This is a genomic window from Actinomyces oricola, from assembly GCF_004104015.1.
GTDB lineage: Bacteria > Actinomycetota > Actinomycetes > Actinomycetales > Actinomycetaceae > Actinomyces > Actinomyces oricola.
The window spans coordinates 1-57,671 of record NZ_RYFV01000010.1; the positions used below are offsets into that span (position 1 = coordinate 1).

46 protein-coding genes, 1 tRNA gene and 1 pseudogene (1 of these 48 running past the window's edge) are annotated in these 57,671 nt (G+C 65.9%); 31 read left to right on the forward strand and 17 right to left on the reverse strand.

Features of this window, described 5'->3' with window-relative positions:
- Positions 1 to 450 precede the first annotated feature (450 nt).
- From EUC46_RS05485 to cimA, 3 genes are all read left to right on the forward strand, one after another.
- A complete protein-coding gene (locus EUC46_RS05485; protein WP_128773190.1) occupies positions 451 to 1,497 on the forward strand; it encodes a 3-isopropylmalate dehydrogenase in 1,047 nt (348 codons plus the stop codon).
- A gap of 87 nt (positions 1,498 to 1,584) precedes the next feature.
- Entirely contained in the window at positions 1,585 to 2,754 is a 1,170-nt protein-coding gene (locus tag EUC46_RS05490) for a branched-chain amino acid aminotransferase (protein ID WP_128773191.1), read from the forward strand.
- A 75-nt stretch (positions 2,755 to 2,829) separates the two neighbouring features.
- Entirely contained in the window at positions 2,830 to 4,542 is a 1,713-nt protein-coding gene (gene cimA / locus EUC46_RS05495; RefSeq protein WP_128773192.1) for a citramalate synthase, read from the forward strand.
- A gap of 106 nt (positions 4,543 to 4,648) precedes the next feature.
- On the opposite strand, the gene EUC46_RS05500 is transcribed toward cimA, so the two are convergent.
- Positions 4,649 to 5,524 carry a polysaccharide deacetylase family protein gene (locus EUC46_RS05500; protein WP_128773193.1) on the reverse strand — a complete coding sequence of 292 codons (876 nt, stop codon included), beginning with the start codon at positions 5,522 to 5,524 and terminating at the stop codon, positions 4,649 to 4,651.
- 488 nt (positions 5,525 to 6,012) lie between these two features.
- On the opposite strand from EUC46_RS05500, the gene EUC46_RS05505 reads away from it, so the two are divergent.
- The 5 genes from EUC46_RS05505 to EUC46_RS05525 all read left to right on the forward strand — a co-directional run bounded on the left by EUC46_RS05505 (position 6,013) and on the right by EUC46_RS05525 (position 11,925).
- Entirely contained in the window at positions 6,013 to 6,366 is a 354-nt protein-coding gene (locus EUC46_RS05505; protein WP_206645908.1) for a hypothetical protein, read from the forward strand.
- 130 nt (positions 6,367 to 6,496) lie between these two features.
- A complete protein-coding gene (locus tag EUC46_RS05510) occupies positions 6,497 to 7,243 on the forward strand; it encodes a hypothetical protein (protein WP_128773194.1) in 747 nt (248 codons plus the stop codon).
- A 2-nt stretch (positions 7,244 to 7,245) separates the two neighbouring features.
- Positions 7,246 to 8,403 carry a helix-turn-helix domain-containing protein gene (locus EUC46_RS05515; RefSeq protein WP_128773195.1) on the forward strand — a complete coding sequence of 386 codons (1,158 nt, stop codon included), beginning with the start codon at positions 7,246 to 7,248 and terminating at the stop codon, positions 8,401 to 8,403.
- A 33-nt stretch (positions 8,404 to 8,436) separates the two neighbouring features.
- A complete protein-coding gene (locus tag EUC46_RS05520; RefSeq protein WP_128773196.1) occupies positions 8,437 to 8,676 on the forward strand; it encodes a DUF2188 domain-containing protein in 240 nt (79 codons plus the stop codon).
- A 60-nt stretch (positions 8,677 to 8,736) separates the two neighbouring features.
- Entirely contained in the window at positions 8,737 to 11,925 is a 3,189-nt protein-coding gene (locus EUC46_RS05525; RefSeq protein WP_206645909.1) for a DEAD/DEAH box helicase, read from the forward strand.
- Here EUC46_RS05525 and EUC46_RS05530 read toward each other — a convergent pair.
- Positions 11,910 to 12,254 carry a sulfate permease gene (locus EUC46_RS05530; RefSeq protein ID WP_128773197.1) on the reverse strand — a complete coding sequence of 115 codons (345 nt, stop codon included), beginning with the start codon at positions 12,252 to 12,254 and terminating at the stop codon, positions 11,910 to 11,912. The genes EUC46_RS05525 and EUC46_RS05530 overlap by 16 nt on opposite strands.
- Positions 12,255 to 12,396: 142 nt before the next feature.
- Positions 12,397 to 15,966: a MobF family relaxase gene (gene mobF, locus EUC46_RS12990; protein WP_128773198.1), complete on the reverse strand. Its 3,570-nt coding sequence runs from the start codon at positions 15,964 to 15,966 to the stop codon at positions 12,397 to 12,399.
- Positions 15,967 to 16,253: 287 nt separating this feature from the next.
- On the opposite strand from mobF, the gene EUC46_RS05540 reads away from it, so the two are divergent.
- Positions 16,254 to 17,387, forward strand: coding sequence for a DNA cytosine methyltransferase (locus tag EUC46_RS05540; RefSeq protein WP_128773199.1), 1,134 nt, complete (start codon positions 16,254 to 16,256; stop codon positions 17,385 to 17,387).
- Here the strand turns inward: EUC46_RS05540 and EUC46_RS05545 are convergent.
- The 11 genes from EUC46_RS05545 to EUC46_RS05595 form a co-directional block, all read right to left on the reverse strand.
- On the reverse strand, positions 17,343 to 18,407 hold the full coding sequence (locus EUC46_RS05545) for a DUF3644 domain-containing protein (RefSeq protein WP_128773200.1): 1,065 nt from the start codon (positions 18,405 to 18,407) through the stop codon (positions 17,343 to 17,345). The genes EUC46_RS05540 and EUC46_RS05545 overlap by 45 nt on opposite strands.
- Before the next feature lie 5 nt (positions 18,408 to 18,412).
- Positions 18,413 to 19,657, reverse strand: coding sequence for a Shedu immune nuclease family protein (locus EUC46_RS05550; protein ID WP_206645910.1), 1,245 nt, complete (start codon positions 19,655 to 19,657; stop codon positions 18,413 to 18,415).
- Positions 19,658 to 19,809: 152 nt separating this feature from the next.
- On the reverse strand, positions 19,810 to 23,208 hold the full coding sequence (locus EUC46_RS05555; RefSeq protein ID WP_128773202.1) for a Swt1 family HEPN domain-containing protein: 3,399 nt from the start codon (positions 23,206 to 23,208) through the stop codon (positions 19,810 to 19,812).
- A gap of 64 nt (positions 23,209 to 23,272) precedes the next feature.
- Positions 23,273 to 24,391 (reverse strand): PDDEXK nuclease domain-containing protein, encoded by a 1,119-nt coding sequence (locus EUC46_RS05560; RefSeq protein WP_128773203.1) that lies wholly within the window; start codon positions 24,389 to 24,391, stop codon positions 23,273 to 23,275.
- A 3-nt stretch (positions 24,392 to 24,394) separates the two neighbouring features.
- Entirely contained in the window at positions 24,395 to 27,223 is a 2,829-nt protein-coding gene (locus EUC46_RS05565; protein WP_206645911.1) for a DUF1156 domain-containing protein, read from the reverse strand.
- Positions 27,220 to 30,789 carry a helicase-related protein gene (locus EUC46_RS05570; RefSeq protein WP_128773204.1) on the reverse strand — a complete coding sequence of 1,190 codons (3,570 nt, stop codon included), beginning with the start codon at positions 30,787 to 30,789 and terminating at the stop codon, positions 27,220 to 27,222. The genes EUC46_RS05565 and EUC46_RS05570 overlap by 4 nt, the downstream gene beginning before the upstream one ends.
- Before the next feature lie 90 nt (positions 30,790 to 30,879).
- The gene (locus tag EUC46_RS05575; protein ID WP_128773205.1) at positions 30,880 to 31,080 is read right to left on the reverse strand and encodes a helix-turn-helix domain-containing protein; all 201 of its coding nucleotides are present in this window, start codon (positions 31,078 to 31,080) and stop codon (positions 30,880 to 30,882) included.
- Between the two features lie 126 nt (positions 31,081 to 31,206).
- Positions 31,207 to 32,343 carry an alpha/beta hydrolase family protein gene (locus EUC46_RS05580; RefSeq protein ID WP_128773206.1) on the reverse strand — a complete coding sequence of 379 codons (1,137 nt, stop codon included), beginning with the start codon at positions 32,341 to 32,343 and terminating at the stop codon, positions 31,207 to 31,209.
- Entirely contained in the window at positions 32,340 to 33,377 is a 1,038-nt protein-coding gene (locus EUC46_RS05585; protein WP_128773207.1) for an MAB_1171c family putative transporter, read from the reverse strand. Before EUC46_RS05585 ends, EUC46_RS05580 begins: the two co-directional genes overlap by 4 nt.
- The gene (locus EUC46_RS05590; RefSeq protein WP_128773208.1) at positions 33,374 to 33,838 is read right to left on the reverse strand and encodes a hypothetical protein; all 465 of its coding nucleotides are present in this window, start codon (positions 33,836 to 33,838) and stop codon (positions 33,374 to 33,376) included. The genes EUC46_RS05585 and EUC46_RS05590 overlap by 4 nt, the downstream gene beginning before the upstream one ends.
- 61 nt (positions 33,839 to 33,899) lie before the next feature.
- The gene (locus EUC46_RS05595) at positions 33,900 to 34,331 is read right to left on the reverse strand and encodes a hypothetical protein (protein WP_128773209.1); all 432 of its coding nucleotides are present in this window, start codon (positions 34,329 to 34,331) and stop codon (positions 33,900 to 33,902) included.
- A gap of 388 nt (positions 34,332 to 34,719) precedes the next feature.
- On the opposite strand from EUC46_RS05595, the gene EUC46_RS05600 reads away from it, so the two are divergent.
- From EUC46_RS05600 to EUC46_RS05655, 12 genes are all read left to right on the forward strand, one after another.
- Positions 34,720 to 35,796, forward strand: a complete 1,077-nt coding sequence (locus EUC46_RS05600; protein ID WP_128773210.1) for an ArdC-like ssDNA-binding domain-containing protein — start codon at positions 34,720 to 34,722, stop codon at positions 35,794 to 35,796.
- The gene (locus EUC46_RS05605) at positions 35,796 to 36,731 is read left to right on the forward strand and encodes a bifunctional DNA primase/polymerase (protein WP_128773253.1); all 936 of its coding nucleotides are present in this window, start codon (positions 35,796 to 35,798) and stop codon (positions 36,729 to 36,731) included. Before EUC46_RS05600 ends, EUC46_RS05605 begins: the two co-directional genes overlap by 1 nt.
- On the forward strand, positions 36,728 to 37,462 hold the full coding sequence (locus EUC46_RS05610) for a DUF2637 domain-containing protein (RefSeq protein ID WP_128773211.1): 735 nt from the start codon (positions 36,728 to 36,730) through the stop codon (positions 37,460 to 37,462). The genes EUC46_RS05605 and EUC46_RS05610 overlap by 4 nt, the downstream gene beginning before the upstream one ends.
- Complete coding sequence (locus tag EUC46_RS05615; RefSeq protein WP_128773212.1) at positions 37,459 to 37,884, forward strand: hypothetical protein; 426 nt, start codon at positions 37,459 to 37,461, stop codon at positions 37,882 to 37,884. The genes EUC46_RS05610 and EUC46_RS05615 overlap by 4 nt, the downstream gene beginning before the upstream one ends.
- Positions 37,885 to 37,971: 87 nt before the next feature.
- The gene (locus EUC46_RS05620; protein ID WP_128773213.1) at positions 37,972 to 38,850 is read left to right on the forward strand and encodes a hypothetical protein; all 879 of its coding nucleotides are present in this window, start codon (positions 37,972 to 37,974) and stop codon (positions 38,848 to 38,850) included.
- Positions 38,847 to 39,842, forward strand: a complete 996-nt coding sequence (locus EUC46_RS05625; protein ID WP_128773214.1) for a ParB N-terminal domain-containing protein — start codon at positions 38,847 to 38,849, stop codon at positions 39,840 to 39,842. Before EUC46_RS05620 ends, EUC46_RS05625 begins: the two co-directional genes overlap by 4 nt.
- Before the next feature lie 42 nt (positions 39,843 to 39,884).
- Positions 39,885 to 40,577 carry a flagellar basal body-associated FliL family protein gene (locus EUC46_RS05630; RefSeq protein WP_128773215.1) on the forward strand — a complete coding sequence of 231 codons (693 nt, stop codon included), beginning with the start codon at positions 39,885 to 39,887 and terminating at the stop codon, positions 40,575 to 40,577.
- 9 nt (positions 40,578 to 40,586) lie between these two features.
- Complete coding sequence (locus tag EUC46_RS05635) at positions 40,587 to 42,200, forward strand: M23 family metallopeptidase (RefSeq protein WP_128773216.1); 1,614 nt, start codon at positions 40,587 to 40,589, stop codon at positions 42,198 to 42,200.
- 5 nt (positions 42,201 to 42,205) lie between these two features.
- Positions 42,206 to 42,472, forward strand: a complete 267-nt coding sequence (locus EUC46_RS05640) for a DUF6112 family protein (RefSeq protein ID WP_128773217.1) — start codon at positions 42,206 to 42,208, stop codon at positions 42,470 to 42,472.
- A 142-nt stretch (positions 42,473 to 42,614) separates the two neighbouring features.
- On the forward strand, positions 42,615 to 42,938 hold the full coding sequence (locus EUC46_RS05645) for a DUF6112 family protein (RefSeq protein WP_128773218.1): 324 nt from the start codon (positions 42,615 to 42,617) through the stop codon (positions 42,936 to 42,938).
- A 32-nt stretch (positions 42,939 to 42,970) separates the two neighbouring features.
- On the forward strand, positions 42,971 to 44,395 hold the full coding sequence (locus EUC46_RS05650; RefSeq protein WP_128773219.1) for a conjugal transfer protein TrbL: 1,425 nt from the start codon (positions 42,971 to 42,973) through the stop codon (positions 44,393 to 44,395).
- Between the two features lie 6 nt (positions 44,396 to 44,401).
- Positions 44,402 to 45,868, forward strand: a complete 1,467-nt coding sequence (locus EUC46_RS05655; protein ID WP_206645912.1) for an SCO6880 family protein — start codon at positions 44,402 to 44,404, stop codon at positions 45,866 to 45,868.
- A gap of 47 nt (positions 45,869 to 45,915) precedes the next feature.
- Here EUC46_RS05655 and EUC46_RS05660 read toward each other — a convergent pair whose 3' ends face one another.
- Positions 45,916 to 46,182, reverse strand: a complete 267-nt coding sequence (locus EUC46_RS05660; RefSeq protein ID WP_128773221.1) for a hypothetical protein — start codon at positions 46,180 to 46,182, stop codon at positions 45,916 to 45,918.
- Between the two features lie 264 nt (positions 46,183 to 46,446).
- On the opposite strand from EUC46_RS05660, the gene EUC46_RS05665 reads away from it, so the two are divergent.
- From EUC46_RS05665 to EUC46_RS13430, 8 genes and pseudogenes are all read left to right on the forward strand, one after another.
- Complete coding sequence (locus EUC46_RS05665) at positions 46,447 to 47,169, forward strand: hypothetical protein (protein WP_206645913.1); 723 nt, start codon at positions 46,447 to 46,449, stop codon at positions 47,167 to 47,169.
- Complete coding sequence (locus EUC46_RS05670) at positions 47,166 to 48,650, forward strand: ATP-binding protein (protein ID WP_241655420.1); 1,485 nt, start codon at positions 47,166 to 47,168, stop codon at positions 48,648 to 48,650. The genes EUC46_RS05665 and EUC46_RS05670 overlap by 4 nt, the downstream gene beginning before the upstream one ends.
- Positions 48,651 to 48,691: 41 nt before the next feature.
- Complete coding sequence (locus EUC46_RS05675) at positions 48,692 to 49,201, forward strand: hypothetical protein (protein ID WP_206645914.1); 510 nt, start codon at positions 48,692 to 48,694, stop codon at positions 49,199 to 49,201.
- A gap of 20 nt (positions 49,202 to 49,221) precedes the next feature.
- Entirely contained in the window at positions 49,222 to 50,973 is a 1,752-nt protein-coding gene (locus tag EUC46_RS05680) for a type IV secretory system conjugative DNA transfer family protein (protein WP_206645915.1), read from the forward strand.
- Positions 50,974 to 51,057: 84 nt separating this feature from the next.
- Positions 51,058 to 51,495: a single-stranded DNA-binding protein gene (locus EUC46_RS05685; RefSeq protein WP_128773224.1), complete on the forward strand. Its 438-nt coding sequence runs from the start codon at positions 51,058 to 51,060 to the stop codon at positions 51,493 to 51,495.
- Positions 51,492 to 52,070 carry a hypothetical protein gene (locus EUC46_RS05690; protein WP_128773225.1) on the forward strand — a complete coding sequence of 193 codons (579 nt, stop codon included), beginning with the start codon at positions 51,492 to 51,494 and terminating at the stop codon, positions 52,068 to 52,070. The genes EUC46_RS05685 and EUC46_RS05690 overlap by 4 nt, the downstream gene beginning before the upstream one ends.
- Positions 52,071 to 52,073: 3 nt before the next feature.
- Positions 52,074 to 52,280 carry a hypothetical protein gene (locus tag EUC46_RS05695; protein ID WP_128773226.1) on the forward strand — a complete coding sequence of 69 codons (207 nt, stop codon included), beginning with the start codon at positions 52,074 to 52,076 and terminating at the stop codon, positions 52,278 to 52,280.
- Positions 52,281 to 52,458: 178 nt separating this feature from the next.
- Positions 52,459 to 53,505, forward strand: a pseudogene (locus EUC46_RS13430) (recombinase family protein); the annotation flags it as partial.
- A gap of 625 nt (positions 53,506 to 54,130) precedes the next feature.
- On the opposite strand, the gene EUC46_RS05705 reads toward EUC46_RS13430, so the two are convergent.
- Both EUC46_RS05705 and orn read right to left on the reverse strand, forming a co-directional pair.
- A tRNA-His gene (locus tag EUC46_RS05705) sits at positions 54,131 to 54,206 on the reverse strand.
- Positions 54,207 to 54,354: 148 nt separating this feature from the next.
- Positions 54,355 to 55,002 carry an oligoribonuclease gene (gene orn, locus EUC46_RS05710; RefSeq protein ID WP_277750480.1) on the reverse strand — a complete coding sequence of 216 codons (648 nt, stop codon included), beginning with the start codon at positions 55,000 to 55,002 and terminating at the stop codon, positions 54,355 to 54,357.
- Between the two features lie 273 nt (positions 55,003 to 55,275).
- On the opposite strand from orn, the gene EUC46_RS05715 reads away from it, so the two are divergent.
- Together EUC46_RS05715 and EUC46_RS12710 are read left to right on the forward strand one after the other, a co-directional pair.
- Positions 55,276 to 56,925 (forward strand): serine/threonine protein kinase, encoded by a 1,650-nt coding sequence (locus EUC46_RS05715; RefSeq protein WP_128773227.1) that lies wholly within the window; start codon positions 55,276 to 55,278, stop codon positions 56,923 to 56,925.
- A 115-nt stretch (positions 56,926 to 57,040) separates the two neighbouring features.
- A protein-coding gene (locus tag EUC46_RS12710) for a serine/threonine-protein kinase (RefSeq protein WP_206645916.1) crosses the window boundary here: on the forward strand, positions 57,041 to 57,671 show its 5' end (the start). 1,919 nt of this gene lie beyond the right edge of the window; only the first 631 of its 2,550 coding nucleotides appear in the window; its start codon is at positions 57,041 to 57,043; its stop codon lies off the right edge, out of view.

Genomic DNA, 57,671 nt, shown 5'->3' on the forward strand with positions numbered 1-57,671 from the left:
TCGCCAATATCAAGACTTGGAGAATCCTCCACAACGACTACCGAAGACCCCTGAACACATTCAACACAACAATCACCGCAGTACTAGCCCTCATATTCACCTACAACACCCCATGAATAACCCTCATGGTCGGCTGGCTCATCTGTTGGTTGGTCCTGCTTTTCTACAGGAGGTCCTTCATTGAGGCAACTTCAGATTCGTGACCCCGGGACCGCGGAGTTCCTTAGCTGCGTCAGGGATGCGAGTTCCTAAGAAGAGGTGTGCCGTGGAGGGCGGATGGAGGGCTACATGCGTGTGTCTCCTCCGCTGCTATCTTCGGCCGGCGTGCGAGGCGATGGACCGGCGCAATCCGCGCCCGATTTCCGTGCAGTTGGGGGAGCGCGCGGGCGCCGCTCTCCCAGCAGGCGGACGCCAGGGGAATGCCGGCGGTGGACGGCGCACAATGACGGCATGACGCAGACCGTGAAGCTCGCAGTGATCCCCGGTGACGGCATTGGCAAGGAGGTTGTGCCCGAGGGGCTCAAGGTCCTCCAGGCGGCCCTGGCCGGCACCGGCGTCACCATTGAGCCCACCACCTTTGACCTGGGTGCAGAGCGCTGGCACCGCACCGGGGACGCCCTCACCGACGAGGACTTGGAGGCCATTAAGGGCCAGGACGCCATCCTCCTGGGCGCCGTCGGCGACCCCACCGTCCCCTCCGGCGTCCTGGAACGGGGCCTACTGCTGCGCCTGCGCTTCGCCCTGGACCACTATGTGAACCTGCGTCCCTCCAAGTACTACCCGGGCGTGCCCACCCCCCTGGGGGACCCCGGAGACATCGACTTCGTGGTTGTGCGCGAGGGCACTGAGGGCCTGTACTGCGGCAATGGCGGTGCTGTGCGCGTGGGCACTCCCCACGAGATCGCCACCGAGGTCTCCATCAATACCGCCTACGGTGTTGAGCGCGTCGTTCGCTACGCCTTCGAGGTGGCCGCTTCCCGCAGCGCCAAGCATCTGACTCTGGTGCATAAGCACAATGTGCTGGTTCACGCCGGCCACCTGTGGCGCCGTACCGTCGAGGCGGTGGCCGCCGAGCACCCCGAGGTCAGGGTCGACTACTGCCACGTGGACGCCGCCACCATCTATATGGTCACCGACCCCGGCCGCTTCGACGTCATTGTCACGGACAACCTTTTCGGGGACATCCTCACCGATGAGGCCGGTGCCATTACCGGGGGCATCGGCCTGTCCGCCTCGGGCAACATTAATCCTGACGGGACCTATCCCTCTATGTTCGAGCCCGTCCACGGCTCAGCCCCGGACATTGCCGGACAGGGCATAGCAGACCCCACCGCCACGATCTCCGCTGTTGCGCTCATGCTGGACCACCTTGGCCACAAGGAGGCGGCCGAGCGGGTGAAGGCGGCCGTTGAGGCGGACATGCTCATCCGCTCCTCGGATGCGGTGCGCTCCACCAGCCAGATCGGGGATGCGATCGCCGCCGCGCTGACGTCCTAAGCGGCTCTCCCGCCAACCTCCCGCCATCCCCGGGTCAGCAGATGAGAAAGCCCCGTTCAAGGTGTGGTCCAGGGGTAGGCTGCCGCCATGCCTGACACAACCGCTGCCGCATCCATGCTCGATGGTCTTCAAACCCCTCTGGCTCGCGCCGCCGCGGTCCCCGTTCCCGCGGCCGACGAGCTCGCCGGCCGCTTCCCGCTGACACCCAACCCGGCGCCCGCCACCGACGCTGAGCGCACCCAATCCCTGACGGGCCTGCACTTCGGCACTGTTTTCACCGACCACATGGCCTACGCCCGCTGGACGCGCGGCACCGGGTGGGGAGACCACGGCGTCATCCCCTTCGCCAACCTGTCCCTGTCCCCCGGGGCGGCCGTGCTGCACTACAGCCAGGAGGTCTTCGAGGGGATTAAGGCCTACCGTCACGCCGACGGGTCGGTGTGGACCTTCCGGCCCCGCTACAACGCCGCCCGCTTTAACGCCTCAGCGCGGCGCCTGGCCCTGCCCGAGCTCCCCGAGGAGGACTTCATCGCCTCCCTGGTGGATCTCGTGCGCGCCGACGCCACTTGGGTCCCCAGCGGACAGGGGGAGTCCCTGTACCTGAGGCCCTTCGCCTTCGCCTCCGAGCCCTTCCTGGGCGTTCACGCCTCCGACGTCGTCGACTACTACGTCATCGCCTCCCCGGCTGGGGCCTACTTCCCTGATGGCCTCAAGCCCATTAGCATCTGGGTGTCCTCGGAGTATCACCGCGCCGGCCGCGGCGGTACCGGCGCGGCCAAGACCGGTGGTAACTACGCCGCCTCGCTGCTGCCTCAGATCGAGGCCGAAGCCCGAGAATGCCAGCAGGTCTGCTTCCTCGACGACGTCACGGAGCAGAATATTGAGGAGCTCGGCGGGATGAACATTATGGTCGTCGACGCCGATGGCACCGTGCGCACCCCGCGCCTGACCGGCACCATTCTGGAGGGCAGCACCCGCAGCGCCATTATTCGCATGCTGTGCGACGCCGGGCGCGCCGTGGTGGAGGAGACCATTAGCCTGAAGGGCCTGCTCGCGGACATTGCGGCGGGTAGGGTCACCGAGGTCTTCGCCTGCGGGACCGCAGCCGTCGTGGTGCCCCTGGGGCGCCTCAGGGGCGAAGGGTTCGATGTGTACCTGGAGGGCAGCGAGGTCACCCGCCAGGTCTACGATCGTCTCACCGACATCCAGTACGGCCGCCAGGAGGACCCCTACAACTGGATGTACCGCCTGGCCTGAGATCTTCCCGCCTCACGGGGATCGGGCCGGGTTTCGCCGACGCCTCGAGCAGGCCGTTCAGCAAAGGGGGAGCAGATGCACGCCGGCGTCCAGCACGTTCAGGCCTACGACACGACCTTGCGCGATGGCGCACAGCAGCAGTCGGTGTCCTTCACCGTGGCGGACAAGCTCGCCGTTGCCCGCCTCCTGGACGACCTGGGCGTGGCCTACATTGAGGCCGGTTGGCCCGGCGCCATCCCCAAGGACACGGAGTTCTTCGCCCGTGCCGCCACCGAGCTCACGCTGCGTACCGCCAAACTGGTTGCTTTCGGCGCCACCTGCCGGGCCGGGGTCAGGGCCGACGACGACGCCCAGGTTCGCGCCCTCATAGACTCCGGTGCCCCGGTGGTCACCATCGTGGCCAAGTCCGACCCGGTCCACGTCGAGCGGGCCCTGCGCACTACTCGTGAGGAGAATCTGCGCATGGTGCGGGACACCGTCCAGGTGCTCCGGGGGGCCGGGCGCGAGGTCATGGTGGATCTGGAGCACTTCTTCGACGGGCTCCGGCATGCCGCCGACTCGGCCGCAGCGCGGGCCGACGCCCAGGCGGGCGACGCCGCCACCGAGCCCCCCTACCCCCTGGCGGTGGCCGCGGAGGCCGCCAGGGCCGGCGCCGTCGCCGTCGTCGCCTGCGACACCAACGGCGGCACCCTGCCTCCCGCCGTGGCCGCCGGTGTCACCGCATTGCGACAGGCCTTAGATGCCGCCGGGCTGGAGAAGTGCACGGTCGGCATCCACACCCATGACGACTCCGGGTGCGCTGTGGCCGCCGCCCTGTCCGCCGTGGAGGCCGGGGCTCGTCAGGTGCAGGGCTGCGTCAACGGTTTTGGCGAGCGCACCGGCAACGCCAACCTGCTGACCATGATCGCAAACTTGGAGATCAAGACCGACTGGACGGTCCTGCCCGGAGATGCCGGGGAGCGCGCCGAGCGCCTCACCGAACTCAGCGCCGTTTCACGCGCCATTGGGGCAATCGCCAATCGGGCGCCGTCGGGCCGCCAGCCTTACGTGGGCACCAAGGCCTTCGCCCACAAGGCCGGCCTGCACGCCTCCGCCATCCGCGTCGACCCCGACCTTTACCAGCACATTGATCCGGCGCGCGTGGGCAACACCATGACCATGCTGGTCTCCGAGATGGCGGGGCGGGCCTCCATTGAACTCAAGGCCCGGGAGTTGGGCATTGACACGGGCGGTGACGGCGAGCTCCTGGGGCAGGTCACCGAGGCCGTTAAGGCCCGCGAGGCCCGCGGCTACGCCTACGACGCGGCTGACGGCTCCTTCGAGCTCCTTCTGCGCCAGGCGCGCGGGGACCTGCCCGAGTACTTCCGTGTGGAGTCCTGGCGCGCCTCCATCCAGGCCCGCCCCGTCCCCGGTGAACAGCTTCTGCCCGTGGACGGGGAGATCCCCACAGAGGCCGAAGCCACCGTGCGCCTGTGGGCGGGGGGAAAGCGCTACGCGACCCTCGGCGAGGGCAACGGTCCGGTCAACGCCCTCGACCACGCCCTGTGCGGCGCCCTGGCGCAGGTCTACCCTGAGATCAGTTCTTTCGAACTGACCGACTACAAGGTGCGCATCTTGGACTCCGAGCGGGGAACGCGGGCCATTGTCCGCGTCCTCATTGACATCACCGACGGCGAGCGCACCTGGTCCACGGTGGGCGTGGGCACCGACATTATTGAGGCCTCCTGGGAGGCTCTCACTGACGGACACACCGTGGGGCTCATCCGACAGGGCGTCCACCCCCGCTGAGAGTCCACACCGCTCTTCTTGTGCGCCACAGTCCTTTCTCTTCGCTTCTCTTCGCGTGGGCGACGGCCTTTGCCGCCCCAGCGGGTGAAACCCGCTCGCGGGCGCGTTAAATGTGGCGGTCGTGGCCGGGGCCGAAGTAGACGTCGTCAAGCGTGACTGTCAGCAGCTGGCGCTCACGCAGAATGTCGATGATCTGCCCGTACAGCTGGGTGACCGTCGGGAAGTTCGCGTGACCAATGACAATGTGCTGCGCCAGAAGCCACTTCTGGGCCTCGCCCAAAAGCACGTCCTCCGTCAGCAGCCCCGAATCCCCGAAGGAGCCGTACCACATGGTGGAGGTCGTGTAGCCGAGCCGGGAGCACACCGAGTCCGTCCACTCGCTGCGGTAACCGTAAGGGGGCCTCACGAAGGGGACCCCGGTGACCCCGTAGACATTATTGAGAAGTTGCTCGCACTGGGTGAGCTCGGAGACGATGTCGGACTCGGAGATCTCAGTCAGGCCCGGGTGTGTCCAGGTGTGGTTGCCCAGCTGGACCTGCCCGGACTCCACCAGAGGCATCATCTTGTCCTTGAGGTCCGTCCAGCCGGGGTACTGCCCGGTGACGAAGAACGTGAGGCGCACCCCTGAGTCATTGGCGAAGTCCAAGTAGGCCTCAATCACAGAGGCGTCCGCGCCGTCGTCAATGGTGAGCGCCACCGTATTGCCGACGTTCTCTGGCAGGGCGGTGATCACCGTGTCAGGGGGCGTGGGATCCGGTAAGGACGGTGGTCCGTCCTGAAGCCAGAGCGGGCCGTGAGAGGGGCTCGGTGTGGGGGAGGGAGTCGGCGAGGGCGTGGAAGGGGGAACTGCCGACGAAGCCGCAGTAGGGCCCGCTGAGGGGGTAACGGTTGCGGAGCCGGAGGAGCTGCGGAGAAGAGAGCAGCCGCCGGTCGCCGCAGCGGCGCCCAGAGCAAGCATGAGCAAGAAGTCGCGACGATACATGCGCGTGTCCCTGTCTGTGCGTAGGGAAGGAAGATGCTGTGAGCATGGCACAGAGCGAGCGGAACTGTTCTCCTTCTTCAGGAGGATCACGGAACTGATCTCCTTCTTCGGGAGGATCACAACCCGATGTCCCTCCATGGGCCTGATCGTCAGGGAGGCGCCGGGGCCCACGCGCCCGTGCCGAGGACCCAGAGGACCTCTCCAGTTGACGGGGACCAAGGCTCGACCTCCAGATTGACGTCCTCGCGCGGGCCGACCAAGCCCGCGCACAAGCTACTGGGGCGGACGACAAGGGCCAGGTTGGAGCCTCCTCCAAGGGTGAGCCCTCGATCAGAAGTTCAAACCCGACCCATCTGGGGTGCCTAAGTAGCACGTTCGGCAACTCCGCCCCGAAGACAAAAACCCTGGTCAACCGCCTGTTGCGAGGTGTCTACAAGGTATCCGCACGACCCCAGAGTAGCGCTCCGAGGGACGATCGGGGGCCCGTTGTGAGGACTATCGAGACGGCTCAAACTTTTCTCACTGCCTCCGAGGTGGACCAGCTTGTCGGTGACTACCTGGCCGGGATGAGTGTCAAGTCCCTGGCCGAACGGTATGGCATCCACCGCGCCACGGTGTTCTCCCACCTCCGTCGTCGCAACGTGCCGAGCCGCCGTCCAGGGCTGTGCCTCGACGAGAAGGCCGAAGCCGTGCGCCTCGCCCGAGCGGGTGTCTCGATGAGAGCGATCAGTCGTCGTATGGGCGTTGACCGCAAGGGCGTTCGCCTGGCTCTCGTCGAGGCTGGGGTCATCGTGGACGGCGCCAACGGTGCGCGCCTGCCCGACTCGTCGGACCCGATCTGACAGACTTGTGGCGTTGAACCGAGCGAAGAATGACCGTGGCGGCACTCAGACATGGAGCAACCCTGACGAAATCACGCGTGAGACTAAAGTCATGTGCTAGAGTCCTTCGTGACGACGAAGGAGGGCCCCAGTGGCTCAGCAACACGACAGCGAAGACTGGCGCAGCGAGTTCCAGCCAACAGAGCTTGCGGCACTCCGCGAACGAATCCCGACCGCGATCCAGCGCAGCCAGGATCGCTCGGCCCGCGCTCAGGCAGCGTATGACGATCCTGATGGGGATCAGGATGTGTATGGCGCGGGAATGGCCCGTGGCGTGCAGAAGGAGCTCCGCGCACTTTTGTCCGACCTGCCCTCCTATCGAGAGGCCAAGGTCCCGACTACCCGGCGGATGCTGACCTTCGTCGGCAACACGCTCATCTTCGCGCAACGTGTCGGCAAGCAGATGCCGCGCAATTTTCGCCGAGTTCGACTCAGTTACTTGCCCGACTCGCGCCGTGAACTCCTCGCGAAGACGAGCAATGTCAAGTACTCGGACCCCGGGCTCTTTGACATCAGTGACGTTCTCGAAGGGGATCAGCCTGCATCGCTTGAGGATGCGCTCAGCCACGTCGAGCTGGCTGTGCCTCGCACGACCCTCTTCGTTCCGTACTACAGCAGTACGCCGCAGGGTGTGGGAACCATCTACTTCGCACCCGCGCGACTGAACGGTCGGTACCTGGAGTTTGCAGACCCCGAGCGACTCACCTACGAGCGCACTCCTTCTTTCGTCGATGCTCCGCGCACCATGTTGAAGCCTGTGGCTGGGTTCAACAGCGGCGACCGCCCGCGTACCTCGGTGAAGCTGCGCCAGCGGACGTCCGAGCAGGAAGGCAGCTGATCATGCCGATGGCACACGAAGGCAACGTTGACCTTGCCGGAGTCGCCAGGATGTTTGACCCAGCGCGGCTAGCCCAGGCTCGCCGGATCAGCAAGATGTCCAAGGCTGACCTTCATCGCAAGGTCGGCGTGTCTGCTGCCGCTATCGGTCAATATGAGCGCGGAGAAGTGCGTCCCCGTGCAGAGACGGTCGCTGCCTTGGCCACAGCGCTTGGCGTCCCCCCGGGCTTCTTCGCACTTGGGCGTCCACGCGTTCAAGTGGACATCGCCGAAGCATCGTTCCGACGCCTCCGTTCAACCACCGTTACGCAACAGCAGCAAGCGACTGCGTATGTCGAACAAGCCTGGGAACTCAGCTGCTACCTCGAAGAAAGCGTGGAGTTCCCGGAACTGGACCTTCCTGCCTGGGCGCACGCCGACTCACTAGATGTGCCGGACCCCGCGACCGCAGCGCGAGCCATGCGCCAACACTGGCTGCTCGGAACTGGACCGATAGAACACCTCGTGTACCAACTCGAACAGCACGGCATCTTGACGGTCTTTTTCTCCATGAAGGAGGATGCTGCTCTCGATGAGAAGAGCCGTATCGACGCCTTCTCGACCATCGCACTGCCGCGTCCCATGATCGTGCTGACCCCGGACAAGGCCAATGATGTGATGCGGCATCGGTTCTCCGCGGCGCATGAGTTGGGGCACGTCGTCCTCCACCACGGTCGGCAGGGAACAGACAGCCAACTGGAGCGGCAAGCGGACATGTTCGCTGCGGAGTTCCTCACGCCACGAGAGGTGATCCGTGATCAGTTGCCTCGGCGGATCAACTTCAACCGGTACGAGGAACTTAGCCAGCTGTGGGGAGTCTCCATCAACTCACTGATCTTCCGGTCGCGAGAACTTGACCTCATCTCAGAATCCACAGCCCGACGCGCGTACATCACGCTGAATGGGATCGCACGGAGACCCATGCCAGTTCACGACTATCCCGGCGAGCGGCCCGAACTCCTCAAGTCCGCGCTTGAACTGCTCGACGATGCAGGGGTTCCACTGACTCAGGTCGCAGAGGACCTCCAGATGACACCACGTCATATACGACGGCTAGCTGACATCGATGATCCCCAGCCCAAGCTGACGCTGGTGAAAGACCACCCAGACAACTGGAAGTAGTTGGGACGCAATCCCATCGAGAAAGGAAAAATCATGACAGAGCCCAACAAGCGAGTAGTACAGCGCCGAAGCGATGGCGACTGGGAGGTACGGAAGCCAGGAGCCGATCGCGCCAGCGCCGTCACCTCGACACAGGTCGAAGGAATCCAGCGCGCCCGCACCATCCTCGGCAACGACGGGGGCGGCGAGTTGCAGGTCCGTTCACTCAAGGGGACGATCCGCGCACAAGACACGGTTGCGCCGGGGAACGACCCAAGGTCATCCAAGGGGTGACCTCGGCGCGCATGTTGGTAATGGAGTTCCTTGCATAGGCGAAGGCGAAAGAGGCTCGACGTGGGATACCGGACCGAGGATGTTTGGGCGACGCCGCACGTCGCGGGCAAGAACGTAGTCCGTCAGCTGCTGGTCCCGGCGTACGACAACGTCGAAGTACTTGAGACTGAATCGGGCCTCGAAGTGGTGAACACCCCATTCGGGCACTGGTCCGTAACCCGCGCCGATGAACTCCCAACCGAGGGGCCGCCTGCAGCGAGGCTTCCGGCCCGCCGATCAAAGAACTCCCAGATCAGATGGGCAGGTGGTCGAGAGGCGGTTCAAGCGAGCGACGTTATCCGATCCTTCGACGGTGCCATCGGATTCACCGCGCATGACCAGCCTCACAGCCTGCGGCGCCCGCAGATCGCGGCACTTCACTCCATTGTTGGCTATCAGTCCTCCGGCCTGTCCGAGCCTGGGATCGTCGTCATGCCAACCGGCACCGGCAAGACGGAGACCATGCTGGCATGGCTGGTCGCGCAGCAGCCCGAACGCGTTCTCGTGGTCGTCCCCTCAACCGCGCTTCGCGATCAGATCGCAACCAAGTTTGAGACCTTGGGAATCCTTCAACTCGAAGGCATTGTCGACCGCTCTGCACTACGCCCCAGGATCGGACGGCTAGAAGGACGGTTCGTCGATGAAGCCGAAGCGAGATCCTTTGTCGAAGTGGCGAACGTTGTCGTGGCGACCCCCAACGCGATCCACGCCAACGATCCGGAAGTGCGCGAAGTCTTCTTCCAAGGCTTCACGCACCTACTCGTTGACGAAGCGCACCACGCTCCTGCTCGAACATGGACAGAGATCATCCGTGAATTTGCGAACAGGCCAACGCTTCTGTTCACCGCAACGCCATTCCGTCGCGACGGACTGACCCTGCCCGGCCGCGTCATCTTCCGCTTCCCACTGCGCGAAGCTCAGAAGGAGGGGTACTTCAGCACCATCGACTTCAGTGCGGTGCTCGATCTGGATGACGACGACGAGGCATTGGCGATGGCCGCTGTCTCGCGGCTTCGAGAAGACTTGGCCGCCGGTCACGAGCACCTGCTCCTGGCACGGGTGGGATCGAAGGCGCGGGCGGATGAAGTCCACGCGCTCTACTCGCGCATTGCCCCCGAACTGACGCCGAAGGTCATCTACGACTCGATGTCGGCCCGCCGCAGAGCAGAGACGCTGAAGGCGATGCGAGACCGGACCAGCCGCGTGATCGTCTGCGTTGACATGCTCGGCGAAGGGTTCGATCTACCAACTCTGAAAGTAGGGGCATTCCACGACGCGCACCGATCGCTGAGCCCAATGGTGCAACTCATCGGCCGTCTTGCCAGAACAGCCTCTCCACTACCGATTGGCAGAGCGAGCGTCTTCGTACGCCAAGACCCACGCCAAGCACTCTCACCGATGCGGTTCCTTCTTCGAGAAGACCCGGACTGGGACAAGGTGCTCAGCGATATCACCGAACGCGCTACAGAGCGTGCGAACGAGGTCAGCGAGTTCGAGGCGTCATTCGTCGACAACCCTCCGGATGTACCCGTTGGACTCCTGGAACCCAAGATGAGCGCCAAGGCCTTCGCGACATCCACGATCGACTGGAACCCGCTCGCGGCACGCGACATCTACGGGGATGCTGTGCTGGACGACCTCATCAGTCTCAACGCAGAGAACACCATCGCCTGGTTCGTGATCGAGACCATTGCGGACCTGCGATGGGGAGACATCCCGTCACTTCGTGCCACTGACTACACACTCCTTGCGATGTACCTCGATCGTGGTCAAGGCATCCTCTACATCCACTGCTCTGACACGAAGCACAGTCTGGACGACCTCGTCGAGGCAGTACTCGGTCACGAGCCGAGACCAGTCAACGGATACGACACCTTCAAAGTCTTCTCGAAGCTGGACAGGCTCATTCCCACCAACATCGGCCTTCTCGACGCCCGAGATCGCGACAAGCGATTCTCCATGCACGTCGGCAGCGACGTAGAAACAGCACTCACGGAGGCTGAGCGCACGCACAAGTCCAACACTCATGTCGCAGCGAAAGCCTTCGAGGAAGGCGAGCGTGTCACCATCGCGGCGTCGCTCTCGGGAAGGTTCTGGTCCATGCGGACAGCGCCAAACCTCGCAGAGTGGCGCACCTGGTGCCGTCAGCAAGGTGCGAAGCTGAGCGACGGCAACATCGACGTTCACTCGCTCTTCCGATCCATGATCATCCCGATCGATGTAAGAGAACGACCAGTATTTCCAATCCTCGCGATGGAGTGGCCCTGGGACCTGTACCTGGGGAACGGCACATCGTCCAGACTCAGCTACCAGGACTCAAGCGTCCTTCTGACCGATGCAGAGTTCAGGATCGACGACTATGGCACCAGCGGTCCACTCTGCTTCTCGATCATGACTCCCACCTGGGAACTCGCGTATGAGGGACACTTTGGCTCGCAGGGCTTGCACTACCGTCCGAAGGGCGACGACGCCGAAGTTGTCGGCTGGCGAGACGTGAGAACGCCCTTCTCGACCTGGCTCAACAACCATAAGCCGACCATCTTCCTATCGGGAGATCGAATGGTGACCGGAGACGATCGGCTCCTGGCACCACGGACGGAGTTGGCTCCGTACCCGCGCGAGCAACTCCGAGCGCTCGACTGGACGGGCGAAGGCGTTGACATCACAGTGGAGTCGCAAGGGACAGAACGCAAGACGAACTCCATTCAGGCATATATGGCCCGGTACCTATCGCAAGACCAGACGTTCGACATCCTCATCGATGATGACCGCGCTGGCGAAGCCGCCGACCTCGTAGGTATCCGCGTGGACAAGGGCGATCTTCACGTCACGCTGGTGCACTGCAAGTACTCATCCAAGCCCACCGCCGGCTCACGCCTCAGCGACCTGTACGAAGTATGTGGCCAAGCAATGCGAGGAGCGCGATGGCGCGACAACGGGGCTCTTCCGCTACTGGAGCACCTTGATCGCCGAGCGAAGGCCTACACGAGGAGGACTGGCCTCAGCCCCTTCGAGATCGGCGACCGAGAAACCCTATTCCGAATCCGGCAGCAAGCTCCCCAATTGTTCCCGCGCATCTCGACCGTCATTGCCCAACCAGGCCTCAGCATCAAGGCCTCTTCGGACGAACAGCTCAGGTTGATCGCAGGTGCGGCATCCTATGTGCAGAGCGTCACCAAAGGCACCTTCGATGTCTACGCTTCCGCGTAGCTGGCGAGGCGTGGCTTCCGTCTCGATTGACGCTCTCGTGCACGAGCCTTGACGAGCAGCACGACACTCACGGGACCGAAGAGCACCATCTTGAAGGAGCTCCACAGGCAGACCAGGACCACGAGGTGAAGCCACCCGGGACCGCCGTCGCCGATGATGGTGGTGCACCAGTGGGCGACAGCCACGTAGGGAACAGCCAGGAGCATCGCGGGGAGGCCCCACTTGAGTCCCTGCCTTGTGCGGAGCAGATCAAGGACGATGTTGCTCGGCATGTAGCGTCGGAGGAAGTATCGGACCTCGACGCTCGCAGTCCACAGTAAGCGGATCATGATGGGCTCCTCTCGACACGCGCCTGTCTCGTCGAGACGGTGCGTGGAGAGCGACCCGAAGGTCTGCCGCGAACGGCCCAAAGGTAAGGAGAAATCCGCCTCACCTTCAAGGCTACGCCTGCGGGCCGACATTGGGAAGGCGTCAGATGGTTCGCCCTGGCTGCGACTGTGTGCGCGTCGGTCCGTGGGTGCTGAACCCCTCCGACCAATCCACCTCGGTGGTTGAGGACAACGCGTGATCCAGGCATACCTTGGCTCGCGCGGCATCGATCTTCTGCGCCTCGGACACGGGCGGTGCTCCGAGAGGGGTGTCGTCGGTTATGCGGTAGCGGTCTCGGTAGGCGGCGACCACTCGCGCGGCCCTCCGCCATTCTGCTGCTCGCCGCGCACCGTTGGGTCGCGTGCCGAGCGCTTTCGTCCAGGAGGCGTTGTCAGTGAGAGCGGTGTCCAGGACGGCGTCGGCGCGGGCTTCGATGAGTGCTTCTCGCTGATCGAGCGCGGCTCGCATCTCGCTATCGCGCACTTCTCTCGCGTGCGGGATGAGTCCCGCGATGAGTCGCGGTGCTTTGCGGGCTCGGCCCGATCCCGCGGGCCGCGCAGTGGCTCGGGAGACTCGGTAGTGGAGGACAGCGGCGATGTCGTCGGCGTCATTGAAGCCGCGTGCCGCGATGAGGCGTGGGAGCAGGGCCGCAATGTTGTGGTGGTTGGCTTCGGCGCGGCGGAGCTCTGCGGTAAGTGCTCCGAAGGCTTCGGACTCGACGGTGGCCTGTGCTTGCTCACCGGTGAGGCCGGATGTGCGAATGAGGGATGCCCAACGGTCGTGCTGCGCCGCGGCCGCGATGGTCTCGTACTCGGCGGCGAGCTGCGCGATCGAACCCCACTGTTCCTGTTCGGCGGTGATCGTCTCGTGCGCCGAGAGTTCCGCGCCGACGTGCTGGAGCACTCCGGTCAGGACGCTGCGGCTGGACGCGTTCGGGTCGTCGCCGGGGTGTGGCTGTTGGTGATCGTCGGCGAGGTCGCGGACCACGTAGGCGTGGTTCGCGGCTCGGCCTCGGGTCATGGAGACGTAGAAGTTCTCCCTCGTCGCGGTCGGTTCGACCAGGACGTGCGCGGTGTCGGTGGTGACGCCTTGGGCTCGGTGCGCGGTGACGGCGTATCCGAGATCGACATGCGCGGCGACGTAAGCGGCGGGCAGCACGATCGCACCGCCGTAGGCGCGGCCTGGTCTGCGGATGGTGAGGCTTCCGTCGTCCCGTACGTCGGTGATGGTCCAGATGTCGCCGTTGCGCACCCAGTCGTTGCCGTTGCTGGCAGTGATCTTCCGGTCGTTGTGCCGGGTGACGACGGTGTCCCCGATACCCGCATGGGTTCCGTCGCGCAGCTCTGCTTCCCGATCCTGGGTGAGGGTCCCGTCGATAAGGAGGTCAGCGCGGGCGCGCTCATTGAGCGCGGTCACTTGTTCGCGGGTCTCTGCGATCAGGACGGTGATGTGTCCGGCGTCTCGGTCGGCCCGCCAGGCGGTGTAGGCGGCGTCGGTCATGGTCTCGGTGTCGCCGTCTTGAATGCGGCCGTGGGCGAGGTAGGTGTCGATCACGGAGGTGTGGCCGTGGCGCAGGTCGAGTGAGGCGAGCTTCTCCCACGGATTGTGGAAGCGGTGGATGTCGATGAGTTCGACGGTGTCGGTGCGGTCGTGGGCGAGCATCGAGAACGCGCCCCCGGCATCGACCGATTGAAGCTGTGCGTAGTCACCGACCAGCAGCACCTTCGCACCCGCCTGTTGAGCGAGGCCGGTGATCCGGTCCAGGGAGAGGGTGCCGGCGAGGGAGGCTTCGTCGACGATGACCAACTGGCCGGCCGTGAAGTTGTGTCCTTTGGTGAGGTGGTTCTGCCACCACATCGCGGTGTTCTCGGTGGCGATCCCGAGGTCGTCGGCGAGGACCTGTGCGGCCACCGCGGACGGGGCGAGCCCGACCACGGAGCCTGTGCCGTGTTCGGCTTCCCATGATCGGCGGAGCGCGTTCAGGGCGGTGGTCTTGCCCGCCCCGGCGGGACCGACGAGCACGTCGAGCGCTCGCCCCGAGACCGCGATCCGTGTCAACGCTTCGGTCTGATCTTCACCCAGCACCAGGCCGTCGGCGTCGGGCTTGCGGATGATCTTCTCGATGGTGGCGAGGGTGACGGTTGGGCCGGTGAGGTCGCGGGAGCGTTCGAGAAGCCGGTCTTCGGCAGCGAGTTGGACCTCGGAGGTGAAGATCGCGGAGTTGCCCGGACGGAACACCGACGTGCCGTCGTCGCGGCGGAACACCAGGGGCGAGAGGGAGAGCTCGGGCGGGGTGAGTCGGAGGGATGCGAGCTGGGCGGCATCGGTGACCATCGCGAGGATTGCTTCGCGGTCGTTCATGGTGGCGAAGCGCCACCCCATCGTCTGCCGGGCTGCTTCGGCCATGAGGTTCCACCGGCGCCAGGTCGAACGCTTCTCACCGACGGTCTCGACGACGGAGCGGCCGACGTCGCGGATCACGTCGAGCGGGATGTCATCGGCCCGCAGCAGCAACGGCCGATCATTATCGGTCGCGTCCATCGCCCAACGGGTCGCGTTGCGGCCGAGGATTGCGGTGGCTCGAGTTCGCCATTCCTCGGTCAGATCGCCCAAGGATCGGACCTGCTTGTCGGGCCGGGTTGAGAGCGTCGCCTGCGCGCGGAGCTTCATCAACGCTGCTGGTGTCGGGCGACGGCCGTGTGCGGCGACGTACTCGTCGATGAGGCGGTCGGTCTCGATGTCGATGTGGCGGGCGCGGCTGGAGAACTCCGTCACCAGTGCCTCGGGGACGGCGGTGATGGCCCAGGCGGGGTTGCGGTCGCGGCCCATGTCGCGGGCTTCCCATTCGACGCCGAAGATGCGGGTCATGTGGTCGGCGAACACTGCCTCGTGTAACTCCGAAAGTGCGACGACGGCGGCGTGCATCGGCCTACCGTCCAGTGAGCGCCACTTCCCGTCGAGCTTCGTCTTGGCCTTGTTGCTGATGACGACATGGGTGTGAAGGTGGGGGTCGCCTGCGCGGGAGTCGAAGTGATCGAACGCCGTCGCGATCAGCCCCTCGACATCGACCTGCGCAACGGCCCCGTCGCCTGCGGCTGCGCCGGTACGGGTGGCCGCAACCCCTCGTTCCATGAACGCAACCACCTCCGCAACCGCCCGGTGATGCGCGGCCCCGATCATCGCCTGCACCCCGGCGTCGGCAACCGCCCACAACACGGACGCGGACTTCGGAATCGAGAACGTGAAGTCGAACCCCGCCACCGCCCGACGCCCAGCCCGCGCGTTCTCCTCGGCCACGATCAGAGCGACCGCCTCACCCTTCGCGCCCGGCGTCAGGGCGGCGTCGAGCGCCGCGATTCGGGCCTCAATGCGTTTCGGCGGATCTTTGTAGGCGGGAAACGCACGGCCCAGCGGTGCGTTGGTGATCGGGTCGTGCCCCATGCCCAGGAGGAGCTGGAGCTGGGCCTCAGAGACCTGATCGCCGACGACCAGTTCACCCTTGCCAAGTGACGCGACTCCCTTGCCGAGCCAACGGCCCGGCGGGGTGCCTTCCTCGATGAAGTAGCGGGTCAGCGGCGTCGAGAGAGGCCGGTCTCCGTCGGCGGCCGCGACCGTCTTCAACAAGTACTTGTAGCCATCGCCCGCGCTCATCACGCGCATCGAAACCGTCATCACTGCCTCCCGTCCTGACGAGCAGGTGAGCACCGACGACCGGTGACATCTGCGGCGATAGAGCTCGGTCTACCTCGATCTGCAAGAGGCGTGTCCTCTCAGTGGGTGGGTCGGCGAGACGAGCGAGCTGGGTGGTCGGCAGCGGTGAGGCGGACCAGTCGAGTTGCAGCGAAGTGCAGGGCGATGACAGCGGCGGAGCGTGGCGTGGTCGTGCACCTGACAGGTGACCAGCCCGGCATCAGAACGAGGAGAACTGGGGCCGGGGTCGCCCGTCACTCGGAGTCCTCATGCACGATCAGGAAGACCAGCTGCCCAGACTCAAGATCGGGTCGCTGTTCAGCGGTTACGGCGGCCTAGACCTCGCCGTCGAACACGTCTTCAACGCCGAAACCGTGTGGTTCTCCGAACTCAACGAACCCGTCGCCACCGTCTTCTCGCGCCACTGGCCGGGCGTCCCGAACCTCGGCGACATCACCACCATCAACTGGCACGAGGTCGAGCCCGTGGACATCCTCATCGGAGGCTTCCCCTGCCAAGACGTATCGACCGTCGGCAAGCGTGCTGGCCTCGCACCCGGCACCCGATCCGGCCTCTGGGCGCACATGGCCGAAGCCATCGACGCACTCCAACCCGAATGGGTCGTCATCGAGAACGTCCGCGGGCTGCTGTCCTCCCCAGCGACGCGGCCACCAGTAGAAGGAGACCGACATGTCCCACGCAACCCCGGCGACGCAACCCCCGACGGTGCAGCCCTTCGCAAGCTGGAACCCGACCCGTGGCATCTGGGAGACAACGCAGCTCGACCTCTACGGGCTCTCGGCTCCGTTCTCGGCGATCTGGCCGACCTGCGGCTGGATGCACGATGGATCGGTCTACCGGCTTCCCTTGTCGGCGCTCCTCACCACCGCCTCCGCATCTTTATCCTCGCCCACCGCACGCTTCCGCACACCACTCGCGACCGACTCATCACGAGGCGGCGAGACACTCGATCAGGTGCGAGCAAGACGCGGGACGATCGCGCTGTCGCACCAGATCATCGACTTCGCTCTCCACGGACCAGCTGGCTCGCCGAACAAGAGACGCGAGTCGGAGACGCTGTGGTCGCTGATCGACGGACTGTTCAACGCTGGGGACGCTACGCCGACGCCATCACCCGCTGGGAACACATCACGGGACGACTAGCACCCGCCCCCGCACTCCTGAACGACGCCGACGGACCCCGCCCAGCACCCGCGTTCGTCGAATGGCTCATGGGCCTGCCGACCGGATGGGTCACCGACACTGGCGAGCTGACGCCCAACCAGCAGATCACCGCACTCGGAAACGGCGTTCTCCCTATCCAAGCGGTGCGCGCGCTCGGACCCTTGCTCGTGCCTTCACGAGTCGGTTTTGCTCTTCGGAGCGGGCGCGTGCCCGAGTAGCGCCTGGTACTTTTCTGCCGTGTCAACGGCCTCGGCCATTCGCTCCACAAGCTTGGGCCGGTAGACGAACTGCTTGAAGGCTGGCGAGTAGAGGCAGTATCCGTCGGACTTGGGCAACTGCTCCTTGTCGCCGCTCTTGGCTGGCCCGATCTGCCACTCCTTGCGGATACGCGTGAAGTCGTTGACGCTGAACTTGAAGGCGATGCGCGCCTCGACTGCGGCGGCAGCCGCCTTGGGGAGCATCTCATCACCATGGATCGCCTCACGGTACTTCTCCGCGACGATGACGCTGCCTTCCTGGCCGAGAAGAGCCTGAAGCTCCTCTTCGCTGAGTTCGTCCTGCCGTACGAAGTTCAGCGCGAGGTCTGCTTCCGTCTTGGGACCCTTCATGGGAAGCAACAAGAGCCGGTAGGCGTAGCGCTCATCGCTTCGCACGGTATCCGGTAGGCGGCCCTGGAACTCAGTGATGAACGTGGAGACGGAAGTTGGCAGACCTCGGCGGAGATTGCGTTGTTCCTCGTATCTTGTCGGACTCAGCGACTGCACGAAGACCGGAAACTTCAGCTCCGAACCCAATGTCTCGTTTGTGCCGAACCTCCGGACCAGTTCTGCTTCGAAGTTGATGATGCAGGCATGGGCCTCTGCGGCTGTTGCTACCAGGACTGAGTCTTGGAAGCGGTGCTCCACGTGGTTCCGAAGCCCGACGAAGAACTCGATGTTCGCTCTGACCGGGTCGTTGTCCTTGAACTCGTGCTTCAGGCACTGGCTCAGGTCCCAGGTCTTCTTGGAGCCGTCCGGGTTCCTCCTGAAGAGGCGTCGGCCGCCCGACTCGCGGTAGAAGATTTCCGCCTTGCGGCGCATTCGGTCGGCGTGAAGCAGGTTCTGCCAGGCGAGGTGGATGTGGACGATGAAGTCGCTGAAGCTCCGCCGATCGCCGGGACGGTTGTAGAAGTCGATCGCGACGAGGGCCTGTCGCCGAGCCTCGTCGAGCGTGTGCCTCCACGCGGGTGGACGTGCCATCTCGATCAGACCGCCTCGGCCTCGGGGGCCGGTGTGAGGAAGTCACGGAGGAGTCTCAGTCGCTCAAGAATCTCGTCGTAGGTCACGATGGTCACGCTGCGGGAGTTCGCGCGATACAGCTCGAACGACTTTTGTCTTGACGGATCGCTGGCAGAGGGTGTGCGTCCGGCGACCACGAAGCAGGAGATTGCGTAGGACTCCAAGTCCCACTGACGCGAGCTCTCCTTCAGCCCGGTGAGGTTCTTCGTCAGGTTGTACGCCTGATCGAGCACCTGGGAGACCGCACCGTTGAGTTCCTTTGACGGACCGAACACACCCTGACGGTACTCACGGGGCTCCAGCAGCTGCGTGGTTGGCTTCTTGATCTCCACCAGAGCGACGTTGTTCGTGAGCGAGTTCTTGAACAAGTAGTCCGCGATCTTGTCGCCGCTTCCCGACAAGCCGCGACCGCCTACCGTCGCTCCGGAGCGCACACTGACCATCGGGGCTCCGAAGACCTGTTGCAGCGCGAAGGCGTTGTCGTCGAAAAAAGCCTGCCAGTACGGCTCGGCCTTGCCCTGTTCCAAGGCCTCTGCGTACGTCTCGATGAGGCGGTCAAGGCTGACGAGCTCGATGTCTCGCTTGAGTTGCTGAAACTTCTGTGGTGATCCCGCCGCTATTGCTGCCGACTCGGACGAAACCGCTTCGACCAAAGCATCACGTTCAACGCTACTGAGTTCCTCGATTCCGTTGGCGGCCTTCGCGATCACGCGCGAGTCCGGGTGTCGCCCAAGCGAGAAGTCTGCGTTGGCGAGACCAAGTGTCGCAGCGAGGTTGTTGTGTACGAAGACGTCCTTGACTCGACCCGCCGCACGATTTCCTCGGTCGTTGATTCGACCGATCTCGGCCCAGATCGCAGCGAAGCGCGATAGGCCGAGGTGGAACTCTGTCCCGTCGATGGCGGCACTGTTGCCGTCGGTGAAGATGATCTCTGTGCAAGGAGTGTTGGCTTCGATCAACCGAATCAGCCGGTTGCAATCCTTGAGCAACCCGAGGCCGTAGGCGAAGTCCTTGACGAATCCGGGCGGTAGCGTCTCAAAGATTGACTCCAAGTCGGAGCCCTCGTAGTACTCATCCAGCAACGGCGTTTCCAAGGAGAGCGTCTGTACCTGCTCGTACTTCGGACCGAGGTAGTCGTTGTGGTTTGAGAGTGTGTTGATGGGGTGAATCTTCAGGATTCGCGCCCCAGCGTCGAACTCAACGAGCTTCACACCATCAGCCAGACGCCGGTACGCCGAGGACTCTTCATGCGGTAGCTCGGTCGGAACGAAGTAGGCCTCAACCCGGCCATCCCCATTCGCGGTGCGAACGTCGAGGCGACCGATGTTCGCCTGATCATTTCCGAATCGAGCCACCGCCGACCTCAGCTCTTCTCGAAGCCCGAGCTCGGGTCGAACTTCAGGACGCGGGCGTTCTCGCTGATGGTGCGGACCTCTGCCTCGTCAAAGCCTTCGGGCTTGGTGGCTTGGATGTCGATGGTGATCTCCAAGCGTGCACCCGCTCCGGAGAGGCGGTCGATGACCTCACGGGTGACGTTGCCGATGTCGCGGGAGTAGCGGTCGGGGTCGATCCTGACCGAGCCGAAGAATCGCGCAAGCGCTGCTTCGAGCGCAGACTCGGCCGGAGACAGCGCGTCGCTGTCGGAAGCAGGGTCATGGGTTCCAGTCCATGCGAAGTCCACCGGGCCGACACCCTCGGCACCGTCTTCTGTCTGCCGGGCAGCGGCTTCTCGGGCTGCTGCCCGGTCTGCGTCGAGCTGTTCCTGGGCCTTGTCGGCGTCGATGAGCAGGGTGCTGTTCGTGACCTGGATGCTGGCGTTCGGGTCGGGCGGCACGAGGAGTCCGCGGTAGCGGCCGGTGTCGGTGTCCTTGCCTGCCGCGATGCCGAAACGTTCGCTGTCTACAAGCACGGTGGTCAGCGCCTGCTGGATCGCACCGTCGAGCACTTCGCGTCGGACGAGGCGGGGTAGATAGGTGTAGCGGGTGAAGTACCCCCACAGCTCACCAACACTGATTTCTCCTGCGTCGTGCCAGAGTGCACCGAGTTCGTTGTGCAGGGTGGCGCCGAGGATCGGCGCGCCGAAGTCGGTGACGAGTTGGTCTTCACGTCCGAGCTTGGTGCCGACCCGTTCCGCGAGGGAACGGCCGCCGGAGTCGGGCACGCGGTCAGCAACGAGCTCGAAGGGCTTGGTTGGGTCGAACTGTTCGGGGTAGACGGCCCAGACGAAGGTGTCGCGGATTCGGTCTGAGACGGTCTGGTCGAGGCGTCCCACCCAGTCGTCGGTCTGCTTGCGCTGCTGTGCGGAGAGGTTGAGGCTGTCGCTGGTGGCCTGCACACGCTTCCAGCCGAGGTAGCTGCGGGTGGCGGCTTCGAGGCTTTCCAGTTCGCTCTTGTCTGCGAGCAGGAAGATCAGCGTGTTGCGGTGGATGCGCTGGCTCGCGCCCTTCCTCTCGATAGCGTCGCGGACCCATGCGTGCGCCGCCGAGTCGGCTCCGTCCTGCTTGCGGCGGGCATGCCGCGGATGAGCGATTACCAGGCGCGTGTCCTCAAGATCGGGAATGTCCGCGGAGGACGACGGGGCGATGTGTACGCGGTCGAACACGCCGCGTGCCTTCTCTTCTCCTTGGAGGCGGCGGCTGATCTCGTTCCACACCGTCTCGACATCCTCGCGGAGTCGCTCGGCGTAGTCGTTCGCGGTCTTCGTGACCGACGGTTGGGTGTCGAACCAGTAGTGGCCCTGTTCCTCGTAGAAGTACGTCGACCGCTGGGCGAGCAGCTCAACGGCGCTGCCGAAGTTCCCGAGCGTGTCGCCAGGGATCGCGGTGCCGAGCCAGAGGTACTGCTTGTCGAGTCCCTTGCGGCTGCTCTTGATCCGGGGGGCCGCGCCCATGAAGATCGAGCGGGCGATGCGCTGGGTGACGAACCGCTGGCCCAGGTTCGGTCGGTCGAGGTCGATCTGCTGCGCGGTCGATCCGGGCCCGTCGATGTCAGAGTCGATGATCGGCTTCCACTGATCTTCGAGGTACTGCGTCAGGTCCGTGTTCACGGTCGTCGCATCGAGCGGAACGTTGCCGGGCAGGATCAGCGGCGAGGTGTCATTGGACGCCCACAGCTCGTGCACGATCGACGAGACGAGCTTCAGCACACCGCGGGTGCGCTGGAACCGCTCCAACGTCGACCAGTCCTCATACAGCCGGTCGAGCAGTTCGGGGTGCAGCGGGTATGAGGCGCGGATGCGCTTCTCGTAGTCGTCGTTCGGCGACGCCGCGTCGCGAGGGAACAGTGCGGTGTTGTTCCGGTACAGGTTGGCGAAGCTGCGCGCCACCGCCGAGATGGTGGTGAGTCCCTCGGCGTTTGGTGCCTGGAACAGGCGGCGGCGAACGATCTCGAACGACTCGTCCTTGCTCGATGGGCGCCACTGGTCCGCGACACGACGAATCACGTTCTGAAGACGCTCCAGCGCGAGTTGACCGTTCGCGCCACCGATCTCGATGTCACTGCCGCGGCCCTCGGTGCCGGTATCGGAGGCCGGGATCGACACCACGAGCATCACACCCGGCACAGACCGCACGATCTCGGTCAGTGACTGGGCGAAAGTGAACTGTGTTTCGAACGACCCCGACGGGAGCTCCTTGTCGGTGACGAGCTGCCGCGCGTACGCGACCCATTCGTCGATCAGGATCAGCGACGGCGAGTACCGCACGATCAGGGTGCGAAGCGCCTCGCCAGGGTTGGTGCCGGCGCGATCGTCCTCGGCGATCAGGTCGTAGGCCTCGCGGCCACCCAACTGCCATGCCAGCTCGCCCCACAGCGTCCGGACCTCGGTGCCGTCATCCTTGATGATCGGCGAGCCGGCCTTCAGATAGGTGCCGACCAGAGCGACACGCTTGACATCAAGCGCGCCAAGGTCGGGGTTGCCGTTCGCCGCGATCAGTTCTTGAAGTTCCTGCGGGAAGTCCTTCGCAGATGTACCACTGAACAGGTGATACAGCGCGAGCATCGAGTGGGTCTTCCCGCCACCGAAGTTGGTCTGAAGGTTCACCACCGGGCTCGCCCCAGCCTCACCATTCACCCTCCGCAGCGCACGCGACAGCAGATCACGCAGACCCTCGGTGAGATAGGTGCGGGTGAAGAACTCGACAGGATCGCCATACTCCGGGCTGGTCGCCTGCCCAGTGTGGACCAGGTGCAGATCGGCCGCGAACTCCGAAGCAGTGAACGCGCCACGAGCCACGTCATCGTGAGGCCGGATCACCTCACGCCACGGCCGCAGCCCAGAGCCCGGATCGAGGGACACCTTGGTGCGCTTGACCTGCTTACGGGTCTGATCCTCGAACACCGTGCGCTGCAGATCGACGCGCAACTTTCGCACGTCCTCAGCGGAATCGACCGCGCCGACGGCGTGGAGCAGCCGCTCAATCGTGTCCAGCGCGCGGGCGGCATCATCCGAGCTGAAGGGCTCGTTGTGCGCCCACAGGTTCCGGGTCTCCCGCAGCTCGGACGCGAAGCCCTGCTGGGCGCGGGAGAGCACGTCCTTGAAGTGGTAGCCCTGCTCCGTGATGGCGCGAAGCTGCACCTGAACGTCGTGTTTCGTCATCGTGCGCAGCGGGCCGCCCCGGCGCTGGGCGTCTTCCTTCGCCCACGCGGCAGGCCAGTCAGGGGTCTTGTAGGCGCGCGTCATGACCTCATCGACCTCGTCGAGCAGCCCTTCGGAGAGCAGGTCGAACGCTTTGCCCACTCGATCTCGGTTGTTCATCGCCATCGCTGTCTCCTATCACCTACTACCTACGACTGTCGTGGGCACGCCCCACAGCGGCCAATCCCTGCTACTCATCACCGTTGTCGTCTCCGCCTGCTGCGAGCTGTCTACGAGCGAGCCGTTCTTGGGCCTCTCGGTAGATTTCCCTGATCTTGGCCTCAAGCTCGGCCTTTGGCGGCAGTGCCGTCCAGTACTCCGCGACGACGATCCCGTCCTTGTGCATCTCCAGCAGCTCGATCTGGTCGCGGCTCGCCGCGGTACACAGGATCAGACCGATCGGTGGGTTCTCATCCGCCTGACGCTCGTGCCGATCCAGCCACTTGAGATAGAAGTTCATCTGCCCCTGGTAGCTCGGCTTGAACTTGCCGACCTTCAACTCCACGGCGATCAACCGGCGCAGCGGTCGCGAGTAGAACAGCAAGTCGAGGTAGTAGTCATCGCCGTCGAACGTCATGCGCTTCTGCCGTCCAACGAACGCCCACCCGCGCCCCACCTCTAGCAGGAAGGACTCCATGTCACGGCGGAGCGCGGCTTCGAGGTCCCGCTCCAAGAAGGTGTCGGCAAGCCCCAGCATGTCCAACAGCATCGGATCGCGGAAGGCATCGAGTGGCACCGCCGATCCCTCTGGAATCTGCGAGTCAGCGATCTCCCGACGCTCGAAGGCTTTGCGCTCGATGGCCCGGCGCAGATCGCGAACACCGAGTCGGCGCTCGATGGTCTCCTTCACATAGAACGCTCTCGCCTCGGGACTCGACACTGGCAACAGTGTCTTGAAGTGGGTCCAGCTAACTTGTCGCCCCAGTGAGGCGACAAGTTCGGCGTCCGGGAAGGCCTGCGAGAACTGAACCATCCGGTAGAGGTTGGCCCGCTCGAAACCTCGACCGTACCGAGCGGTCAGTTGTCGCCCCAGTGAGGCGATAACTTCCTGGTCGTGCCCGGCACGGTCTTCGTGAAGCACGGCCACGTCGATCACCCGCCCGATGTACCAGTTCCGCAGTGTCAGGGTCGCGTTCACCTGCGCGGCCGCGAAGGACTGCGCTTGATCGATCAGCGCAGACACCCGCTCCACGAGATCGCCACCTTCGGCGCTGACGGACTCCGCGATGGCACGGAACGGAGAAAGACCATCGTCAGATTGGTGCCTCACCGTGGCACCAATCTGGGCTTCGTCCGGGTTATGAGCCATGCCCTAATCCTCGTCCTCGTCGAAGTCGAACTCCTGCTGCGACGAACGCGGCGTCGCGGCGAACTTGCGTGCCTGCTCGTTCACGTCGCCCCAGGCGCTCACCAGACCGTTGAAGAGGATCGCGTCCTTCGTGTCCTTCTTCTTCTCTGCCTCGTGGAACAGCAGGAAGCCCAGCTCCTTGACCGCATCCAGGTTCACGCGCGTCTGCACCGACGGCAGCAACTCCGCCACCTTGTCGGCACCATCCTTCGCCATCACCGCAGCCAGACGAACAGTGGCTTCCCAGACGCTGACGCGTTCGTCGGCTGCAACGTCCCACCGGTCTTCCATCTGGGACGGCGAGAGCAGGCGGGCCTTTCCTCCCTTTGCCTCAAAGATGCCGCCGCGTTCAAGAGCACCAATGGACGTGTCTGAAGAACGGGCGAGTTGGTCGGCTACCCCGGAACTCTCCTGATCCCAACCGAACTGCCGATACCACTTGACAGCGAACCGCGTATCAGGATCGAAGTCAGACTCTTGCTCTCCAAGCACTTCGTCCAGGGTGGCGTTGATAAGCAGAAGTGCGTCCCGCACGCTCATGTCGGACCCATCTGCCTCCCGCACGCGGGCATAGCGGGAGAACACGGAGATGCCAGGGCCGATTGCTGCCTGTGCAAGATCAACCGGAGCGATGGTTCCTTGCATGAGTTTCCGCAACGCGTCGGGAAGCTCGGCCTTGAGTGTGCTGACGAATGCGCGACGGGAGATCGCTTCTGCGTTCGTGGGTCGTGGCCGACAGGCCAGCAGGATTGACGACGCCAGTGCATTGCTGCGTTGCGATCGGGGTCTATTGGCAAGTTCGCTCCGCATCGGCCAGGTCGCGGAAATCTCCCATCCTGCCTCGATGAGGCCCGTAAGCACCGTGTGCCAGCCGGTCGAAGTCGCGCCGTCTGCCTTCGCGTCCTGTTGCTTATAGGCGTAGTAGACGGTCATCGGTGCCGAAGTGTCGGCCGTCTCGCGAATCCGAGAGAATACCCCGTTGAACCCGTGGACGAAGAACTTCTCGGCACCTTCCTTTCCCCCGTGTCGATGCGGGTTAGCGACTAGCTCTTGGGACTTAGGAGCGAGCATTGTTCCAAACGTCGACGGGAGAACATCGCCCACACTCCTGCGCAGCCAAACATAGAAGTAGTCGGCCAGATCGGCATATCCGATGTAGTCGTAGTACGGCGGATCCGTTGAGACTACAGAGCCGGTATAGTCGCGCGTCGCCGCGTCGGCTATACGCGCCTCCCCTGATCCTGAAGCAGGAAGTCGCTCAAGCGCCTTCGCGACCCACTCCAGTTGACCAAGGAAGTTACCCGAAGACGAAGAAAAAGGGTTCACCTCGACGTACGACCAGATCATCGAAATTGCCTGACGCGTAAACAAATGCGTGGCGGAGTCGCGCGAGGAATCCCACGTTGCGAACGAGTTCGAGTAGTCAGTGAAACGGCTGATGCCCAAAGCCAGATAGATTGCCACAGCGTCCGCGTACGCGACCGCCCCGTGGCCCCCAGATTCGAGAGTTGAACCCTCGTCCATGCCCCGCGCCAGCGCATCGTTCAAGACTCGTTCGCGCACCACAGCAACGAGATCACTCAGAGTGAGGAGCGTCCTCAACTGACGATTCGTGAAGAGGTCCGACCAGTTCTGAAAGCCGTACGGTCCGATCCTGAAACCAAGAGCCTTGTCCGGCAGTGGCACAGCACAAGCTGGATCGTCGGGACGCTCCACTTGCGCCGCAGCCTCATGGGCCTCGGTGGGGCTCAGGTACAGCCTGCCTCTCTTGGCTTCCGCCACGATGGCAACGAGTGCAGCACCCATCCGGCCCGCTGACGCTTCCCTTCGAATATAAGGAAACTCGATCGCTGTCCCATCGCCGACCGACGTGGCTCCAGTACTAGTTATGGTGCCGTCTGGGCTGGACTCATGCGGCTTTCCACTGACGACTTCATAGTGGACCGAACCGTTCTCGACCGACGCCCTTACGAAGAACTCCGCTCCCTTCTTCTTGCTGAGCCACCATGTGTTGATGAGAGGCGTCTCAATAGGGTTCGCGGGATTGGGGTTTGCGACGGTGCGAGCCCACTTCCAGGCCAATACAGTGTGCTGAGTACCGCCCGGAGCGGTTACCGTGGGGTACAGGTCACCCACCTGCTTGAAAGCCTCATCTCGCAGCCACTCGCCGTAGCGGCGGACGTCCTCAGCAAGGCCTTCCGCCCCGTTCCATCCCGTCATTTGATTCTTAGCTTGCGGGTTGACTGGAGACAGACCGCTAAATCTCGGCGGGATGTCAACTAGCGCCTTGTTGAGGAGGACGGCCACCGGGTTGAGGTCGGAAGCCTCGGCAGACAGACCCAACCGCTGAGCTTCCAGAGGTATCGAGCCACCACCCGCGAACGGATCCAGGATGGTCGGTAGAACCCCGCCGTTCGAGGCCCGGATTTCCTTCCGCGCTGCGTCGAGTAGTTCTCGATCGTTCGAGTTCTCCCACGAGACGAGCTGGGACAACAGTCCGTGAAGGCGAGCGCGTTCAAGGTCTTGGTCGGCAACGGAAGGGAACAAGTCAGGCCGCGAGGACGGGTCATCGACGAGTTGCGCGAACAGCACAGCCCGCGCTGTTGCCAGCGGCTTGCGCGACCACCAAAGGTGCAGAGTCGATGGGTGCCCATGTCGGATGGACTTTTCACGTGCAGAAGCACCGTTGATTGTTTCGAGTGGCAGCGAGACTTCGATGAGCTTCTTCTTGGGTGCGTCGGTCACGGTACTTCTCTCGCTAGCGCTGGTCTGGTTGTCGGTGGTGTGGGTCATCGCGGTGGTCCTCCGCGTTCCCAGTAGTCGCGCCAGACCTCGTTGTAGGAACGAGTGGTGGCGGATGGTTCGAGGTGGGTGAAGGCGTCGCTGACGTAGCGCAGCTGATCTTGCTCCGGGCCGCTGGTGGATACTTCGACCAGGGCTAGCCGGTGTCTGTCTCCCTGGGTCTGGGCGAAGGTGATTTCGTTGGTGGTGATCGTGAAGGTGTCGGAGCCTTCGATCCGGCCTTTGACCTCGATGTAGTGGACGAAGCCTTGGCTGTCGGTGGACTGGATGTCGTAGCCGGGGTTGTTGCGCGGCATCTCGACCGGCTCTCGTCCGAGCGCACGTTCAGCGGCGAGCACGGCGTCGACGGCGCGGCGTTCGACTTCCTCGGTCTGCCGAGCGAAGGTCTGCGGCGCGGGGGCTTCGTCTGTGGCGAGGATGTCGCTGGGGATGACGAGTGCGGCACCACGGATCACGGCAGGTACGGCAACAAGGTTGGTGGCCTCGTCGAGTTGTTCGAGCCGGTGGTTCAGTCGTTCGTCGAGCTGGCGTGCGCGGACGAGTGCGGTCTCGGCGCGGAGTCTGCCGACGGTTCCTGCGCGTTCGAGTGCTTCGAGTCGGTTGTGTTCGCGGTCCCAGTGGTTGATTTCGGCCAGCAGCCGATCCTTCACCTGCGCCCGAGTTCGCGCCGTTTCGATGTCGAGTCGGGTTTTGATCTCGTCCATGCGGGGCTGGAGCCCTTCACGGTAGGCCCAGGCGCGCACGATCTTCTCGTGGTGCTGCCGCGCCCAGTCACTGCTGACGATTTCGGTGATCGTTTCTGCCTCCCCGGGTTCGGGGCGGTCGTAGTCGAGATAGGGCGGGGCGGCGGAGACGGTGACGGTGCCGTCTTGTTCGAGGAGGGGGTAGTCGAAGTGGTGGGAGACGGTATCGGCGTCGGCTGCGGTGTTCTCGATGCGCTGCTCGACGCTGAACATCAGCATTGGCGCGTTGGTCTGCTTGGTGCGGCGGTCAACGAGCACCGTGCCTTGCTTGAGGGTGGGGCCGAGGTCATCGATGGTCGCTTCGATCACGGCATGCAGTAGCGGGTGCCCGGGTGCGATGAGGGAGGCGTCGGCGAGCCCGTCGGGGTGCATGCGCGCGAGCTCGAAGGTGATGCGCTCGTACTGCTCGGCGACGGGTGCCCACCGATTGAGGCGACGCGCGGTGTCGATCACGCGGGCGGGGACGCGGGTGATCTCGTAGCGGCCCTTCTCGCGCTTGCGGATGCGTCCGCCGAGTCGTGTGAGCGCGGGGATGAAGAAGGCGGCGATGTAGCCGGGTTGGAGTCGACGTTCGCGCGCTTTCTCCATTCGTGCCCGGACCTCGTCGAGGTTGAGTGCGCTGAACATTTCGGGGTGGAGTGCTCGTTCGGCGAGCATCTCATCGAGTCCGTGGGAGACTCCGGCGTCGATGATGCGGTCGAGTTTGGCCTTGACTTGGGGCTGGTCGCCGTAGCGGATTGCCTCGATCAGCAGGTCGCGCAGTGAGCGTTCTTGGAAGGCGTCGGCGTCGCCGAGCACGTTGAACAGGTTGCCGTTGTAGGCGATCGACATCTGGTCGATCTTCGCCAGCAGCCGGGTGAACACGTCGCCCTCGCGGGTGTCTCGGGCGACCATGTTCCACAGGTGGCAGACTTCGCGCTGGCCGATGCGGTGGATGCGTCCGAAGCGCTGCTCGATGCGGTTTGGGTTCCACGGCAGGTCGTAGTTCACCATCAGGTGCGCGCGTTGAAGGTTCAGTCCTTCACCGGCGGCGTCGGTGGCGAGCAGGACCACGGTGTCGGGGTTGTGGGTGAAGCGTTCGCGGGCGAGCTTGCGATCCTCGCGGCGGGTGCCGCCGTGGATCGTGATGACCGAGTCCGCGCGCCCGAACTGAGCGGTGATCTTGGCGTGCAGGTAGTCGAGCGTGTCGCGGTGCTCGGTGAAGATGATGATCTTGCGCGCGTCGCCGGAACCGTCGTGGGTGAGGAGCTGCTCGTCGAGGATGGTGCGGAGCTGCACCCACTTCTTGTCGTCGTCTTGCAGCCGGACGCGGCGGGCGACCTTGATGAGGTCTTCGAGGATCGCGATCTCCGCCCGCAGCTCGGGGATCGTCTGCGCCGCGGTCGCGAGATCGACAACCTGGTCGGCTTGTTCCTCCCACTGGGCGCGTTCTTCGTCGGTGGTCTCCTCGTCGAAGTCCTCGAAGTCTTCAATCGAGAAGGCCGGGAGCGCGGCATCATCAACTGGCAGGTGGGCGATGGTCCCGGTCAGGCGGGCCGTCTCGGTGACGCGCTGCATGTCGCGCAGTTTCGTGTCGAGGCGCTGTTGGCGTCGTTCCAGTGACCGCAGGATTGCTTCGGGGCTGGATGCCAGGCGTCGCTGGAGCACGGTGAGCGCGAAGCCGACGTTGTTGCCGCGCTTCTTGTCGCCCGCCTGAGCGATCCGCTCGGCTCGTCCCATCTCGGTGCGGACGTAGTCGGTGACCAGTTCATAGAGTTCCCGCTCGGCAGGGCTGAGCTCGTATTCGACGGTGTAGGCCTTGCGTTCGGGGAACAGTGGCTTGCCCTCGAAGGTGAGCAGGTCTTCCTTCACCATGCGGCGCATCAGGCCGTGGGTGTCGGTGCGGTGCACGCCTTGGCGGTACTGGCCCTCGAAGCGGTCGCGGTCCAGCAGCGACATGAACAGTTGGAAGTCCTCTTCCTTACCCGCGTGCGGGGTCGCGGTCATCAACAGGAAGTTGTGCGCAGTCTCGGCCAGCAGGCGTCCGAGTTTGAACCGTCTGGTCTCATCGACCTCGCCCGCCCACGACGAGTAGTGCGCCGACATGCGATGCGCTTCGTCCACGACGGCGACATCCCAGGTGACCTCGCTGAGCTGCTCGATCAGGTCTTCGCTGCGCGAGAGCTGGTCCATGCGGGCGATTAGGAACGGGTGCTCGGCGAAGACGTTGCGGCCCTGGGCGTCATCGACCATCTGGCGGCTGAACACCTCGAAGCGCAGGTCGAACTTCTGCGACAGTTCTTCCCGCCACTGTTCGACCAGCCCACCGGGAGCGACGATGATCGCGCGCTCGCAGTCCGAGCGCAGGATCAGCTCCTTCAGGTACAGGCCGGCCATGATCGTCTTGCCCGCGCCGGGATCGTCCGCGAGCAGGAACCGCAGCGGGATGCGCGGCAGCAGCTCCTCGTAGACCGCGCGAATCTGGTGCGGCAGCGGGTCAACGTCGGAGCTGTTGACCGCGACCATCGGGTCGTACAGGGCTGCGTACTTGATGCGCAGGGCCTCGGCCGCGAGCCGGAACTCGTCCGGGTCTGCGTCGTAGGCCGGAGCAGAGTCGAAGTCGCCCGCGATCTCGAAGCGCGCCGCGTCGGCATCGGTGATTGCGCGGGCTCCACTGCGGCCGGAATCGTCTCGGTAGAAGACCTCGAACAGTCCGGCGTCGATGGGGTCGATGGCGATCAGCGTGACGGTCTGGCCCGGCACCAGGCCTCGGAGGCGCTGGCCCGCGCGCAGGGTTGCGAGCGTCAACGTCTCGTCGGTTGTTGCTTCTGTCACGGGATGCCTCCTTCCGGGTTTTGGGCAGTGGATCAGGATATGGGGTGCCACCGACAAAGTGTCAGCAGCGGCTCAAGTCGAGCGGAACGATCACCCTGGCGGGGATGGGTCGGAATCGGCGGCTGCGCCGCCTCGGCGTACCCAGTCGTCGATCTCGCTGGCTTGGAACTTCCAGAGGCGGCCGACCTTGTGGGCGGGCATGGCCTTCTCGGCGATCCAGGTGTAGACGGTGTCTTTGGTGACCCCGAGGTGGGCGGCGATGTCGTCTGCGGACAGCCACGGCTCAGCCACGTTGGTCCTCCCTCGCACTCCGTGACCCGGGCGGGCCAACATCTTCCATCGTATCGGGAGTTGTGCCGCTTGAACTGGGTTTGTCCGGGCGTGGCCGAAGGAGACAGGTGCCGCGAGTCAAAGCGATCAGGGTGAGGGTCGGCCACGGAGCCAGGCTGTCACTGCGGAGCGCCACCGCTCGGGATCAGAGTTCCATGCGAGCGTGTGGTCGGCATCGAAGGTCTCCAGTGTCACGAGGTCGGGCCGTCGGTCGCGGAGTGCTTGCGAGAGCCGGATGGGTGCGGAGCTGTCCCTCGTGCCGTGAAGGATGAGAGTCGGGATCGCGAGGTCGGCGGCGCGAGTGATCCAGTCGAACTGGCGGAGCGGGACAGGCTCGGGCAGCCCGACCATGCGCGCGAGCGGGCCGGTGGTGAGCCAGGGGGTGGCGAAGTGGCTAGCTGCGGTTGGGAGTCCGCTGCGGGCGCAGTTGGCCTTGATGGTCTCGGTCCAGTCGAGGACGGGTGAGTCGAGGACGAGTGCGGTGATGAGGCCGTCGTGGCGAGGTCGGGCGGCGAGTTGGAGGGCGATGGCGGCTCCCATTGACCAGCCGAAGAGGACGATCCGTTGGGCTCCTCGTCGGACGGTGTATCCGATGGCTTCGTCTACGTCTGCGGTCTCGGTGTGGCCGAGGGTTGATCGGCCGGTGCCGACGCGGGGGCCTTCGGTGGTGTTTCGGTAGGTGACGACGAGGGAGGTGTAGCCGAGTTCGGTGGCGACTTGGGCGCCGCGGAGGGTTCCGGCGCGGGTGCTGCCGAGTCCGTGGATGTGGATGGCCCATATGGAGGGGTCGCCGTCGATGCGCCAGGCCGGGCACGGGCCGGTGGGGGTGGTGATGGTGATGTCGCGTGCGTTGAGTCCGGCGTCGGGTGGGGTGGCGTAGTAGATGCCGCTCCACGAGGCACGGTGACCGGTCGCGAGTTTCAGCTCCAGCGAGGTGCCGGCGACGGTGCGGGCGATCCGGTGCGGCCCGCGGTCGGTCGCTTCTGCGGAGAGTCGTGCCCAGCCGCCGCGTTCGATCCAGAGGTTGTAGATGCCGTCGGTGGTGGTCTGCGGCGTGCGGTCGAGAACGATCTGCTGAGTCTCGTCGTCGTGTTCGATGTCGCGGATGGTGAGGTCGAAGATGCGCGGCTCGGCGGGTGCTGTGAGGCGTCGTGCGATGGCCCACCCAGCACCGAGTGCGCTGGCGGCGATGAGTCCGACTCCAAGAGTGACGGTGCGTTTCATGGAGCACGCTCCCTACTGGCCTCAGCGGCGCGTTCTCCCACGATCGGGTCGCTCGGCCGAGTGGGGGTGGCGGCTGCCTGGACATGGCCGAGGAGGTGCTGTTCGGCGGCTTGGAGTAGTGCGCGCTCGTCGTCGGTGATGGTGAAGGCGACGCGTCCGTCGATGATGGCGTCGCGGATTTCGACGATCCTGCGGTGGAGACGTGCTTCTGGCTCGTCGCTGGCCGCGAGTGGTTCGACGTGGCTGAGGCCTGGACGTTCTCGGGTGGCTCGTTCCCAGAGCGGCTCGATCTCGGCGGAGAGCCCCGCGGTACGGCGACGGCGTGTGTATTGGCGGCCGCGTCGAATCGCTGGTTGTGCGGTGAAGCCTGCGCACAGGAATAGGAAGGTCATCAGCGACAAAGGTGAGTAGGTGGGCTGGACTGTCCGCAGCAGGGTGAGCTGACCTGTCACGTGGGCGATGTCCATGACGATGACGGCGAGGCAGAGCAGCACCCCGAAGGCCGAGCCGATGGTCAGGAGCGCGGCGGGGAGGCGCTGGATGCCGTGGTTGCTCCGGTACTGGCGGGCGGCGAGGATCAGCATTGCGGCGATCACGATGCCGCAGTAGGTGAAGTTGATGATCGAGTAGACCGCCGTCGCGGGCTGTGCGCCGAGGTCGACCATGAACCTGGTGGTGGTCGGGCCGCGGTCGATGAACGCGAACGCGGCGATGATCGCGGCCAGTGACAGCAGCAGGATGGGCAGGCTCAGGGCGGCGCGTACGACGCGGGGGCGGTGTTCGCCGGTGTGCATGACGGCGCGGCCGAGGAAGAACAGCCCGATCATCAGCACCGCGTCGGCAATCAGGGTGGCGATGTTTGTGCTGCCCAGGAGCGGATCGACGGACTCGTAGACAGCATCGACGTTGGCCGTCATCGCGATCGCGATGGCGATAGCGGCGTAGGTGACGCTGCGGTCTGCGCGTTTCCGACGGATGATGAGCAGGCTCGCCACGAGCACCCACATCAGGGCTGCGACGAGGGTCTGGGTCATCCGAAGACCTCCCAGTAGCGGGACTCGGCGAAGGCGTGTCCGCGGATGCCTGCGGCGAGGCGGTCGGCGAGGGTTTCGGCGGCGATCTCGGTTTCGCAGTCGAGGTCTTGCCGTCTGAGGAGACGGGCGACGGTGTCCGGTGGGATGTCGGGTAGCAGCATGTCCACGGCGGCGCAGTCTTCCCCGTCGCAGTGGCCGAGGATGAGGTGCGCGAGCTCGTGGAGCACGAACTGCTGGCGGTGGAGCGTCGAGTCGGTTCGCGCCAGGAGGATCACGTCGGCCTCCTCGATGGCGAACCAGAGCGCGCAGATGCCGTCGCTGGTGTCGAGGTCATCGCGTTCGTAGACCTTCAATGGTCGCCCTCGTCGGGCCTGGATAGCCTGGATGAGATCGTCGAGGGTGAAGGTCTGGCCGAGCTGGAGGTCCGCGACGGCCGCCGATACGGTCTGCTCGATATTCACGGTGCACCCCTCTCGGTGGAGAGCACGTGGCCGGTATCGGCGTCGCGTTACGCGATACCTGTCAGTGCTCAGGCATGTGTGTCATTTCCTCATCCAGGAACTTGGTGATGGCGTGGAGTGCTTTCGGTGAGATGTCACCGAGGGTACGGGCGGCGTAGGACTTCACCTTCGCCGCACGCATGGAACGAACGAGGTCGAGTTGGGCGGTGACCTTCTCGGGCGTGGTAGCGCCGTCGGCTCCCATGAGGAAGTCGGTATCGACATCGAAGTAGGCGGCGAGCCCCTCGAAGACGGCGGGGTCTTGGACGTAGCGGTGGCCGTTGAACATATACGTCCAGCGCGAGCGCGACAGGTTGATGCCGCGTTCTTTGAGGAAGTCCGCGATCTGCGAGTAGGTCGGCTCTGCGCCGGACTCGGCCTCGACAACGTCCATCAGGAGCCGCAAGCGGTTGGCGAGATCGACTGCCGCAGCCTGGCTCTCTTCTTCGGTCATGGCCGCTGACCTCCTTTCCCTCGTGACGGGCAAGGCATCGCTGTTGTCCACCCGAAAGGGCGGTTGTGCATGCTCAACGCTACTCGTTGGGCATGGACAAATCAAGGCTTGCGCATGCTCAACGGTCGTGCTCCAATGGGAACTCCGACCTGTTTGAGCATGCTCAACAGGTTGCTCGGGTGGGTCGCTCTCGCCAGAGAGGAGGCGAACGATGCTGTCTCCCGCGCCGTTCCCGCGCGGCTCCTCACGGAGGCGCGCCGCTATGCCGGGCCGTCCAGTAGGGCTGGCCCGGCAGGTTCCCTCTCGCCGTGGCGGGAGGGGTTGCCTACCTCCAAGGTGTACCGCCGCGCCCACGAGTGTCGTGGCGGTCGCGAGAGGAGACCCGGTCATGGCATCGACACCGGAGCAGCGGGCGGCGCGTGAGGCGAAGCTCGACGACCTGCACGAGAAGCTGACGGACGCGGTTGAGCAGCTCGTCTCCGGCGACGACTGGCGCAACGCGCTCGCATTCGCGGCGAGGTTCCGTTCGCGCTCGTTCAACAACACGCTGTTGATCTGGGTACAGCACCAGGTCGCGTTCGAGGCCGGTCGTGTGCCCGAGCCGTTCCCCACTCTCGTCGCGGGGTATCGGCAGTGGCAGGCGCTGGGGCGTCAGGTGATGAAAGGCCAGCCCGGCTACATGATCTTCGCTCCGGTCACGGGCAGGTTCGCCACCTCTACGCCGTCGGATTCTGGTTCGTGGCGGCGGCTGGGGCCGCGGGCGAAACCGAAGCCCGGTGAGGTGGTGCGCTCCCGCATGGTCGGCGCCCGACCGGCGTACGTGTGGGACGTCTCCCAGACCGACGGCGAACCCCTCCCCACCACACCTGCGCCGGTGCTGTTGGAGGGCGAAGCCCCCGCTGGGCTCTGGGACGGGCTCACCGGGCAGATACAGGCAGCAGGGTTCGAGGTCGTCTCCGTGCCGGACGAGATGGCGATCATGGGCGCGAACGGCATCACCGACTACGAAGCGCGCACGGTGTCGGTGCGGGAGAACATGTCTCCTGCTGCGCGAGTGAAGACGCTGGCGCACGAGCTTGCGCATGTGCGGATGCACGACCCCGACGACGTGGAGGCGCGGCAGCATCGCGGTATCCGCGAGGTCGAAGCCGAGTCCGTCGCCCTGATGATCGGTGCAGCGCACGGCATGACGACCGACGGCTACACGATCCCGTACGTCTCGACCTGGGCCGCCCGCGCCAATGACAAAGAGCCTGCCCAGATCGTGCAGGCCACCGGCGAACGGGCGCGTAAGACGGCGCTGGCGATCCTCGACCAGCTCGACACCCCGCAGCTCGGTGACGGCACCCCACCCGGCCTCGAACGCGACACCCCAACGACGGAGAAGCCGACCCGCACGTCCTCTCGGCAGGTTGAGCCTGACCGTCCACATTCCGCGCCAGCGCTGGCAGGGCGGGGGCTGTGATGCCCGACCCCTTCGACGTTCTCGCCGCACTCATTCGCGTAGACCGGACACCGGACCTCGCCGCGGCGGCGCGCATTCTCGCAGCGGCTGGAGTTCCGGTGTTCCCATGCGAGCCGGATGGGAAGCGACCGCTCACCCGCCGGGGGTTCGTCGACGCGACCAGCGCGCTCGCGCAAGTTGCCGCGTGGTGGTCGCGCACCCCGGACGCGAACATCGGCCTCCCCACCGGCGCGGCGTCGGGTGTCGTCGTGGTGGATGTCGATGTTCACGGCCCTATCGACGGCCGCGCTGCCTGGCGTCGTGCCTCCGAGGCGGGGCTGGCGGATGGGGCTGCTCTGCTGGTGCGGACCCCGACCGGCGGTGCGCACGCCTACTTCCCAGCCACATCGGGCGCTGAGCAGCGGTCGTGGCAGGCCGCCAATGCCGGGGTCGATTTCCGGGGCGACGGCGGCTACATCATCGCCCCGCCCTCCCGCCGCACCATCGACGGCACCCTGCGACGCTACGAGATCGCCGACATCGCCGCCCACTCCGTCGGACCCGTCGATGCCGCACACCTCCGCGACTTCCTCGACCCCCGACCAACCCCACCGACGCGAAACGACGGTGGCACGGTCGCGGTGGACGCCGAACGGCTCGCGGCCTGGGTCGCCGGACGCGGTGAGGGCGATCGAAACCGAGGCCTGTTCTGGGCCGCTTGCCGCCTCGCCGAGAACGACACCCCACCCGCCGACACGCTCGACGCACTCGGCCCAGCCGCAGCGCAGGCCGGACTCAGCGAGCGCGAGATCACCGCGACCGTGCGCTCGGCCTACCGCGCCACCCAGCCCGCACCCGAGGCCAACCCCTCGGCCAATGCGTGGCGCGGGGCTGATCGCTGGTGCAGCCGCTCCGCAACATCGCCAGTGGCCTCACCGGGGAGGGGCAGCCTGTGACGAACAAGACGAGTCCGCGCCGTTGGGCAGCGGGGACGGCGGTGGCGGGGACGGTGTTCATCGCCGCCGGGGCGTTCTGGCTGTCGTTCACCTCGCTGGCCGATCTCGCTGCGCGTTCGGGGATCGGGGCGGGGCAAGCTTGGGCGTGGCCGCTGATCGTGGACGGCATCATCGTCGTCGCGACCGTCGCCGTCGTCGCTCTCGCCGGGCAACGCTCCGCCTGGTACCCCTGGGCACTCCTGACCGGTGGCGCGCTCGTCTCGGTCACCGCGAACGCGATCCACGCCGTCGTCGCCGCCGACGCCGACGTGCCCAGCATCCTCGCCGCCTCCGTCGCCGCCGTGCCCCCGGTCGTGCTGCTGGCGATCACGCACCTCACCGTCATCCTCACCCGCACCCCAAGCCCCGCGCCGGAACCGGAGACGCCTGGCCGACCTCCGGTTGCCGTGCTCGCTACCGCTTCAGCGGACCCAGCGCCGGATGAGCTGGACGCGGTACCCGCGTTACTGGGTGTCCCTGTGCTGGCGTCCGCTCCTGCCGGGCCCGAGTCGCTCGATCCGGCGGATCGTCGGGCGTTGGGGTGGGAGCTGCGTGAGGCGGGGTGGTCGAACAAGCGGATCGCCCGCGAGCTCGGCGTGCATCCCTCGACCGTGGGCCGCTGGTTCGCCCCCGCACACCTTCCTACTGACATCACCGAGTCCGCCGACGAGCGGGAGGAGACAACCCCATGAACACCGACAACCCGCAGCACACCGACCCCCGCCACGATCCGCAGCGCCTCATGACGACCCCAGCCGACGAGGCACTCTCGGTGCCGCGCGAACACCGCGACCCTGCCGTTGAAGCCTCGACAATGCCGGAAGCGGTGCGCGCGGCTCAGGTCGCCCGCACCGAGAAGCAGCACGCCGCCGTGGTTCGTGGCCGGGGCGTGGAGTGGGTGCGACCGACCGATCTGATGGCGCGGCATTCGGCGAACATCGCCGGGCGCGGCCTGGACTTCCAAGCCGAGCTCGCCCGCCGCACCCGCACACCCTTGCGGGTCGGGATGCAGGCCGCGCGAAACCGGGCACGTCGCCTGCCGCCGATCACGGCGTTCGGGCGGCGCACCGTCACCACCTCGGCCCCGACACGGCCCGGGGTCGGGATGGGATGACAGGTCATGGTCCAGACGGCAACCACAGAGGAAGGGGCGCGTTCGTGGGAGCGGGCGCGCACCTACCTGCCAGGAGGTGCCGACACCATGACCACAACCACCAACCCCCACACCGAGTCCTCGCGTGAGGACTTCACGACCGGCGAGGGCCTGCGGGCTCTGCTGCACCGGCTCCACACAGGTGGTGAGGATGCCTGGGTCAATGATCCAGTCGCGCGCGATCTGATGGAGTTCGCCGCCGAGAAGTACAAGGCGCTGGCGCGCAAGCACCGCCTCGATACCTGGGAGGCGGTCGCGGCGGCGTTCGACGCGATGCAGAACCGCTCCACCCTCGAAGCCCGCGATCCATGGGCGATCATCACCCACGCCGTGCGGATCACCTGCATCTACGAAGAACGCGCCCAAGGCCTCCTCTGCTCCGTGCATCAAGCGCGCCGCTCCCACGTCTCGGCGTTCCACGACCCCGAACGGTTCTCCGACCGCGACACCGCCCTGACCGACTACCACCCCGCCTTCCACGTCACCGACGACCTGCCCAGCGACACCGAGCCCGATCCGCACGATCTGTTGGGCTCGGCGCAAGCCTGCATGTCAGCCACCTCGGCTGCCGAGGACGCGATCGCGCTGCTGTGCCTGCTCAACTGGCCTGCTGATGTTGCGCGGGCGTCGGTCGAGCACGTCTGCGGAGCCCTCACCAAAGCCGGAACCCGCCAGTCCGCCTACGAGGCGCTGCGGCGGGACCGGACCGCCCGCGCGCTCCTCGACCTGCCCCGCCGCACCTGGACCGCGCTGCTGCGGGCGCTGCTCGGGAACCCGCACCCCGCCTACGCAGCCACCAGCGCGGGGCGCGGGGTACTGCTGCGGCTTCTCCTCGGCGAGACCCTGGAACTGCTGCTACGCGACGACGACCTGATCCTCGCCCTCGCCATCGCGGCACCCAGAGCCCGGGGCGGTGAGCAGACATGACCGACCCGCAGACCGGTATCCAGCTCGACCGGGCCGTCGACTCCCTAATCGTCGGCAAGCGCCACCGCACCGACCTCGGCGACATCGAAACCCTCGCCGCGTCCATCGACCGCGATGGCCTGCTTCAGCCGTTGACGATCACCATCGACGGCGTGCTCGTCTGCGGGGCACGACGCTTGGCCGCGATCAAGATGCTCGGCTGGCGCACCGTCAGCGTGTGGGTACGCGGCGGACTATCGGATCGCCTCGGGAAGCTCCTGGCTGAGCAGGACGACAACATGCTCCACAAGCCCTACAACCAGCTCGAAGCGGCCGGCCTGTATCGCGAGATCAAGGAAGTCATGGCCGAAGACGCCGCCCGCCGGAAGTCCGCCACCCAGTTCAGCGCCGAGAACCAGCCCAGAAATGACGGTCCCGGAAAATTTCCGGGACCGTCAGGTGCGCTCGGAGACGCACGCGAACTGGCAGCGGCGATGATCCCCGGGGGCGGGTCTTACAAGACATTGGAGAAGGTTGGCTACATCGAAGAGATCGCCGCCAACCCCGCCCAGCCTGAGGCGCTCCGCTCGGAAGCGGCGGCGGCGTTGGAGCGGATCGAGGCAGGCGACGCGGTGCATCCCCTCTACCTGGCGATCCGCGAATCGGCAGAGGTTGCGCGTGAGGTGCGGGAGGCGACGATGCACGCCCTCGCCGAGGATGCCGTCGCCCGCGCCAACACGATGAAGAAGGGCAAGAAGCCCAAGCCCCGCCTCAGGCCACTCGTGCCCGACGACGCACCACCGGTGCGGTACCCCGTTCGGGCGTTCGTCCAGACCTGGAGCGAACTCGCAGGCTGGTGGACCCACTACGACCTCGACGTGCTCGCCGTCGAACTGACCGATGAACAGTACGAGAACTTCCTCACCGTCGCCGAAGCCACCTCACGCTTCGCCGACGACCTCCGCACCACACGCGAGGCACACGGAGCAAAGCCGATCCTGCGCGCACTCTGAGGTCTCACCGCTCTGCCGGTGGCGGGCGTGCACCTGCCAGGCATGAGCCCTGCACCCACTGATCCCAAGAGTCGACGCCGACTCGTCGTCCTCATCGCCGCTGGCATCGTCCTGCTGCTCCTGGCCGGGGTCGGCGTCTACGGACTCCTCACCGGACCCCGTAACCCGAGCACTGACGATCCGCGCCCCGAGCCGTCGCCGACCGTGACCACGCCCCCGTCGCCAGGGCCGTCAACGCCGCCGCGGCCGCAGGTTCCATCGGTGCCGCGCTCGACCGATCCGGTCGCCTTCGCCGAAGGCGTCGCCACGACCTTGTTCGCCTGGGATACCACGCTGGGGTTGTGGCCGCTGGACTACACCTCGGCGATCCTCGCCGTCGGTGACCCCTCCGGGGACGAGCAAGCGGGCCTGGCCTCCGACATCGCCACCTACCTGCCGAACCGGGACGCCTGGATCAAACTACGCCAGTACGCCACCACCCAGCACCTCGTCATCAACACCTCGTTCGTCCCTGACGCGTGGGCCGACGCGGTCGAGCAGGCGCAGCCCGGGCAGATCGCTCCCGGCACGACCGCGGTCACGATCGAGGGCACCCGCCACCGCTCCGGCGTCTGGAACGGCCAGCCCGTCACCTCCGAGCATCCCGTCTCCTTCACCGTCTTCGTGGTCTGCGCCCCGACGTACCCGACCTGCCACTTGCTGCGGCTGTCCCAGCTCGACAACCCCCTGCGCTGAGGTGCCGCCGTGTTCCGCAAAGCCGCCATCGCAGCCATCGCGCTCATGTTCCTCGCCCCATCCGTCATCCTGCTCGGGATCGGGGCACTGATGAACCCCGCCGCCGCCAACTGCGCCACCACCACAGGCGTGGTCAACGTTGGGCCTGTGCCGGATTCGCTGACCGTGACGACGGCGAACGGTGAGACGTTCACGCTGAACCGGCAGCAGCTCACCCATGCAGCCACGATCATCGCCATCGGCAACAGCACCGACGGCGTGGGCAGGCCGGGGATCAAGGTCGCGCTCATGGCAGCGCTCACCGAGTCCACCCTGCGGATGCTGTCGAACACCGGCACCTACCCCGAGAGCGCGAACTACCCCAACGACGGCGACGGCTCAGACCATGACTCCCTGGGTCTGTTCCAGATGCGGCCGCAGTCGGGTTGGGGCACTGTCGCCGAGCTCATGGACCCGACCTATCAGGCGCGGGCGTTCTTCGGCGGGCCGACCGGCCCGAACTATCCGTCGCCGCGTGGTCTGCTCGACATTCCCGGCTGGCAGCAGATGGACCCCGGCGAAGCTGCCCAAGCCGTCGAGGTCTCTGCCTATCCGGACCGCTACCGCAACTACTCGCCGGTGGCCGACGCCATCCTCGCCGCCCTCACCACCAGCGGCACGGGTGCGATGCCCGCAGGTGGTCCGGTGGTGTCCTCGTCGCGGGTGGTGTTCCCGCTTCCCGAGGGGACCTGGGTGGCGACCTCGCCGTTCGGGATGCGCGTGCACCCGATCACCGGCGAGTACAAGCTGCACACCGGCGCGGACTTCGGAGCCGCCGATGGAACCTCGATCCTCGCCGCCGCCGACGGAACCGTGGCTGTCGCCGAGTTCACTGGCGGCTACGGCGGACTCATCGTCATCGAGCACACCATCGACGGCCACAAGATCGCAACCGCGTACGCCCACATGTGGCAGCACGGCATCCACGTAAAGAACGGCGACCAGGTACGGGCAGGGCAGCACATCGGCGACGTTGGGAGCTCGGGCTACTCGACCGGCGCGCACCTGCACTTCGAGGCCCGCCAAGGCGGCACCAACGGCGACTTCATTGACCCCGCCGCCTGGCTCAACCAGCACGGAGCCGCAAACCTCCCCGAAGCCACCGTTGGATCGCCAGCCGCGTGCCGTACGGCGGGCACCGCGGGACCGCCCACCGGCGTCGATGGTGACCCCGACCGGCTCGTCGACGATCCCACCACCGGTGGGAAGATCACCGCCCGGCTGCTGCACCTCTACCAGCAGACCCTCGCGGCGTTCCCTGACACCGGCTGGGGCTGCTACTCACCCCGCCCCGGCACCAAGTCCGAGCACCCGCTCGGGCGGGCGTGCGACATCACCTTCGGCAACCGGATCGGCCAGCGACCCAGCCCCGCCCAGCTCGACGCCGGATGGGCCGTGACGAACTGGATGAAAGACAACGCCGCGATCCTCGGCGTCGAATACCTCATCTGGCAAGGCCAAATCTGGTCCGTCAGTCGCGATGCCGACGGCTGGAGACCCTACAACGGCGGCGGCATGCACGACCCGAATGACGTGACCGGAGGCCACTGGGACCACCTCCACGTCACCGTGAAAGCAGGGTGACCACGATGGGCGTCTTTCCCGACTTCGACAGCCTCGGCGGCATAGGAGACCTCCGAGCCGTCGTCGGCGCACTCCTCACGTTCGTGCTCATCATCGCCGTGCTCATGCTGATCGTCTCAGCGATCGTGTGGGCCATCGCATCCGCCCACGGCAACTACTCCACCGCAAGCAAAGGCCGCGTCGGAGTCCTCGTCTCGGTCGGTGCTGCTGCCCTCGCCGGAGCGGGAGTGGCGTGGATGAACTGGCTCATCAACCTCGGCCAACAACTCTGATTCGCCGTCTCGACGATGCCCGCGCCCGCCATGGCGTGGGCATCGCTATCTCTCGGTTCGGGTGTTCCAGCGCACCTGTGGCGTGTACCCCGTCTGTGCATCCGCGCTGGCGGGCCGACCGCCCGCGTCAAGGAGACCTACCGTGTTCGATCTGCTCACCACTACCGTTCTGCCCGCCGTCGGCCTGGTGCCGATGGACATCAACATCGACCCCAACACCAACGGGCTGCCGGGGATCAACCAGCTGCGCACCATCGTCGGCGCGGTGATGACCATCGGCCTGATCCTCTCCGTCCTCGCGCTGATCGTCTCGGCGATCGTGTGGGGCTTCGGCGCGAACTCCAGCAACCCGCATCTCGCGTCGCGGGGGAAGATCGGCGTCCTCGTCTCCTGCGGTGCGGCGGTGATCTGCGGCGCGAGCGTGACGCTCATCAACTTCTTCTGGAACGTCGGCCAGCAAGTCTGACCCGCACCGTCGAGAGGGCTTGGTGGTTCGTAATGAGCGTCTGCGACATCCCCGTGATCTCATCGGTCTGCGATGCCGTCGGCGAAGGGGCCGCCACGCTGGTCGCGGCCCCGTTCGACTGGCTCGCCCAAGCGATGGGAGCTGCCGCGGGCTGGTTGTTCGAGGCGGTCTGGTCGGTGTTCGACACCACCACCCTCGTCGATGTCACACGGCCCGGCTACGTCAGCGTCTACAACCTGCTGTTCGGTGTCGCGGTGTTCGTGATGCTGATCTTCTTCTGCCTCCAACTCATCACCGGCCTGATCCGCCGCGACCCCACCGCCCTGACCTGCGCCGCCCTCGGCCTCGCCAAGTCCGTGCTCGGGTCGTTCGTCGTCATCACCTTGACCGCTCTCCTCTTGGAGGTGGTGGATCAGCTGTGTATCGGGATCGTCCAAGCCGCCGGGGAGACCACCGAGTCGATGGGCGACAAGATCGCTCTGCTCGCGACCGGCCTGGTCGGGATCAATATCGCTGCCCCCGGTGTCGGGGCGATCATCACGATCTTCATGGCCGGCCTCGCGATCACCGCCGCCGCCATCGTCTGGCTCTCGCTTCTCGTGCGGAAGGCGCTGCTGCTGGTCGCGATCGTGTTCGCCCCGCTCGCGTTCTCTGGTGCGTCGTGGGATGCCTCGCGGGGGTGGATTGGGAAGTGGGCGATGTTCGTCGTCGCGCTGATCTGCTCCAAGCTTGTGCTCGTCGTGATGTTCCTGGTCGCTATTACCCAGGTCTCGGCACCCATCGACGCTGACCTCGCGTCGATCAGCGACCCCATCGCCGGGATCGTGCTGATGGCGATGGCCGCGTTCGCCCCGTACCTGACGTACAAGTTCATCGCGTTCGTCGGGTTCGACATGTACCACGCAATCGGCTCCGAGCAAGACGCCAAGCACGCCCTCAACAGGCCCGTCCCCGTCCCCGGACGCGGCGCGGGCGGAGCGGAGCCGAAGACGGTGCTCGACGGTGCAAGCAACACCGGGGGTTCCGGTGGTGGCGCTGGCCGAGAGGGCGGCAGGAGCGCGCCGCCCGCGCCGAGACCCACGCCCGCATCCTCGGCCGGAAGCAGGGCGGTTGCGTCGGGTGGAGGTGCGGCCGCATCCGGTGGCGGCGCAGCCGCAGGCGGTAGTGCTGCGGCTGCTGGACCTGCCGCTGCCGTGGTCGTCGGGGCGCAGGTCGCCAAGGGAGCCGCCACTGCCGGACCGAAAGCAGGGACCGCGCTCGGCGCCCAGGGCGAGCGTGCCGCGGATGCCGCCGCCCAGACCCCGCCGCCACCGCCTACCGCTCAGACCCCAGCTGCGCCTGCACAGGTCGCGCCGCCGTCGTCGAGCACGGCACCGCCCGCGCCGAGGAGCGAGCCCACACCGCCGCCACGGGCACCGAAACCCGCACCGCCTGCGCCACGAGCGCCGAAGGAGTAGTAGATCGTGTCCACGAACCAGAACCCTCGCAGCACGGGCGATCTCGTGCCGGTGAAGTTCTCCCGCCTCACCCGCCGCGGCATCCTCCTCGGCCTCTCCCTAACCCAGCTCATCACCCTCGCCATCGGCGGAGCCACCCTGATCGTCGCGTTTTACGCCGGAGGCGGGATGCTGCTCGCCTACACCGCACCTGTCTGGGTGCTCTCGGCCGCGCTGACCTGGATACCCATTGCAGGCCGACCCATCGTCGAATGGCTGCCGGTGACGTGCTGGTGGCTATGGCGCACCACCGGCGGGCAACTGCTCTACCGGCGCAGAATCGTTGTCCCGCGTCCTGTCGGGACCCTCGCGTTGCCCGGCGACATGGCACGACTGCGGGAGTTCGACGACCCCGACACCGGTGCCGGGATGATCCACGACCCCCACGCCGCCACGTTGACCGTGGTGTGCGAAGTCACCCATCCCGCGTTCGTGCTCCTCGACCCCGGTGAACAGGAACGCCGCGTCACCTCCTGGGGCCGCGTCCTCGCCACCGTGTGCCGATCCGGCCGCGTCGCCACGCTTCAGGTGTTGGAGCGGACTCTGCCGGACTCCGGTACCGGGCTTGCCGAGTGGTGGGCCGCCCACGGCACCCCCGACGGGTCATGGGCCGCTGACACCTACGCCGAGCTGATCGAACGCGCCGGACCCGCAGGCGAACGCCACGCCACCACGCTGTCTCTCTCCTTGGATATGAAGGCGGCGGCACGGCAGATCAGAACGGCCGGCGGCGGCATCCGAGGTGCGGCGAACGTGCTGCGTCAGGAGATGAACACGCTCGTCGCCGCGCTCCGCTCCGCCGACCTCGCACCCTCGGGCTGGCTCACCCCAGGACAGATCGCGGTCATGCTGCGCTCGGCCTACGACCCCGCCATCGCCGCCACGCTGGAACGCCATGGCCAGCTCGGCCAGTCGCTGGCCACAGCGGGACCGGTTGCGGTCACCGAAACCTGGGGACGGTTGCGCACCGACTCCGCCCACCACGCGGTGCTGTGGGTAAGCGAATGGCCCCGGTCGCTGGTGTATCCGGGGTTCTTGTCGCCAGTGCTGCTGTCCACCGGTATCCAGCGGTCGTTCTCGCTGATCTGCACCCCGATGCGCTCTGACCAAGCCGCCCGGGATATCCGCAAGAAGAAGGTCGAGCACATCTCCGACCAAGCCCAACGGGCGAGGATCGGCCAGATCGAGGACGCCTCGCAAACAGCCGAGTACCACGACGTTCTCCAACAAGAAGCCGACCTCACCGCCGGCCACGGCATCCTCCGCTACACCGGCCTGATCGCCGTCTCAGCACCGAACGCCGAGGAACTCGACGCCGGCGTCGCCGCGATCGAGCAAGCCGCGATCCAAGCGTCGTGCGAAACCCGCCTCCTCGTTGGACAGCAGGCCGCCGCGTTCACGGCTGCTGCGTTGCCGCTATGTCGCAAGGTGTAGATCCGCCCCGGAACCAGTGCTCGCAGGAAGGCGAGTACTCGCAGCTGTCAGTCGCCGTAGGTCTTCCGCCAGTAGTCCGCCAAGTTCCGCTCAATCTTGGACTTGATGGCATACAACTCGGTTCGCATGACCTTCTCATCCGCCGAGAGGTTCTTGCCCGCGTCGACCTTCGCTTCGATTCGGTCGAGCACATCACTGAGAGCCTCCAAACTGATGCTCGCGGCTGCGTCGTATCCTTCAAGAACAGTGCTTAGGTGCCGGTTCCGCCGTCCGGTCTCAATCGCGTCGATCATCGACTCGCCCCAGCTCGTCATCTGGCACCTCCCTGTAGTCCTTCGCACCATCATCTCATTGCGCTTGTTGGGTGCAGTTTTCTGTAGTCGTGCTGCGAGGCGGCGTCAACCCGCTTTTGCAAGGCCACGAACCGGCGCGGGCCGGAGTGCGCACCTCCTTGGCACGAGATGCTCAGGAGGTCACTCATGCCCACGTTCTTTGACTCGACTGCCGACGCTGCGGAGGCGTCCGAGGCGCTGCGGGGTCTCGCTCATGCGAGCCGCACGTTCGACCAGCCTGCTTAGATGTATGGGGTGATCGGTGACCTGTCTTCGGGGATGCGGTCGCTGCGCCAGGTGTTGGAACAGCTCGCCGACGTGCACGAGCGGAAGGCCGCGCACGCGTTCAACGACGACGGCGACCACGCAGCCGGAGTCCGGGACGCTCTCACCACGGCCGAGGAGCTGCGCCGGTCGGCGCGTGTGGTGGATCAGGCCTACGACCGACTCGCGGAAGGTTTCGTTGCGGCGGGGCGGATCGCCTGGCACCCCGAACCCGCCGTCGAAGAGACCGTGCCGTCGCGGTGGATCAACGTGGTGTTCCTTCAAGGCGACGAGGCCGACCGTCCGTTGCGCATCCTCGGCGAGCTGGGGCATGTCGATGCGGTGGACTACCTCGCGCAGTGGGACTACGGCGAGGAGACAACGCAGGCGTTGGAGAACGGGTACGTCTACGACGAGCCCGGCGAGGGCACCAACGATCGGGTAATGATGTCCGGCGACTACGCCCTGGTCGTCAACCCGCACGTCGGGTACGTGTCCCTGTTGCGCCGTCACCCCGAACCCGACGCGAGCGTCGAAGCGATCGATGAGCCGTCGCCGACACGGGACGGGTCGGAGCTGCTGGTCTCGTACTCCTCGCCGGGTGCTCCGAAGCGACGTGACGTGCCGTCGCCGAAGCAGGGGCGGTCGTGGTTCGAGCCCGCCAAGATCACCGCGGTCCGGGAGTCGCGAGGGCTGGGATTGTGAACCAGGATCGCGAGCGGTTGCACACGGCCGTGCTGGTCGCGCCGTCGAAGGAACGCCGCAAGCTTCGCAAACAGCGCCGCCGCGCCGAAGCACGCCTCCACGCCGAGCAACGCAAGACCGAACTCGCCACCGCGAAAGCACGGGCCGAGGCGGAGCGGGCGGAGCGACGCGCCACGATCTACTTGCCAAAGAGCGGCGAGGCGCGTGCGGCGCAGCTCAGGACGCCGGGTCGGTTCCGGCTCCCGCGTCACCAGGACACCTCCGCGACCTTGGCGGGGGCGTATCCGTTCGTCGCCGAAGGCGGCCTCGGCGCGGATGGGGTGTTCGTCGGGCAAGACCTCTACTCCGGGGGCTCGTTCGTCTACGACCCGTGGGTGCTGTACGCGCGCGGCATCATCACCGCCCCGAACGTGGTGCTGGCCGGGATCGTCGGCTCCGGCAAGTCCGCTCTTGCGAAGTCCCTCTACACAAGGTCGTTGCCGTTCGGGCGGCGCGTGTATGTACCCGGTGATCCGAAGGGTGAGCACACCGCTGTCGCCAACGCTGTCGGTGGCCGGGCCATCGTCCTGGGCCATGGACTCAACACCCGACTGAACCCTCTCGACGAGGGTCATCGCCCGTCCGGGTTGTCGGATGAGCAGTGGGCCTCCACCGTCGCCGCACGACGCCGCGACCTGATCGGCGCGCTCGCTGAGACGGTGCTGGCGCGGGGGTTGTCGCCGTTGGAGCACACCGCGATCGACTTGGCGTTGACGCAGACGGTGCGGGAGAACGAGGTGCCGATCCTGCCGATGGTCGTTGACCGCATCCTCAACCCCAGCACCGACACCGACGGACGCCTCGCAGAAGACGGCCGGCTCGTCGGCCACGCACTGCGGCGTCTCGTCGCAGGCGACCTCGCGGGACTGTTCGATGGCCCCTCGACGGTGACGTTCGACCCCAGCCTGCCGATGATCTCCCTCGACCTGTCACGGGTGACGGAGAACTCGACGCTCATCAGCGTGTTGATGACGTGCTCGTCGGCGTGGATGGAATCGGCCCTGCTGGACCCGAATGGTGGGCAGCGGTGGGTGATCTACGACGAGGCCTGGCGGCTCATGTCCCACCCCGCGCTGCTGCGACGGATGGACGCGCACTGGCGACTGGCCCGGCATTACGGGATCGCGAACATGCTGATCTTTCACAAGCTCACCGACCTCGACAACGTCGGCGACCAAGGCTCCGCCATGCGCTCACTCGCCAACTCGTTGCTGGCGAATGCGGAGACGCGGATCGTGTACCGGCAGGAATCCGACCAGCTCGGACCCACCGCCCAAGCACTCGGCCTGACCGGCACCGAGCAGCAACTCTTGCCGAACCTCGGCGTCGGCCAAGGCTTGTGGCGGATAAAGGCCAGGAGCTTCGTGACCCAGCACCAGCTCCACCCCGCCGAGCTCGCGCTGTTCGATACCAGCTCTCGCGCGGCTGGGGGTCACCGATGAACCTCTCACGCCCACACCACTCCGGCGACCGGGAACCTGAGGTGCCTGTCGATCTGCCGCATGTGGTCGTCACCGTCGCCGCGGACGGCACTCTCACCGCAGCCGTCGACGGCTACGCCCACCCGCAACCTGCTTCAGGGGTGTGGACTCGGGCGACGTTCGGACCGCTGATGGACGAGATCACGAAGGACCGCACCGTCTCGGTCAGGGTCGAGGTCCGCGAGTGCGACGGCGGCGTGTTCACCGACATCATCCACGCCCGCAAACCAACCCCGCCCGCACGAGCGGCCGAGCAGGCACCGGTGCCGGGCACGCGGCGCGGTCGCCGAGCCGCCGCACCGCGAGCAGCGCGGCTCATGGAGGTTGAGGGCGAGGGTTTCGTGCCGGGTGAGGATGTCGCCGTCGCGGTCATCGTGAGCCACACCGACGCCGCCGGAACCGGCACCGCTCGGGCGCTGGTCGATCTCGACGACCTCACGCCCGACGCGACGGGCGAGGTAATCCTGTTCGGGCGCATCTCGGGCATGACCGCGATTCGGCGGCTGCAATGAACCCGAGACAGGGCGGGAGCATGGGTGACGAACTCACCAACGCCGCCCTCATCGCGCTGATCGGAGCCTTCGGCCTCGCGCTCATCCTGCGCGGTGCCGGATCGGTCGCCGCGTTCCTCTCCGGCACACCCCAACCAATCGCGGGACCGGCGTCGGGGCTTGGCGTGTTGTTCAACCCCGCTGACCCCGCTGGGGCGCTCGGCGCGGAAGGTCTCAGCCCGGTCGTCTACTGGATCGTCACGACCCTGTTGCTCGCTGCGCTCGTCGTCGGGGCTGCGTGGGTGTGGATGCTGCTGCGCCGCCACAGCCGGAAGATCGGGACCGACCCGCACCGCCTCGCCGGGATCGCTACCACGCACGAGGTCAAGACCACGGCATCCGCGAAGGCACTCCTGCGCCGCGCTGGAACGCTCCGCCCGACCTTGACCACGCCGACCCCGGCAGATGTCGGCTACCTGCTCGGTTCGAGCCGTGGCACGGGGGTGTGGGCGTCGGTGGAGGACTCGATCCTGCTGATCGGCCCGCCCCGCTCGGGCAAGACCTTGCATGTCGTCGTCAACGCGATCCTCGACGCACCCGGCGCGGTCGTCACCACCTCAACCAGACCGGAGAACCTCACCGCCACGCTACGCGCTCGTCGTCGCACGGGTGGGCCGGTCGCGGTGTTCGACCCGCAACACCTGGCTGAGGGCATCCCCGCCGGGCTGCGCTGGTCGCCCGTGCGCGGGTGCGAGGACCCGCTCACCGCGATGATCCGCGCCAACGGACTCGCCGCCGCCACCGGCCTCTCCTCGGGAGGTGTCGAGTCCGGCGGGTTCTGGGAAGGCAAAACCCGCACCGCGCTCCAAGCACTGCTCCACGCCGCCGCCCTCGACGGCAGACCACCCGCTGAGCTGTTCCGGTGGACCCTCGACCCCAGCGCCGCCGCCGAAGCCGTCGCCATCCTGAACTCCAGCCCGAGCGCCGCGATGGGGTGGGGCGACTCCCTCGGCGCGATGATCGACGCCGACCCCAAGACCCGCGACAGCATCTGGCAAGGCGTCTCCCTCGCCCTCGCAGCCCTCGCCGACCCCCGCGTACTCGATGCCGTCACACCCGGCCCGCATGAACAGTTCGACCCCGAAACCTTCCTCACCCAACGAGGCACCCTCTACCTGCTCGCCACCGGAGCCGGGGCCGGCGCATCCGCAGCGCTTGTCGCGGCGTTCATGGAAGACCTCATCGAAACCGCCCGCCGCCTCGCCGCCTGCTCACCCGGAGCCCGACTCGACCCGCCGTTACTGCTGGCGCTCGACGAGATCGGCAACCTCGCACCCCTACCGTCGTTGCCGATGCTGATGGCCGAAGGCGGCGGCACCGGGATCACGACCATGCCCGTCTTGCAGTCCCTCGCCCAAGCCCGAGACCGGTGGAGCGAGAACCAGGCCAGCGCGATCTGGGACGCCAGCATCGTCAAGATCATCCTCGGCGGCGCATCCAGCAGCCGCGACCTCCAAGACCTCTCCACCCTGATCGGCGAACGCGACGAATACACAGACTCGGTGACCCTCGGCGACCGCGGCACCCGCTCGAACCAGCGCTCTGTGCGGCGGGTTCCAATCCTGCCGCCCGACCGCATCCGCACCCTGCCCTTCGGCACCGGGATCACACTGCTGCGCTCCGCACCACCCATCGTCACCGACCTACGAGCCTGGCCCAGCCGCCCCGACGCTGCCCAGCTCCGCAGCGACCGCACCGAACTCGAAGCCCTCCTGCGCCGCCCCGCACCCTGACGCCACGGTCTGGGCGCCGGAAGCGCACCTGCCTGATACAGCGGCCACAACGAGCTGGCCGCCTGAGATCAGGAGGAAAGGCTCATGGCCATTCGCACTCATCAGTCCATTTCAGGCTTCGTCGCCTCGGAGCCGCAGCTGAGCTACACCGAACGCGGGGATGCGCGGCTCTACATGAAGGTCGGCATCGAGCACTACCGCAAGGAGCCCGACAACACCTTTACGCAGTTGGAGACCACCTTCCACGACCTCATCGCATATCGCGGGGCCGCCGAGCAGGGGGCCGAGCGGATCGCCAAGGGCGACAACATCATCGCCGACGGCCGTGTGAGGGAGTACTCCTACGAGCGCAACGGACAGCGCTACGAAGGTGAAGAGTTCATCGCAACTCGCATCGGCCACGACCTGGCGCGCACGCGCTACGAGGTAGATCGAACCGAGCGCAGCTCTGGCCGAGATGGCGCAGCATTCGCCGCGCCACAGCGTCCCGCACCGTCGAACGCCGCGACCATCGGAATGTGAGCGGCGAAGCCATGACTGACTCGTTCGGCCCCGAACACGATGACCTGCCGCCTGAGGCAGAACCGCGGTCGCCTCGGTTCGATACTCCTGAGCCGCCGCACCCGGTCAACTGGAATCTGCTCACGGCCAATGATCTCGAAGCGGAGCTGCTCGAACTCAACCGCTGGGTGGATTGGCTTCGCCACACCTACGGCCTTCCGGCCAGTGTCGTGCCGCCGTACTGGCATCGGCACCCCGAACTCCTCTGGGAGCTGTCCGCCCTGCACCTGCACTGGTTGTCCGCCTACGACCCCGAGCAGGACGGCTCAGCACCCCTCGGGTGGCACCGCGACTTCGCAGACGCACGCGCCCGACTTCGAGACTGGGTCGCGGCGTGCGGCACACGCCTCGACAGGGACCGCCCAACCCGCCAGACGAGCTGGCCCGGCGAAGACCCTGCTGCGCCCGTCGAGGACTCACCCATCACGGATCGCGACGAAGACTTCGTACGGTTCGTTCTCGATCAGGTCGTAGCGCGCCAGGAGGCCGAAGACGCCTTCTTCGCGGCCTTCGACCCGGACACCGGCGAGGTGTAAGTCATGGCGCGGCGGTACACGCGAAAGACGGGCCAGCGCCAGCAGAGCGAGCGCGAGCTGACGATCCGCGCCGACTTCCACGAACCGCCCGACCTCGACAAGCTGAGCGAGCTGCTCATCCGTATCGCGCTCCAGCGGTCGGGGTCGTGGCACTCGGGCGGATCGACCACACCGAAGCGTCCCCGTGCCTCGGTGGAGCCTTCGTCGTAGAATGTATGTATCCGTCGCGGATGGCGGATGTTGTGGTCCTAGTGCTTCGTCCTTGCGGCGAGGCAAAGCGAACGTGGCCGACTCGGCCTAGTCCTACAGCCTTCGGGCTCTTCTCACGATCAACATCCGCCGTCACATCAGTCCGCGTCGGCAGGACCAGTGACTGTGGAGAAGAGCCATGACGACCACCAACGCGAGCCGCGCCGCGATAGACAGCCTCGTTGCCCCGACCCCCTTCGTTGGGGCGATCGCCGTGTCGTACCTGCGAGTCTCAACGAAGGAGCAGGCGGAGAAGGGCGGCAACGCTGAGGGCTTCTCGATTCCGGCCCAGCGGGAGGCGAACCAGCGCAAGGCCGACCAGCTCGGCGCGACCATTGTCGAGGAGTTCGTCGACGCGGGCGAATCCGCTCGCAAGGCCGACCGGCCAGAGCTGATGCGGATGATTCAGTACGTCACGAAGTACAAGACGAACTACTGCATTGTCCACAAGGTTGACCGGCTGGCTCGCAACCGCGCCGACGACGTGACCATCCACCTGGCACTCAAGGACGCCGGGGTGACGCTGGTGTCGGCGACCGAAAACATCGACGAGACGCCCTCGGGGATGCTGCTGCACGGCATCATGTCGTCGATCGCCGAGTTCTACTCGCGCAACCTGGCCACCGAGGTCGTCAAAGGCCTGTCCCAGAAGGCCGCCCAGGGCGGGACTGTGTCGAAGGCACCCATCGGCTACCGCAACATTGGGGTGCGCGACGAGTTCGGTCGCGAGGTTCGCACCGTCGAACTGGACGAGGAGCGGGCACCGCTGGTTCGGTGGGCCTTCCAGCGGTTCGCGTCAGGCGACTGGACGACGAGCCAACTCCACCACGAGCTGGTGGCACGCGGCCTGACGACCGCACCTTCGCCGCGCCGTCCTTCTCGGCCAATCGGCAAGTCGTCGGTGCATCGGATGCTCACGAACCCGTACTACAAGGGCTGCGTCCGCTATCAAGGGGTCACCTTCGCCGGAGCACACGAAGCACTCGTCCCGAACGAGGTGTGGGATCAAGTGCAGACCGTGCTCGGCACTCACCGATCAGCGGCGGACGCGACGCAGGTACACGAGCACTACCTCAAAGGAACGGTGTTCTGCGGGCAGTGCGGCTCCCGACTGATCGTCTGCAACGCGAAGAGCAGCCAGGGCACGATCTATCCGTACTTCGTCTGCGGCAGCAGGCACGGCGGCAGAGGCGACTGCACCCGCCAAGCGATGCTCATCGAGCACGTCGAGCGGCTCGTCGAGCAGTTCTACGATCACGTCCAGATCAGCGCGGAGACCAAGCTCGCGCTCTCGTCCATGCTGCACGCACGGTTCGACGAGATGATGTCCGAGGGTGCCGCGGAACTCGCGGCCCTCGCCACGCGTCGGACCCAGCTCGAAGACGAGCAGGAAAAGCTGCTCCGTGCTCACTACGCGGGAGCGGTCCCGTTGGAGCTGCTCAAGCGGGAGCAGGATCGGATCACGGCATCGCTGGAGACGATCCAGAACCGGATCGACGCCCACCACGGCGAGTACGCCTTCGCCCGCGCGAACCTCGATGACTCGCTGACCCTGCTGTCGAACGCGGCCGACATCTACAAGACAGCCGACGACGCGAACCGCCGGCTGTGCGACCAGGCGCTGTTCAAGGCGATCTACGTCGATGAGGACAACGACGTTCGGGTCGGCTACAAGACGCCGTACGACGGGCTGAGCATCGAAGGCTTGCAGGCCGACGCCCTTACCTGGGCCGCCGAGGCAAGAAAGCTGGGCCAGGCCCGAACCTCGACCAAGGGCGGTCCCTTGGTCGAAAGTTCAAACCTGACCCATTTGGGGTGGCTGACGGGGATTGAACCCGCGACCTCTTGGACCACAACCAAGCGCTCTGCCGACTGAGCTACAGCCACCATGTGCGAGATGATCGCAACGAGTCGGTACTTTATCGGCTCGTGTGCGCGGGCACCAATCCACGCCCCGTGCACTCGGTCACGTCTCCGGCTGCTGCTGGTGCGGTGCGACCGACCCGCCTCGCCGGCCCCTGCGCTCCCGGCCCGTTCAGGCTTGAGCGGGGCGCCCAGTGGGGGAGGCCGCCACCACAGCAGCAGCTTCCTTGCACTCCAGTGAGCTTGGCCCCTCCCCGGCGGGGAAGAGCACCGAGCGGTAGTAGCGCAACTCGTCAATGGACTCCAGGATGTCTGCCAGGGCCCGGTGGCCCCCCTGCTTCTTAGGGGCGTGGAAGAAGGTGCGCGGATACCAATGCTTGGCCAACTCCTTGATTGAGGACACGTCCACCACCCGGTAGTGGAGGTAGTCGACCAGCTCGGGCATGTCCCGGGCCAGGAAGGCCTTGTCGGTGCCCACGGAGTTCCCAGCCAGCTGTGCGGTGTGCGCCTCAGGCACCAGCGAGGTCACGTACTCCATAACAGTCGCCTGAGCCTTCTCCATGGACAAACCAGCCTGGAGGTCGGCGAGCAGCCCGGAGGAGGTGTGCATCTGCCGCACGAAGTCGCTCATGCGCTCCAGGGCTTCGGCGGGGGGCTTAATGAGCAGGTCAATGCCCTCGGCCAGGGGCTTGAGCTCGTAGTCGGTGATGACGATGGCGACCTCAATCAGTGCGTCAGCCCTCAGATCCAGGCCAGTCATCTCACAATCGATCCACACCAGAGGGTCAGTGGTTGTTATCTGTCTGCTCACGGTCGTCACTGTAGTGCCCGAGCAGTCTCTCCGCCGTGAGCCCGACAGGTACCAGGCGCCTGGAGGACTAACGGCGGAGGTGAGGGTTTCCGCCACGGGGTCGGCGAGTCTAGGACGGTAAGGTGGAGGCGCATGGCTTGAGGGGCCGTTCTTGCCGCGGGGCCGGCGGGAACGGGGCAAAGTGCGCAAAGTGCGGCGACCGATTGGCGCTAGAGCTCCCGTGCGTCGTCTACGATCACAGGCAGCAGCCCGCTTTCCCACTCCTACTTCCCCTTGCGTGACGTGGTTGCCGAGGGCGACACTCTGGGCCTGGTCATGGACTATGTTGACGGAGGGGACCTGGCCGGGCTGATCCGCGAGCGCGGCGCCCATGAACCCGCCGGGGTGGCCTGGCTCGGCACCTGCATCGCCTCAGGCCTTGAAGCCATCCACACCGCGGGCGTTGTCCACCGTGACATTAAGCCGGCCAACGTCCTCATTGATGCCTCGACCACCCCGGGCACCCCCAAGGTGGCGGACTTTGGTGTGGCCCGGATCTGCGACGCCACGGCGGCGACCCGTTCCGCCATTGGTGCGGGCACGCCCCTGTACATGGCCCCCGAGGTGGCCGACGGCGCGGCGGCGAGTCCGGCGATGGACGTCTATTCCCTTGGCGCGGTGCTCTACGAGCTGTCTTGTGGCGTCCCCCCGTTCGTGGGCGCGCCCAGCTACCTGCTCAAAGCCCACGCCCAGATGCAGCCCGGCCGGCCCGAAGGGATCCCCGGCCCGCTGTGGGCGCTCATTGCCGCCATGTTGGAGAAGAATCCCGCAGCTCGTCCCCAGATCAGCCAGGTCCGTGAGGCGCTTAGCGCCATGGTGCAGTCCCTTGGCGGTCTGCCGGCCGCCCCCACCCTGACCGACCCGCCCCCGGCGACCCCACTGGCGGCCTGGGCCAGTGGCGGGACCATTGTCGCCGGCGCAGGAGGCAGCCCGACGGCGGCCGTGAGCGCCGCCTCCGGTGCCACCGGCGGCTTTACGCCCATCGGTCCCGCCCAAGTCGATGCGGCGGCCAATGCGCCCGAAACTGGCAAGAAAGGAAAGAAGAAGAGCCGCAAGGGACTGGTGGCCGTGCTCGTCATCCTCCTTGTCGTGGCGCTGGCCGGCGGTGGCTTCGCCGTCTGGCACTACCTCGACCGCAATGAGCCGGCAACCCCGCCCCCTGTCGCGGGGGAGACCACGCCGCCGGCGGCGCCAACCCCAAGCGCCACCCCCACGCCCAGTGCGACACCAACACCCAGCACGACCCCCACGGCAATGACGAGCATGCCCAATTTGGTGGGCATGACCCAGGCCGAGGCGGAGAAGGCATTGCCCGACTCGGTTAAGGTCACCGTGGTCAAGCAGGCGGCCAAGAACGGTGAGAAGACGGGCACAGTGATCTCTACCGACCCGGCCGCCGGCTCCGCACTGCCGAGCGAGGTCACCCTCACCGTGGCCGCTGCAATGGCCACCATCTACCTCTCCGACCTCAAGACTGTGACGGGGCGCGAAGGCGAGACTGGTGCCGCCATGGTCAATGGCCAGAGTATGGCCCACTCCAACTCCTACCACTTGCGTTTTACCCCCTCGAAGAAGGACGAGTGGAACCTGGGGCGCCACTTCACCGAGCTGGTCGGTACTCTGGGGATGGGGGACAACAGTAAGGACGCCGACGCCACCTTCACCGTGGACTTCTACGCCGACCAGGTCCTGGTCCATACCGAGACCATCGCTTTTGGCGAGTTCAAGGACGTTAGCATTGACATGACCAATGTGCTGCGCCTCAAAATCGTGGTCACCCGCACCGACGGCAATAGCGGAGATATGTCCAGCACCTTGGTTCTGGGTGACTTCGCCCTCCAGGGCGACCCCAACGAGGTGCCTGACATCTCCAAGCTCAACAATGAGAATTGAGGCCCGCGGTGGCGGGGGCGGCGGCAGTCGCCCCCGCCACCGCCCTCTCCGGTAGATTGGCGGTGGCCGCGCCTCCTGGTGGGGCTTGTCCATAATCCCCACTGTCGGAGCAGCCATGCCAGCCACGACCGGACCTCGCCCACTGGGCAGCAACTACATCCTCGATGAGTGCATTGGGGCCGGCGCCCAAGGGACCGTCTGGCGGGGCCGGCGCCTGGCCCACGGCCACCGGAGCGAGCAGGTCCTCGCCTTCAAACTCCTGCGCTCCGAACTCATTGACGATCCGGGTGTGGTGGAGCGCTTCATTAAAGAGCGCTCCACCCTCATGCGGGTGCGTTCACCCCACGTGGTGGGGATCCAGGACCTCGTCATTGAGGGTGCCACCTTCGGGATTGTCATGGACTACGTCTCTGGTGGTGACCTGCGCGGGCTTCTGCGCGATGCCGGGGTCCTGGCGCCCGGCGACGTTGCCGGTATAGGGGCCAAGGTGGCTGCCGGGCTGGCTGCCGTCCACGAGGCGGGCGTGGTTCACCGCGACGTCAAGCCCGCCAACGTCCTCCTGGAGGCCACCGCCCCCGGTGCCTTGGGGGAGCCCAGGCTCGCGGACTTCGGGGTGGCCCGCATTTGCGACACGGTCGCCACCCGCGCCACCGGCTCGGTGGGCACACCGGTCTATATCGCCCCGGAGATCGTCGCCGGCCAGGAACCCACACCGGCGACCGACATCTACTCCCTGGGTATCGTCT

Bases quoted from the DNA above. Each gene is read 5' to 3' on its own strand.
- EUC46_RS05485 (WP_128773190.1), top strand. From the start codon at position 451: ATGACGCAGACCGTGAAGCTCGCAGTGATCCCCGGTGACGGCATTGGC.
- EUC46_RS05660 (WP_128773221.1), bottom strand. From the start codon at position 46,182: ATGACGAGCTGGGGCGAGTCGATGATCGACGCGATTGAGACCGGACGG.
- EUC46_RS05585 (WP_128773207.1), bottom strand. From the start codon at position 33,377: ATGACCCAGACCCTCGTCGCAGCCCTGATGTGGGTGCTCGTGGCGAGC.
- EUC46_RS05545 (WP_128773200.1), bottom strand. From the start codon at position 18,407: ATGGCACGTCCACCCGCGTGGAGGCACACGCTCGACGAGGCTCGGCGA.
- EUC46_RS05580 (WP_128773206.1), bottom strand. From the start codon at position 32,343: ATGAAACGCACCGTCACTCTTGGAGTCGGACTCATCGCCGCCAGCGCA.
- EUC46_RS05520 (WP_128773196.1), top strand. From the start codon at position 8,437: ATGACAGAGCCCAACAAGCGAGTAGTACAGCGCCGAAGCGATGGCGAC.
- EUC46_RS05665 (WP_206645913.1), top strand. From the start codon at position 46,447: ATGTATGGGGTGATCGGTGACCTGTCTTCGGGGATGCGGTCGCTGCGC.
- EUC46_RS05685 (WP_128773224.1), top strand. From the start codon at position 51,058: ATGGCCATTCGCACTCATCAGTCCATTTCAGGCTTCGTCGCCTCGGAG.
- EUC46_RS05555 (WP_128773202.1), bottom strand. From the start codon at position 23,208: ATGGCGATGAACAACCGAGATCGAGTGGGCAAAGCGTTCGACCTGCTC.
- EUC46_RS05560 (WP_128773203.1), bottom strand. From the start codon at position 24,391: ATGGCTCATAACCCGGACGAAGCCCAGATTGGTGCCACGGTGAGGCAC.
- mobF (WP_128773198.1), bottom strand. From the start codon at position 15,966: ATGACGGTTTCGATGCGCGTGATGAGCGCGGGCGATGGCTACAAGTAC.
- EUC46_RS05630 (WP_128773215.1), top strand. From the start codon at position 39,885: ATGAGCCCTGCACCCACTGATCCCAAGAGTCGACGCCGACTCGTCGTC.
- cimA (WP_128773192.1), top strand. From the start codon at position 2,830: ATGCACGCCGGCGTCCAGCACGTTCAGGCCTACGACACGACCTTGCGC.
- EUC46_RS05680 (WP_206645915.1), top strand. From the start codon at position 49,222: ATGGGTGACGAACTCACCAACGCCGCCCTCATCGCGCTGATCGGAGCC.
- EUC46_RS05600 (WP_128773210.1), top strand. From the start codon at position 34,720: ATGGCATCGACACCGGAGCAGCGGGCGGCGCGTGAGGCGAAGCTCGAC.
- EUC46_RS05640 (WP_128773217.1), top strand. From the start codon at position 42,206: ATGGGCGTCTTTCCCGACTTCGACAGCCTCGGCGGCATAGGAGACCTC.
- EUC46_RS05500 (WP_128773193.1), bottom strand. From the start codon at position 5,524: ATGTATCGTCGCGACTTCTTGCTCATGCTTGCTCTGGGCGCCGCTGCG.
- EUC46_RS05615 (WP_128773212.1), top strand. From the start codon at position 37,459: ATGAACACCGACAACCCGCAGCACACCGACCCCCGCCACGATCCGCAG.
- EUC46_RS05695 (WP_128773226.1), top strand. From the start codon at position 52,074: ATGGCGCGGCGGTACACGCGAAAGACGGGCCAGCGCCAGCAGAGCGAG.
- EUC46_RS05650 (WP_128773219.1), top strand. From the start codon at position 42,971: ATGAGCGTCTGCGACATCCCCGTGATCTCATCGGTCTGCGATGCCGTC.
- EUC46_RS05515 (WP_128773195.1), top strand. From the start codon at position 7,246: ATGCCGATGGCACACGAAGGCAACGTTGACCTTGCCGGAGTCGCCAGG.
- EUC46_RS05490 (WP_128773191.1), top strand. From the start codon at position 1,585: ATGCCTGACACAACCGCTGCCGCATCCATGCTCGATGGTCTTCAAACC.
- EUC46_RS05620 (WP_128773213.1), top strand. From the start codon at position 37,972: ATGACCACAACCACCAACCCCCACACCGAGTCCTCGCGTGAGGACTTC.
- EUC46_RS05605 (WP_128773253.1), top strand. From the start codon at position 35,796: ATGCCCGACCCCTTCGACGTTCTCGCCGCACTCATTCGCGTAGACCGG.
- EUC46_RS05530 (WP_128773197.1), bottom strand. From the start codon at position 12,254: ATGATCCGCTTACTGTGGACTGCGAGCGTCGAGGTCCGATACTTCCTC.
- EUC46_RS05595 (WP_128773209.1), bottom strand. From the start codon at position 34,331: ATGACCGAAGAAGAGAGCCAGGCTGCGGCAGTCGATCTCGCCAACCGC.
- EUC46_RS05625 (WP_128773214.1), top strand. From the start codon at position 38,847: ATGACCGACCCGCAGACCGGTATCCAGCTCGACCGGGCCGTCGACTCC.
- EUC46_RS05540 (WP_128773199.1), top strand. From the start codon at position 16,254: ATGCACGATCAGGAAGACCAGCTGCCCAGACTCAAGATCGGGTCGCTG.
- EUC46_RS05565 (WP_206645911.1), bottom strand. From the start codon at position 27,223: ATGACCCACACCACCGACAACCAGACCAGCGCTAGCGAGAGAAGTACC.